The organism is Streptomyces diastaticus subsp. diastaticus (genome assembly GCF_011170125.1).
In the GTDB taxonomy this organism is placed as follows: Bacteria; Actinomycetota; Actinomycetes; order Streptomycetales; family Streptomycetaceae; genus Streptomyces; species Streptomyces diastaticus.
This window is the reverse complement of the sequence record NZ_BLLN01000002.1, coordinates 389,395-443,688: the sequence shown is the minus strand read 5'-3', so window position 1 is coordinate 443,688 and position 54,294 is coordinate 389,395. Positions and strand designations below refer to the sequence as shown.

57 protein-coding genes and 1 pseudogene (2 of these 58 cut by a window edge) are annotated in these 54,294 nt (G+C 73.9%); 28 read left to right on the top strand and 30 right to left on the bottom strand.

Going from position 1 to position 54,294, the window contains the following annotated elements:
• Both Sdia_RS03885 and Sdia_RS03880 read left to right on the top strand, forming a co-directional pair.
• A protein-coding gene (locus tag Sdia_RS03885; protein WP_124287477.1) for an MvdC/MvdD family ATP grasp protein crosses the window boundary here: on the top strand, positions 1 to 932 show its 3' portion. The gene continues 19 nt to the left of window position 1, outside the view; 932 of the gene's 951 nt are visible here — the last part of the coding sequence; the start codon falls outside the window, past its left edge; it ends in the stop codon at positions 930 to 932.
• A gap of 45 nt (positions 933 to 977) precedes the next feature.
• Complete coding sequence (locus tag Sdia_RS03880; RefSeq protein ID WP_229831594.1) at positions 978 to 1,316, top strand: hypothetical protein; 339 nt, start codon at positions 978 to 980, stop codon at positions 1,314 to 1,316.
• A gap of 60 nt (positions 1,317 to 1,376) precedes the next feature.
• Here Sdia_RS03880 and Sdia_RS03875 read toward each other — a convergent pair whose 3' ends face one another.
• The gene (locus tag Sdia_RS03875; protein ID WP_189500501.1) at positions 1,377 to 3,296 is read right to left on the bottom strand and encodes a serine/threonine-protein kinase; all 1,920 of its coding nucleotides are present in this window, start codon (positions 3,294 to 3,296) and stop codon (positions 1,377 to 1,379) included.
• A 169-nt stretch (positions 3,297 to 3,465) separates the two neighbouring features.
• Here Sdia_RS03875 and Sdia_RS03870 point away from each other — a divergent pair, with 169 nt between their 5' ends.
• The 6 genes from Sdia_RS03870 to Sdia_RS03845 all read left to right on the top strand — a co-directional run bounded on the left by Sdia_RS03870 (position 3,466) and on the right by Sdia_RS03845 (position 10,668).
• The gene (locus tag Sdia_RS03870; protein ID WP_100458358.1) at positions 3,466 to 4,539 is read left to right on the top strand and encodes a DUF4034 domain-containing protein; all 1,074 of its coding nucleotides are present in this window, start codon (positions 3,466 to 3,468) and stop codon (positions 4,537 to 4,539) included.
• Between the two features lie 147 nt (positions 4,540 to 4,686).
• Positions 4,687 to 6,081, top strand: coding sequence for an aspartate aminotransferase family protein (locus Sdia_RS03865; RefSeq protein WP_100458352.1), 1,395 nt, complete (start codon positions 4,687 to 4,689; stop codon positions 6,079 to 6,081).
• Between the two features lie 234 nt (positions 6,082 to 6,315).
• The gene (locus Sdia_RS03860; protein WP_100458353.1) at positions 6,316 to 7,008 is read left to right on the top strand and encodes a GntR family transcriptional regulator; all 693 of its coding nucleotides are present in this window, start codon (positions 6,316 to 6,318) and stop codon (positions 7,006 to 7,008) included.
• A gap of 169 nt (positions 7,009 to 7,177) precedes the next feature.
• Positions 7,178 to 7,651 (top strand): hypothetical protein, encoded by a 474-nt coding sequence (locus tag Sdia_RS03855; protein WP_185393248.1) that lies wholly within the window; start codon positions 7,178 to 7,180, stop codon positions 7,649 to 7,651.
• Positions 7,652 to 7,841: 190 nt separating this feature from the next.
• Entirely contained in the window at positions 7,842 to 9,170 is a 1,329-nt protein-coding gene (locus Sdia_RS03850) for a hypothetical protein (RefSeq protein ID WP_100458354.1), read from the top strand.
• 124 nt (positions 9,171 to 9,294) lie between these two features.
• A complete protein-coding gene (locus Sdia_RS03845) occupies positions 9,295 to 10,668 on the top strand; it encodes a S53 family peptidase (RefSeq protein ID WP_189500498.1) in 1,374 nt (457 codons plus the stop codon).
• A 28-nt stretch (positions 10,669 to 10,696) separates the two neighbouring features.
• Here the strand turns inward: Sdia_RS03845 and Sdia_RS03840 are convergent, their stop codons facing one another.
• Both Sdia_RS03840 and Sdia_RS03835 read right to left on the bottom strand, forming a co-directional pair.
• On the bottom strand, positions 10,697 to 11,305 hold the full coding sequence (locus Sdia_RS03840; RefSeq protein ID WP_100458356.1) for a DinB family protein: 609 nt from the start codon (positions 11,303 to 11,305) through the stop codon (positions 10,697 to 10,699).
• A gap of 676 nt (positions 11,306 to 11,981) precedes the next feature.
• Complete coding sequence (locus Sdia_RS03835) at positions 11,982 to 12,488, bottom strand: FBP domain-containing protein (protein WP_115067671.1); 507 nt, start codon at positions 12,486 to 12,488, stop codon at positions 11,982 to 11,984.
• 188 nt (positions 12,489 to 12,676) lie between these two features.
• On the opposite strand from Sdia_RS03835, the gene Sdia_RS03830 reads away from it, so the two are divergent.
• From Sdia_RS03830 to Sdia_RS03810, 5 genes are all read left to right on the top strand, one after another.
• The gene (locus Sdia_RS03830) at positions 12,677 to 13,954 is read left to right on the top strand and encodes an NlpC/P60 family protein (protein ID WP_229831593.1); all 1,278 of its coding nucleotides are present in this window, start codon (positions 12,677 to 12,679) and stop codon (positions 13,952 to 13,954) included.
• A 297-nt stretch (positions 13,955 to 14,251) separates the two neighbouring features.
• Positions 14,252 to 15,010 carry a phosphatase PAP2 family protein gene (locus Sdia_RS03825; protein WP_100458224.1) on the top strand — a complete coding sequence of 253 codons (759 nt, stop codon included), beginning with the start codon at positions 14,252 to 14,254 and terminating at the stop codon, positions 15,008 to 15,010.
• A gap of 325 nt (positions 15,011 to 15,335) precedes the next feature.
• Positions 15,336 to 15,920, top strand: coding sequence for a TetR/AcrR family transcriptional regulator (locus Sdia_RS03820; protein WP_100458222.1), 585 nt, complete (start codon positions 15,336 to 15,338; stop codon positions 15,918 to 15,920).
• An 80-nt stretch (positions 15,921 to 16,000) separates the two neighbouring features.
• The gene (locus Sdia_RS03815) at positions 16,001 to 16,765 is read left to right on the top strand and encodes an SDR family NAD(P)-dependent oxidoreductase (RefSeq protein WP_115067674.1); all 765 of its coding nucleotides are present in this window, start codon (positions 16,001 to 16,003) and stop codon (positions 16,763 to 16,765) included.
• Positions 16,766 to 16,918: 153 nt separating this feature from the next.
• Positions 16,919 to 17,107 carry a hypothetical protein gene (locus tag Sdia_RS03810; RefSeq protein WP_100458220.1) on the top strand — a complete coding sequence of 63 codons (189 nt, stop codon included), beginning with the start codon at positions 16,919 to 16,921 and terminating at the stop codon, positions 17,105 to 17,107.
• A 47-nt stretch (positions 17,108 to 17,154) separates the two neighbouring features.
• Here the strand turns inward: Sdia_RS03810 and Sdia_RS30575 are convergent, their stop codons facing one another.
• The gene (locus Sdia_RS30575; RefSeq protein WP_100458219.1) at positions 17,155 to 17,661 is read right to left on the bottom strand and encodes a metal-sensitive transcriptional regulator; all 507 of its coding nucleotides are present in this window, start codon (positions 17,659 to 17,661) and stop codon (positions 17,155 to 17,157) included.
• A gap of 289 nt (positions 17,662 to 17,950) precedes the next feature.
• Here Sdia_RS30575 and Sdia_RS03800 point away from each other — a divergent pair, with 289 nt between their 5' ends.
• A complete protein-coding gene (locus Sdia_RS03800) occupies positions 17,951 to 18,571 on the top strand; it encodes a DUF47 domain-containing protein (protein WP_100458218.1) in 621 nt (206 codons plus the stop codon).
• Between the two features lie 5 nt (positions 18,572 to 18,576).
• Positions 18,577 to 19,575, top strand: coding sequence for an inorganic phosphate transporter (locus Sdia_RS03795; protein WP_100458217.1), 999 nt, complete (start codon positions 18,577 to 18,579; stop codon positions 19,573 to 19,575).
• 153 nt (positions 19,576 to 19,728) lie between these two features.
• Here Sdia_RS03795 and pstB read toward each other — a convergent pair whose 3' ends face one another.
• From pstB to Sdia_RS03770, 5 genes are all read right to left on the bottom strand, one after another.
• Positions 19,729 to 20,505, bottom strand: coding sequence for a phosphate ABC transporter ATP-binding protein PstB (pstB, locus tag Sdia_RS03790; RefSeq protein WP_100458216.1), 777 nt, complete (start codon positions 20,503 to 20,505; stop codon positions 19,729 to 19,731).
• A 50-nt stretch (positions 20,506 to 20,555) separates the two neighbouring features.
• On the bottom strand, positions 20,556 to 21,626 hold the full coding sequence (gene pstA, locus Sdia_RS03785; protein WP_100458215.1) for a phosphate ABC transporter permease PstA: 1,071 nt from the start codon (positions 21,624 to 21,626) through the stop codon (positions 20,556 to 20,558).
• A complete protein-coding gene (gene pstC, locus Sdia_RS03780; RefSeq protein WP_100458214.1) occupies positions 21,623 to 22,675 on the bottom strand; it encodes a phosphate ABC transporter permease subunit PstC in 1,053 nt (350 codons plus the stop codon). Before pstC ends, pstA begins: the two co-directional genes overlap by 4 nt.
• A 158-nt stretch (positions 22,676 to 22,833) precedes the next feature.
• The gene (pstS, locus tag Sdia_RS03775) at positions 22,834 to 23,961 is read right to left on the bottom strand and encodes a phosphate ABC transporter substrate-binding protein PstS (protein ID WP_100458213.1); all 1,128 of its coding nucleotides are present in this window, start codon (positions 23,959 to 23,961) and stop codon (positions 22,834 to 22,836) included.
• Between the two features lie 193 nt (positions 23,962 to 24,154).
• Positions 24,155 to 24,619, bottom strand: coding sequence for an NUDIX hydrolase (locus Sdia_RS03770; protein WP_115067675.1), 465 nt, complete (start codon positions 24,617 to 24,619; stop codon positions 24,155 to 24,157).
• Positions 24,620 to 25,560: 941 nt separating this feature from the next.
• On the opposite strand from Sdia_RS03770, the gene gdhA reads away from it, so the two are divergent.
• Together gdhA and Sdia_RS03760 are read left to right on the top strand one after the other, a co-directional pair.
• Positions 25,561 to 26,916: an NADP-specific glutamate dehydrogenase gene (gdhA, locus tag Sdia_RS03765; RefSeq protein WP_100458211.1), complete on the top strand. Its 1,356-nt coding sequence runs from the start codon at positions 25,561 to 25,563 to the stop codon at positions 26,914 to 26,916.
• Between the two features lie 215 nt (positions 26,917 to 27,131).
• Entirely contained in the window at positions 27,132 to 27,617 is a 486-nt protein-coding gene (locus Sdia_RS03760) for a hypothetical protein (protein ID WP_100458210.1), read from the top strand.
• Positions 27,618 to 27,647: 30 nt separating this feature from the next.
• Here Sdia_RS03760 and Sdia_RS03755 read toward each other — a convergent pair whose 3' ends face one another.
• Positions 27,648 to 28,208 (bottom strand): mycothiol transferase, encoded by a 561-nt coding sequence (locus tag Sdia_RS03755; protein WP_100458209.1) that lies wholly within the window; start codon positions 28,206 to 28,208, stop codon positions 27,648 to 27,650.
• A gap of 548 nt (positions 28,209 to 28,756) precedes the next feature.
• On the bottom strand, positions 28,757 to 29,356 hold the full coding sequence (locus Sdia_RS03750) for a TetR/AcrR family transcriptional regulator (protein ID WP_100458208.1): 600 nt from the start codon (positions 29,354 to 29,356) through the stop codon (positions 28,757 to 28,759).
• 246 nt (positions 29,357 to 29,602) lie between these two features.
• On the opposite strand from Sdia_RS03750, the gene Sdia_RS03745 reads away from it, so the two are divergent.
• Positions 29,603 to 30,454 (top strand): SCO6745 family protein, encoded by an 852-nt coding sequence (locus Sdia_RS03745; RefSeq protein WP_189500500.1) that lies wholly within the window; start codon positions 29,603 to 29,605, stop codon positions 30,452 to 30,454.
• 16 nt (positions 30,455 to 30,470) lie between these two features.
• On the opposite strand, the gene Sdia_RS03740 is transcribed toward Sdia_RS03745, so the two are convergent.
• Positions 30,471 to 31,025, bottom strand: a complete 555-nt coding sequence (locus Sdia_RS03740; RefSeq protein WP_100458207.1) for a DUF1697 domain-containing protein — start codon at positions 31,023 to 31,025, stop codon at positions 30,471 to 30,473.
• A 189-nt stretch (positions 31,026 to 31,214) separates the two neighbouring features.
• Between Sdia_RS03740 and Sdia_RS03735 the strand changes: the two genes are divergently transcribed.
• Positions 31,215 to 32,477: an FUSC family protein gene (locus Sdia_RS03735; protein WP_229831592.1), complete on the top strand. Its 1,263-nt coding sequence runs from the start codon at positions 31,215 to 31,217 to the stop codon at positions 32,475 to 32,477.
• A 185-nt stretch (positions 32,478 to 32,662) separates the two neighbouring features.
• On the opposite strand, the gene Sdia_RS03730 is transcribed toward Sdia_RS03735, so the two are convergent.
• On the bottom strand, positions 32,663 to 33,169 hold the full coding sequence (locus tag Sdia_RS03730; protein WP_100458206.1) for a MarR family winged helix-turn-helix transcriptional regulator: 507 nt from the start codon (positions 33,167 to 33,169) through the stop codon (positions 32,663 to 32,665).
• Between the two features lie 89 nt (positions 33,170 to 33,258).
• On the opposite strand from Sdia_RS03730, the gene Sdia_RS03725 reads away from it, so the two are divergent.
• Positions 33,259 to 34,119, top strand: a complete 861-nt coding sequence (locus tag Sdia_RS03725) for an alpha/beta fold hydrolase (protein ID WP_100458205.1) — start codon at positions 33,259 to 33,261, stop codon at positions 34,117 to 34,119.
• 362 nt (positions 34,120 to 34,481) lie between these two features.
• On the opposite strand, the gene Sdia_RS03720 is transcribed toward Sdia_RS03725, so the two are convergent.
• Both Sdia_RS03720 and Sdia_RS03715 read right to left on the bottom strand, forming a co-directional pair.
• Positions 34,482 to 34,997, bottom strand: a complete 516-nt coding sequence (locus Sdia_RS03720; RefSeq protein ID WP_100458204.1) for an SRPBCC family protein — start codon at positions 34,995 to 34,997, stop codon at positions 34,482 to 34,484.
• 482 nt (positions 34,998 to 35,479) lie between these two features.
• Positions 35,480 to 36,022, bottom strand: a complete 543-nt coding sequence (locus tag Sdia_RS03715) for a P-loop nucleotide/nucleoside kinase family protein (protein WP_100458203.1) — start codon at positions 36,020 to 36,022, stop codon at positions 35,480 to 35,482.
• Between the two features lie 378 nt (positions 36,023 to 36,400).
• Between Sdia_RS03715 and Sdia_RS03710 the strand changes: the two genes are divergently transcribed.
• The 4 genes and pseudogenes from Sdia_RS03710 (at position 36,401) to Sdia_RS03695 (ending at position 39,724) form a co-directional block, all read left to right on the top strand.
• Positions 36,401 to 37,423: a threonine/serine dehydratase gene (locus tag Sdia_RS03710; protein ID WP_189500497.1), complete on the top strand. Its 1,023-nt coding sequence runs from the start codon at positions 36,401 to 36,403 to the stop codon at positions 37,421 to 37,423.
• 194 nt (positions 37,424 to 37,617) lie between these two features.
• A pseudogene (locus tag Sdia_RS03705) lies at positions 37,618 to 38,152 on the top strand (nuclear transport factor 2 family protein).
• A gap of 238 nt (positions 38,153 to 38,390) precedes the next feature.
• On the top strand, positions 38,391 to 38,759 hold the full coding sequence (locus tag Sdia_RS03700; protein ID WP_100458201.1) for a hypothetical protein: 369 nt from the start codon (positions 38,391 to 38,393) through the stop codon (positions 38,757 to 38,759).
• Positions 38,760 to 39,025: 266 nt separating this feature from the next.
• Positions 39,026 to 39,724 (top strand): type 1 glutamine amidotransferase domain-containing protein, encoded by a 699-nt coding sequence (locus Sdia_RS03695; protein WP_115067678.1) that lies wholly within the window; start codon positions 39,026 to 39,028, stop codon positions 39,722 to 39,724.
• Between the two features lie 39 nt (positions 39,725 to 39,763).
• On the opposite strand, the gene Sdia_RS03690 is transcribed toward Sdia_RS03695, so the two are convergent.
• The 9 genes from Sdia_RS03690 to Sdia_RS03650 form a co-directional block, all read right to left on the bottom strand.
• Complete coding sequence (locus Sdia_RS03690; protein ID WP_100458199.1) at positions 39,764 to 40,219, bottom strand: DnaJ family domain-containing protein; 456 nt, start codon at positions 40,217 to 40,219, stop codon at positions 39,764 to 39,766.
• A 213-nt stretch (positions 40,220 to 40,432) separates the two neighbouring features.
• Positions 40,433 to 41,446 (bottom strand): CHAD domain-containing protein, encoded by a 1,014-nt coding sequence (locus tag Sdia_RS03685; RefSeq protein ID WP_100458198.1) that lies wholly within the window; start codon positions 41,444 to 41,446, stop codon positions 40,433 to 40,435.
• Positions 41,430 to 43,670, bottom strand: coding sequence for an RNA degradosome polyphosphate kinase (locus tag Sdia_RS03680; protein WP_115067680.1), 2,241 nt, complete (start codon positions 43,668 to 43,670; stop codon positions 41,430 to 41,432). Before Sdia_RS03680 ends, Sdia_RS03685 begins: the two co-directional genes overlap by 17 nt.
• 391 nt (positions 43,671 to 44,061) lie before the next feature.
• Entirely contained in the window at positions 44,062 to 45,096 is a 1,035-nt protein-coding gene (locus tag Sdia_RS03675) for an ABC-2 membrane transporter-related protein (RefSeq protein WP_100458196.1), read from the bottom strand.
• The gene (locus Sdia_RS03670; RefSeq protein WP_189500496.1) at positions 45,093 to 46,010 is read right to left on the bottom strand and encodes an ABC transporter ATP-binding protein; all 918 of its coding nucleotides are present in this window, start codon (positions 46,008 to 46,010) and stop codon (positions 45,093 to 45,095) included. The genes Sdia_RS03675 and Sdia_RS03670 overlap by 4 nt, the downstream gene beginning before the upstream one ends.
• A 33-nt stretch (positions 46,011 to 46,043) precedes the next feature.
• On the bottom strand, positions 46,044 to 47,009 hold the full coding sequence (locus Sdia_RS03665) for an ABC-2 membrane transporter-related protein (protein WP_229831591.1): 966 nt from the start codon (positions 47,007 to 47,009) through the stop codon (positions 46,044 to 46,046).
• A gap of 41 nt (positions 47,010 to 47,050) precedes the next feature.
• Positions 47,051 to 47,440, bottom strand: a complete 390-nt coding sequence (locus tag Sdia_RS03660; RefSeq protein WP_100458193.1) for a GntR family transcriptional regulator — start codon at positions 47,438 to 47,440, stop codon at positions 47,051 to 47,053.
• Positions 47,441 to 47,543: 103 nt separating this feature from the next.
• A complete protein-coding gene (locus Sdia_RS03655; RefSeq protein ID WP_185393255.1) occupies positions 47,544 to 48,818 on the bottom strand; it encodes an RNA polymerase sigma factor in 1,275 nt (424 codons plus the stop codon).
• 34 nt (positions 48,819 to 48,852) lie between these two features.
• Entirely contained in the window at positions 48,853 to 49,224 is a 372-nt protein-coding gene (locus tag Sdia_RS03650; RefSeq protein ID WP_008405085.1) for a YciI family protein, read from the bottom strand.
• A gap of 220 nt (positions 49,225 to 49,444) precedes the next feature.
• Between Sdia_RS03650 and Sdia_RS03645 the strand changes: the two genes are divergently transcribed.
• Positions 49,445 to 49,888 (top strand): hypothetical protein, encoded by a 444-nt coding sequence (locus Sdia_RS03645; protein ID WP_003949073.1) that lies wholly within the window; start codon positions 49,445 to 49,447, stop codon positions 49,886 to 49,888.
• A gap of 25 nt (positions 49,889 to 49,913) precedes the next feature.
• Here Sdia_RS03645 and Sdia_RS03640 read toward each other — a convergent pair whose 3' ends face one another.
• Genes Sdia_RS03640 through Sdia_RS03630 form a run of 4 tightly spaced genes read right to left on the bottom strand, consistent with a single transcriptional unit; the run spans position 49,914 to position 50,873 of the window.
• Positions 49,914 to 50,090: a hypothetical protein gene (locus Sdia_RS03640; RefSeq protein ID WP_008405082.1), complete on the bottom strand. Its 177-nt coding sequence runs from the start codon at positions 50,088 to 50,090 to the stop codon at positions 49,914 to 49,916.
• A gap of 50 nt (positions 50,091 to 50,140) precedes the next feature.
• Positions 50,141 to 50,515: a hypothetical protein gene (locus Sdia_RS03635; protein ID WP_008405080.1), complete on the bottom strand. Its 375-nt coding sequence runs from the start codon at positions 50,513 to 50,515 to the stop codon at positions 50,141 to 50,143.
• Positions 50,512 to 50,724: a hypothetical protein gene (locus Sdia_RS30570; RefSeq protein WP_003949070.1), complete on the bottom strand. Its 213-nt coding sequence runs from the start codon at positions 50,722 to 50,724 to the stop codon at positions 50,512 to 50,514. The genes Sdia_RS03635 and Sdia_RS30570 overlap by 4 nt, the downstream gene beginning before the upstream one ends.
• The gene (locus Sdia_RS03630; RefSeq protein WP_003949069.1) at positions 50,700 to 50,873 is read right to left on the bottom strand and encodes a hypothetical protein; all 174 of its coding nucleotides are present in this window, start codon (positions 50,871 to 50,873) and stop codon (positions 50,700 to 50,702) included. The genes Sdia_RS30570 and Sdia_RS03630 overlap by 25 nt, the downstream gene beginning before the upstream one ends.
• A 137-nt stretch (positions 50,874 to 51,010) precedes the next feature.
• On the opposite strand from Sdia_RS03630, the gene Sdia_RS03625 reads away from it, so the two are divergent.
• A complete protein-coding gene (locus Sdia_RS03625; RefSeq protein WP_003949068.1) occupies positions 51,011 to 51,844 on the top strand; it encodes a helix-turn-helix domain-containing protein in 834 nt (277 codons plus the stop codon).
• Positions 51,832 to 52,050, top strand: a complete 219-nt coding sequence (locus Sdia_RS03620; protein WP_003949067.1) for a DUF397 domain-containing protein — start codon at positions 51,832 to 51,834, stop codon at positions 52,048 to 52,050. The genes Sdia_RS03625 and Sdia_RS03620 overlap by 13 nt, the downstream gene beginning before the upstream one ends.
• A 157-nt stretch (positions 52,051 to 52,207) precedes the next feature.
• Here Sdia_RS03620 and Sdia_RS03615 read toward each other — a convergent pair whose 3' ends face one another.
• Entirely contained in the window at positions 52,208 to 53,062 is an 855-nt protein-coding gene (locus Sdia_RS03615) for an alpha/beta hydrolase (protein ID WP_008405075.1), read from the bottom strand.
• 264 nt (positions 53,063 to 53,326) lie between these two features.
• Between Sdia_RS03615 and Sdia_RS03610 the strand changes: the two genes are divergently transcribed.
• The gene (locus Sdia_RS03610) at positions 53,327 to 53,923 is read left to right on the top strand and encodes a TetR/AcrR family transcriptional regulator (RefSeq protein WP_030306888.1); all 597 of its coding nucleotides are present in this window, start codon (positions 53,327 to 53,329) and stop codon (positions 53,921 to 53,923) included.
• An 82-nt stretch (positions 53,924 to 54,005) separates the two neighbouring features.
• On the opposite strand, the gene mshD is transcribed toward Sdia_RS03610, so the two are convergent.
• Positions 54,006 to 54,294: the 3' end of a mycothiol synthase gene (mshD, locus tag Sdia_RS03605; protein ID WP_008405070.1), read on the bottom strand. 635 nt of this gene lie beyond the right edge of the window; the window shows 289 of its 924 coding nt (coding positions 636–924); its start codon lies off the right edge, out of view; the stop codon is at positions 54,006 to 54,008.

Below are 54,294 nucleotides of genomic sequence, written 5' to 3'. Positions count from 1 at the left end.
CCTGCGAGGAGGACGTCACGGCCGACGCGGTCGTGCTCCGGCTGCGCGGGCGCGGCGTGCCGGTCCTCCGTTGCGATCCGGCGGACTTCCCCGGCCGGATCGACCTCGCCGTCCGCGTCACGCCGGACGGCGAGGTCACCGGTCACCTGGCCACCCCGGCCGGGCGCGTCGCGCTGGAGGAGATCCGCTCGGTGTGGGTGCGGCGCCCGGGGACGCCGGGGGCCCACGTCGCCTCGGAGCAGCGTGCCTGGATCACCCTGGAGTGTGAACGCGCGCTCTGGGGCGCGCTGCGCGCCACCGGCGCACGCTGGATGAACGATCCGGACGCCCTGGAGCGCTCTCGTCACAAGCTCTGGCAACTGGCCACCGCCGCCCGCGCCGGGCTGCGCGTCCCGGACACCCTCGTCACCACCGACGCCGACGAGGCCGCCCGCTTCCAGAAGGCGTACGCGGACGCCGGGGGCGGGCTGGTCGTCAAGTCGGTGACCGGCCGTCACCCGCGGAATCCGCCGCTCACCCTGCCCACCGCGGCCGTCCCGCCCGACGCCGACTTCACGGGCGTCGCGGCCTGCGCCACCTGCCTCCAGCAGCGCGTTCCCAAGCGCACGGACCTGCGGCTGACCGTCGTGGGCGACCGCTGCTTCCCGGCCTACGTCACCCCGCGCACCGACACCCTCGACTGGCGTTTCCTGCCGCCGGACGCCTGCGAATGGGTGGCGGGCGAGGTGTCCGGGTCGCTGCGCGCGGCCGTCCGCAGATACCTGGACATGGCCCAACTCACCTACGCGGCAATTGACTTCGCGATCGATCCGGAGGGGGTTCCGTGGTTCCTGGAAGCGAACGCGGGCGGCCAGTTCCTCTTCGCCGAGATCGAGACGGGTATGCCCATGGCGGAGGCGATAGCCGCCTGGCTGGCCGCGCGACGGGAGTGAGTGATGGCGGGACGACTGCCCGGGGACCGCGAGTACCCTGCGCCCATGGGCTACTTCGACGACCTGTCCCCCGAGCGGACGTGGACGCCCCGCGACTGCACCCTCTGCTGGGACTCGTCCCGCCCCCTCACCCTGATGTTCCCGGTCAAGTCCGTCCACTTCTGGCGGGTCACCGACGAGCAGGGCACGCGGCAGAAGATCCGCCACGAATCCCAGCAGTGGTTCGCCTGCGACCGCTGCAAGGCGTACGTGGTCGAGCACCGTTGGGACGAACTGGCCGCCGAACTCGGTCACCCGGAGGGTTATTTCGAGCCACTCGCGGAGGCCTGCCTCAACACCGGATGGAGTTTCCGCAAGGGCGGGCGGGCCGGGGAGTCCGCCTGACGTCCCGAGTCCGCCGGGCCTCGGGCCGGCCGGTCGGCGAGCCCGGCCGGCCGGCCGCGCTCATCCCACCTTGGTGTAGGTGAGCGACTCCCCCGTCGCGTCGTTGACGCGGGTGAGGCGGCCGTCGCCGTGCAGGGTCAGCGTGGTGGACTCGCCCACGCTGCACGAGGTCACCGGCTCGCCGACCACCACCCGCGACGGGCCGACGCGCACCGGCCCGCGCGTGCCGGGCGCGGCGGTCAGCTCCGCCTGGAAGACGCACCGGTAGGAGCCGGTACCGCCCTTGAGGGGGCCGGTCGCGGTCAGCGAGAGCACCGTGTCACCGACCGCGCCCTGCTGGAGGGTGAGGCGGCGGTCGTCGGAGGCGCCGATGGTGGTGGACCAGGTACCCAGGAAGGCGGCGGGGATCGTCTCGCCGTCGCCGTCGCCGTCGCCATCGCCGTCGTCGCCGTCGTCGCCGTCGTCGCTGCCGTCGTCGCCGGAGGGCGGCCGCTCGACCGGGGCCGGGGCGCCGCCCGGGCCGGCGGAGGCGGTGGGGGAGGGCTGCTTCGGATCGTTCGCCACGTCGTCCCCGCCGCGGAGGAAGGCGTAGACCCCGGCGCCGGCGCCGAGGGCGACGAGCAGGGCCACCACCAGCAGCAGGATCGTCGGGCCCCGGTCACGCGCGGGAGCGGGGAGCGGGGCAGGTCCGTACGGCGGGGTCGGGGCCGGCTCCGGGTGCTGGTGGGGCCCGGGGTAGCCGTAGGCGGGGTGCGGCTGGACGTAGGCGTGCGCCGGGGCCGGGGCCGGGGCCGGGGCCGGGGCCGGGGCCGGGGTCCGGGGCGGGGCCGCCTGGGGCTGGGCGGCCGGTGGCGGCGGAGGCGGCGGCGTGGGGCCGACGACGACCGTGGGGAGGTGGCTGACGCCGCCGGGCGGGGGCGTGCCGGGGGCGGCGGGATCGGGCGGGACGGGCGCGGCCGGGGCCTCGGACGAGGCGGGCGTGCCCGCCTCGGCGGCCTCTCCGGAGGCGGGCGGCCCGGCGGGGGCGGCGGCCGCGGCGGGTCCCGGCGCGGGGTCGCTCTGCGGGTCCTCCCGGTCCAGCAGGCGGACCGCGTGGCGCCCGAGTTGGGCGACGAGGCCGCCGGGGAGCCACGGGTCGAGGGCCTTGCCGCCGCTGACGGTGTCGTCGGCGCCGGTCAGGGCGAGCAGGCGGTCGGGGGTGGGGCGGGCCCCGGGGTCCTTGGCGAGGCAGGCACCGATGAGTTCCCGGAGGCTCTCGGGGACCTCCGCCAGGTCGGGCGGCTCCTGGGCGATGCGGTACATCAGGGCGTGGACGCCGCTGCCGGCCGTGCCGAAGGGCAGTGTGCCGGTGGCCGCGTAGGTGAGGACCGAGCCGAGGCAGAACACGTCCGCGGCCGGGGTGACGCGGTCGCCGCGCACCTGTTCGGGGGCCATGAAGCCCGGGGAGCCGACGACGGCGCCGGTCCGGGTGAGGTCGGCGTCGGCGGTGGTCTCCAGGGCGCGGGCGATGCCGAAGTCGATGACGCGCGGGCCGTCGAGGGTGACGAGGACGTTGGACGGCTTGAGGTCGCGGTGGATGAGGCCCGCGGCGTGGATGTCCTTGAGGGCGTGGGCGAGCCCGGCCGCCAGGATGCGGACCGAGCGCTCGGGGAGCGGGCCGTGGTGCGAGGTGACCACCGACTGGAGGGAGGGGCCCGCGACGTAGCCGGTGGCCAGCCACGGCACCTCGGCCTCGGTGTCGGCGTCGAGGACGGGGGCCGTCCAGGCGCCGCCGACCCGTCGCGCCGCGGCGACCTCCTTGCGGAACCGGTCGCGGAACTCCGCCCGTTCGGCCAGTTCCCGGCGGACCAGCTTCACCGCGACGGTGCGCCCCCGGTCGGAGCGGGCCAGATAGACCTGGCCCATGCCGCCCGCGCCCAGGCGGGCCTGGAGGCGGTACGCCCCTATGTGGTGCGGGTCCTCAGGACCGAGTTGTTCCATCGCGGCGCCGCCTCCCCCGTAACCCGCGTCTGCCACCGGTCCGGAGGATAGTCGGCGGGCCCGCGCTCGCGCCCGGGCCGCCACGCTTCGTGTCCGGACCGGGACGAAAGGCGGGGGCGGGCGGCGCATCCCCTTGCCGCGAGGGGCGCGTGGCGTCATGATCTCGCGGGTGATCAGCATCTTCGCCCTCGCGGCCGCCGGTCTCGGCGCGGCCTCCATGGTCTCCTGGATACGCCGTTCCCGGAAGCGGGCGGCGTTCGACCCCGCCCGGCACGGCCTGGTGCCCCGTGCGGAGCTGGACCCCGGCCGTGCCGGGCCCCACCGTGCCGACCCCGGTCGCGAGACCGTGGCGGAGGTCGTCCTCGCCGCCCGCCGGGGCGAGTGGAAGCAGGCCGCCGCCTACGTGGAGGCGGCCGGGGAGGACTGGGACGAACGCTGGTCACGCGTCGAACTCCTCCGGGAACTGGCCCAGGAGGACGACGACTGGCTCCAACGGTGGCGCGAGGCGCGGCCGGAGAGCGGCGACGCCGCCACCGTGCGGGCCGGGCTGCTGCTGCACCGGGCCTGGTCGATCCGGGGCGGCGCCTACGCCGACCAGGTCTCCCCGGCGGACATGGCCACCTTCCGGCGGATGCTCCCCGACGCGATGAAGGCCGCCCACGAGGCGTCCGGACTGGCCCCCGACGACCCCGGTCCGTGGGTCGTGATGGTGACGGCGGCCCGCGCCCTCGACTACGACCACGGCCAGTTCTCCCGCCTCTTCGAGGAACTGCGGGCCCGCGCCCCTCATCACTGGGCCGGCCACCTCCAGGCGCTCCAGTACTGGGCCCCCAAGTGGCACGGCTCGCAGGAACTGATGGGGCGGTTCGCCGGGGACACCCTGGCCCTGGCCCCACCCGGCAGCGTGCTCTGCGGCGTCTACCTGCACGCGCTGGACGAGGCCGAGGCGCAGCGGGGCCGGCGCGGGCTGCCGACCACGGCGGAGGACAAGGAGATGCTGCTGATCGTGGCCCGCGGGCTCGCCACCGTCCCCGAGACCGACCCGCGCCTGCCCGGCCTGCGCCACCTTCTCGCGTATCACCTGACGCGGTGCGGGATGTACGGGGCCGCGCTGCCGGTGTTCCGCGCGATCGGGCCCTGGTGCGGGGCCGAGCCGTGGCGCAAGGGGGGCCGGGACCCGGTGGACGCCTTCGACGAGGCACGGACGACGGCCGCGCTCGAGGTGGCCCGGAACCGCGGCTGACCCGGCACGTCCGCCCGGGCAGGCGGCGCGGCGGGGCTTCCCGGCCGCCTCCGGCGCGCCCGCCCCCGACAACCTGTCGCCCCCGGCTTCCGGCACCAGACACACCGCCCATTCCCCGACCACGCACCTCGCTCTTAGCCTGTGGGCATGACCCCTCAGTCCAGCCAGCACGGCTCCCCCCTCCCGGAGCTCCCCGAGCCCGACCCGCAGACCGGTGCCGCCGTCAAGGCCGCCGACCGGGCGCATGTGTTCCATTCGTGGTCCGCGCAGGATCTGATCGACCCGCTCGCCGTGGCCGGCGCGCAGGGGTCGTACTTCTGGGACTACGAAGGCAACCGCTTCCTCGACTTCTCCAGCGGCCTGGTCTTCACCAACATCGGCTACCAGCACCCCAAGGTGGTCGCGGCGATCCAGGAGCAGGCGGGCCGGCTGGCCACCTTCGCCCCCGCCTTCGCCGTCGAGGCACGGTCCGAGGCGGCCCGGCTGATCGCCGAGCGGACCCCGGGCGACCTCGACAAGATCTTCTTCACCAACGGCGGCGCCGAGGCCGTGGAGAACGCCGTACGGATGGCACGTGTCCACACCGGCCGCACCAAGGTGCTGAGCGCCTACCGCTCGTACCACGGCTCCACCGCCGCCGCGATCAACCTCACCGGCGACCCTCGTCGCTGGGCCTCCGACAGCGGCAGCGCCGGGGTCGTCCACTTCTGGGCCCCCTTCCTGTACCGCTCGCCGTTCTACGCGGAGAACGAGGCGCAGGAGTGCGAACGCGCCCTCGCCCACCTGGAGTCGACCCTCGCCTACGAGGGCCCGCAGACCATCGCCGCGATCATCCTGGAGACCATCCCCGGTACCGCGGGCATCATGACGCCGCCGCCCGGCTACCTCCAGGGCGTCCGCGAGCTCTGCGACCGGTACGGCATCGTCTTCATCCTGGACGAGGTCATGGCCGGATTCGGCCGGGCCGGCACCTGGTTCGCCGCCGACCACTACGACGTGGTGCCCGACCTGATGACCTTCGCCAAGGGCGTCAACTCCGGGTACGTCCCGCTCGGCGGCGTCGCGATCAGCGGCAAGATCGCCGAGACCTTCGCCAAGCGCCCCTATCCGGGCGGCCTGACCTACTCCGGTCACCCCCTGGCCTGCGCCGCCGCCGTCGCCACGCTGAAGGTGATGGACGAGGAGGGCGTGGTCGAGAACGCCGCGCGCCTGGGTACCGAGGTGGTCGAGCCGGAGCTGCGCCGCCTCGCCGAGCGTCACCCGAGCGTGGGTGAGGTCCGGGGCGTCGGCATGTTCTGGGCGCTGGAACTGGTCAAGGACCGCGAGACGCGTGAGCCCCTGGTGCCGTACAACGCCACCGGCGAGGCCAACGCGCCGATGGCCGCCTTCGGCGCCGCCGCCAAGAAGCGCGGTCTGTGGCCGTTCATCAACATGAACCGGACCCACGTCGTGCCGCCGTGCACCGTCACGGAGGAGGAGCTGAAGGAGGGCTTCGCCGCCCTCGACGAGGCGCTGAGTGTCGCCGACGAACACACCGTCTGACGGATCCCGCCCCGGCGGGGGCGACCTCGCACACGGAAAGTGACCGATGTTTCACGTGAAACATCGGTCACCCTCCGTGGCCCCAGGGGAGGCGTCGCCCGGCCCGCGCCGGCCGGAGCCGATCCCGGCCGGCCCCCGGCCGAGCCGTTTCCCGCCGCACGCGCGGCGCTCCCGGCTCCCGTAGCGCGTAGGCTGACGTGCTCATACGCGACCGCGAACGGGAAGGACAGGCAGATGTGCGCGACGCGCGGGAACAGCGTCCACGCCGTCACCCGCTCCACGCTGCGCCAGCAGATCGCCGGTGCGCTGCGTGACGAGGTCCTCGCCGGACGGCTGCGCCCCGGCCAGGAGTTCACCGTCAAGGAGATCGCCGAGCAGTACGGGGTCTCCGCCACCCCGGTTCGCGAGGCGCTGGTCGATCTGTCCGCGCAGGGGCTGCTCGACTCCGTCCAGCACCGCGGCTTCCGCGTGCACGAGTTCTCGGTCACCGACTACCGGGCCATGGTCGAGGCCCGGGGGCTGATCGCCGACGCCATGTTCAGCGGGCTCGGCCACCACGCCCCCGCCGATCCGGGCCGCTACCTCGCCGTGCGGCGCCGGGGCGAGGAGTGCGCCCGGGCCGCCTCCGCCGGGGACCTCAACGTCCTCATCGGCTACGACCTGCGGTTCTGGCAGGAACTCTGCGCCCTCTTCGGCAACCCCTATCTCTCCGACTTCGCCTACCGCCTGCGCCTGCAGTCGTGGGTCTGCTCCGTCCCCTACCTGCGCCGCCACGGCGACCTGCGCGGCCGTCTGTGGACCGGCCACGGGGCCTTGATCGACGCCCTCACCCAGCAGCGCCACGCCGAGGCCCAGGCGATCATCGCGGCCTACAACGCCGATTCGCTCGCTCTCATCGAGGAACTGGCCGGCCCCGCCGTCCGCTGAGCCCCGGTCGTGTTCTTCTCACGGCCGGACGCTCTTCGCCCGGCGAAACGGTCATCTCCGAACGGAAGAGGACTCAAGTGGTCCCGTGACGCTCGTGCGAGATTTCCGGGGTGGCGAACAGCGACAGAGAGTCATGGAAACGGTCCTGCCGGGGTACTTCACTGGTCCTATGAATACGGAAAGTCACGCGACGGAACTGGACTGGGTGCCCTCCTGCGGCGTCCAGCTGCGCAAAGCGGGCGTGCGGTTCGACGCTGTCCGGATGGACGGGGGCGCCGGACGGCTGATCGCCGAGGCCATGGCGCAGATGACCCTGGGCGAGCCGGGCCCCGTGGTCGAGGAGGTCAGGGGCCGGCGGGCGGTGTACTTCCTGGTCCCGGTCGGCTCGACGGGACACCGGAGCTGGCCGGACGGGGTGACACGGCTGACGGGCGAGTCCGGGCGCATCGCGTTCATTCCCGTACCGGCGCTGAGCGGCTGGACCTGGCCGCTGAAATGGCGGCACCAGCCCGGCTCAGGCGGCGATCTGGTCCACCCTCTGCTGCTGCGGAGCACCCTGCTGGCGTGGGCGGCGGGTGACCTGGGGGTGCTCGACGACCTGGAGGAGAACCACTCGGCACCCGTGTCTCACCCGGGAGAGTGAATATCCGTCTGTGCGGGCCCGAAATACCTGTTCGGACTTGCCTTCGCCCTTTTGGCGGCACATAGAGTCGCCGTCGAGCGGCGCATATGCCCGCTCACAGGAAAAGCCCCCGGTGCGCAGCACACGGGGGCGGACGAACACGGGAGTTGCCGCTCCCTGCCGTCATGACATCAGGAACAGACCTTCCCGAATGCGTATTCACCGTAGCGCGCCCAAGCGCGCTTTCACCACTCTTCCCAACGCCACGGCGCGCGACAAGCGCCTTTCGTGGACGGCGGCGGGCATCCTCACGTACCTCCTCGGGCTCCCTGACGGCAGCAGGACCTCGGTACGCCAACTCGCCGGACTGCGCGACGAGGGGCGAGACCGGGTGGCGGCCGCCCTGCGGCAGCTGGAGGAGACCAGGTACCTCCGCCGGGTCAGGAGCCGGGGCCCGGCCGGCCGCCTCTCCACCCACTACGAGGTCTTCGACGTGCCGTACGTCGACGAGCCGGGTGTACCGGGGCTGCCAGGCGTACCGGAGGCCGCAGCGGCCCGCGGGCCGCTGCGCGGGAACCCGGACTCCGGTGAACCGCGCGACGGCGGCTCCGGCCATACCCATACGGGCAAGACGGGGAGTACAAGACCCCCCACCCTGGGAGTCCCCTCCCCCGGAGCGCACGGCGCCGAGAGCGCCGGTCCCGGTGGGCGGCGCAGGCAGCGGGGCCGCGCGGGAGCGGAGGCGGAGCCGCGGGAGCGGCGGACCGAGCCGCGGGGCCAGGGCCTCGCGCGGGACTCGGGCCCGGCACCGGCACCGGCCTCGGACCCGGTGGGTCCGGCGCGCCTCGTCCCCGCGCCCCGCGGGCCGGACGGCGCCCGCGGCGCGGAACCGGTCTCCACCGCGTCGGCGCCGACGGCCGCGACGAGCCCGGCGACGCCCCTGGAGGCCCCGCCGATCGCCTGGGAGACCGCCGAGGCGGCCGAGGGCCAGATGCCGCCCCCCGACCCCGCAGACGCGCCGCAGCGCCCTCGCCGCGAGGAACCCCTCACCGGGAGCGCCGAGGTGCTGTCCCGGCTCGGTCTGCGGGACCGGCGGCTGACACTCGGGGCCGACGAGGCGCGCGAACTGGCGCCGCTGCTGGACGAGTGGTTCGCGGTCGGCGCCGACGAGGCGTCCGTGTTCCACGCGTTGACCAGCGGCCTCCCGGACCGGGTGCACGCGGCCGCCGCCCTGGTCGCCGACCGGCTGCGCCGCAAGAAGCCCGCCCCACGGCCCCCGAAACCCCGCCCCGCCTCCCGGCCGGCCTGCACCAACTGCGCCGCGCCCATGTTCCAGCCGGGCCTGTGCCGCGCCTGCCGCCGCGAGCTGGCCCGCTACGGCGACCTGCCGCCCGACCCCGTCGACCACTCCGTCACCCCGGCGACCGCGGTCACCGGCGCCGCCGCCGTCCGGAAGGCGTTCCACGTCAACGGGCCCGCCAGAGGGCCGCAGCTCAGAGGTGTGCCGCTGCCCGGGGCCGGTCCCGCACCGGCCTGGTGAGCCCGGCGCGCGGGCGGGGACCCGTTCACCCGGCCGGTCCCCTCTCGCTCGCCGCCCCCTCCCCGGCGGCGGAGGGTGGGATGGCCTCGGGTCGTCCGGGGGTGTCGTCGTGGAGGGCCGGGACATGGGCAGGGGAGCGAGGGCGCGGGCGGGGATGGCCGTGCTGACGGCCGCGGCGCTGGTCGCGGGGTGCCAGGCGGTCAAGCCGGTGGAGCAGCCGCCCGAGCGGACGCGGGGAGCCGGGACCGAGCAGCGGATGCCCGGGACGCGGGCACCGGCGTCGCCCGCCGCCGACGAGCCCGACCCCTCGGTGCGTGAGGCCCAGGAGGCGTGCCGCAAGGAGCAGCGGACCGCCTGCTACACCTTCGACCAGCTACGGAACGTCTACGGCGTGCGGGACCTGGAGGCGACGGGCAAGGGGCAGACGGTGGCTGTGGTGATGCCGGTCGGGTCGCCGGTGCTGGAGGCGGACCTGCGGGCGTTCAGCGAGAAGCTGCGGCTGGCCCCGCCGCAGGTCGAGGTGGTGCGGCACGGGCCCGAGGACGGGGAGGCTGCGCCGTTCGACTGGGACAGCGAGGTGATGGTCTCCCAGGCCAAGGACACCACCCTGGCCGTGCAGGCGGTGCACGCGATGGCGCCCGACGCGAAGGTCGTGCTGCACCAGGTCGACGCGGCGCGCGGCGAGGCCGACGAAGGGCTGACGGCCAACGGGGCGCGGCGGCTCGCCGGCGTGGCGCGGCAGGTGATCGAGGACGACTCCGCCGATGTGCTGTCGGTGAGTTTCGCCGTACCGGAGAAGGGCGAGCTGGGACGGGAACTGCGGGACGAGTTCAAGGAGATGGCGCCGGTCTTCCTCGACGCCGCCCGCAAGGGCATCACCGTGGTCGCCCCCGCCGGGGACGGCGGCGCCGCGCCGACCGAGGCGGACGGCGAGCCCGTACGGGGCGTCTCCTGGCCCGCGTCCGACCCGAGCGTCGTCGCGGTCGGCGGGCTGCGGCTCGGCCTCGACGACGAGGGGCGGCGGACCGACCCGGACGTGGTGTGGGCGGACCGCGCGGGCGCCTCCGGCGGCGGGGTCTCCGAGGTCTTCGACCGGCCCTCCTACCAGAACCGGGTCGAGCCCGCCGTCGGAGGGAAGCGCGGCGTGCCCGACCTGTCGATGACGGCCTCCGGGGACGGCTCCACGATGATCCACTTCACCGAGGGCGGCAGGACACCGGCCTGGGTACCGATGGCCGGGACGAGTCTGGCCGCCCCCCTGTTCGCCGGGATCGTCGCCGACGCCGACCAGGAGGCCGGCGACCGGGTCGGTCGGCTCCACCACCACCTGTACGAGCGGGGACGCGACGTCGACACGGGCCGCGAGGCGGGCCTGCTCGACATCACCGACGGCACCAACGGCGATGACGGCCACCGCGCCACCCGCGGCTACGACCTGGCCAGCGGCCTGGGCACGGTCGACGCGTCCCTGCTGGTACCGGCGCTGACCGACCGCTGAGCGGGCCCCGCCGCGCGGCGCCGCCGGGTCAGCGGGCCCCGGCCTCCTCGGCGGCCCGCCGCACGCGGTCACGGTGGCGTGCCCAGTCCTCCGCGTCGCCCGTCGCCAGGGCGTCCTTTCCCGCCAGCAACCCGGCCGAGCCGTCGAGGAGTTCGCGGAGGATGTCGGCGTGGCCCGCGTGCCGCTGGGTGTCGGCGGTGACCCGGACCATGATGTGGTGCAGGGTGACCTCCCGGCGCTCCTCCGGCCACCACGGGACGTGCCCCACGGCGTCGAGCGGGAGGGCGTCGAACGTGGCCTGGGCGTGCTGCCACGCCCGGCGGTACAGGTCCGTGATCGCCTCGCGGGGCTCGTCCGGGGTGGCGTACATGTCGGCGTGGGGGTCGGTGGTCTCGGTCCACCACCACCCGGGCAGGGGCTGCCCGGTGAAGTACGGGCGGCCGAAGGTGTCGCCGAAGTAGCCGAGTTCCACTCCGGTGAGGTGTTTCACCAGGCCGAGGAGGTTGGTCCCCGTGGGGGTCAGGGGCCGCCTGGCGTCGTACTCCGACAGGCCGTCCAGTTTCCAGAGCAGGGCGTCCCTGGACTCCTGGAGGTAGCGGACGAGGTCCGCCTTGTCACTGTGTTCGGGTCGGGTCATGGGGGGAGTCTCACCCCCGGGAGGCTCGGGAGACCAGGGGGTGGCCGCAAGCGCCGGCCCGCCGGGCCCGGAGCGTGGTCCGAGGCGTCGGCCGGGCCGGGGAGGGCCGCTGCCGGCGGGCCCGTCCGGCGTGGCCGCACGGTTGACGAGGAGTCACGGGGCCCCCGCGCCGCCGGCCGCCGCGCTCGACGGCGGGTTCGGCGACGACCACGACCACGACGACGACCACGACCACGACGACGGGGACGGGGTCGGTTTCGAGCCGTTCCCGGAGTTCCTGCCGACGGGGAGACCGGTGAGTGGTGCCGCTCGTGGGCGGGGAACGACGAGGCCGGCGGCGGTCGCTTCCGGGTCCTCGGACAGGACGGCAGCGGGGGGTACGCCGCGTTCCGGCTGGTCCGGGAGGGCAGGCCTCTCGGTCGAGCAGCCGTCGCCCTCCTGGCCGGAGGGGGAGAACGCGGTGCTCGCGCGGCATCCGGCGGACTTCCTGCGGCCGCCGGCCGCGGGGCTCGGCCCTGGGAGGCGTGCGCCGGGCAGGACTCCGGGGGAGAGGCGCGGCCGGGAGCCGCGCGTCTGGCGGTGGCCCGGCGGTACGCCCCGGACCGGCGCCGGGCGCCCGCCGAGGTGGTGGCGGACGCCGCCGGGTTCCCCGGCTTCGACGGCCGCGTGCGGAGCCCTACCCGTCGACCACCTTCGCCGTGAAGGCGTCCAGGTTGGTCCTCAGGCGGGTGACGCGCTCCTCGGTGGTCAGGGACTCCTCCTGGCGGCCGGAGCGGAGCTGGGGCTGCCGCTTGCCGCGTACGTAGAGGGGGCAGGCGAGGTCGGCGCAGAGGTAGATGCCGACGGTGTTGCCCTGGCGGCCGCGCTGTCCGGCCAGCGGAGCGGTGAAGAGACTGACGCCGGAGGAGGCATGGGCCGTCAGGCAGACCTGGCACAGGCTCGACTTCATGGCGCTGGTGCGGCCGAGGGCCGGGACGCGCAGGGAGACGCCGAGCGGCTTCTCGTCGGCGCCCGGCACGACGAGGTGGGCGCGGAGCGGCGCGCCGGGGTCGACCCAGCCGAGGAAGTCGAGGTCGGTCCAGGGCAGCTCGGCGAAGTCGAGCGGGAGGCGCAGGCGCGCGGCCTCTCCCTTCGTGCTGTTGACGAACGACGCACGGATCTGTTTCTCGGTCAGCGGGTCCACGGGGGACGACCTTAGGGCGCGGTGAGTGGGCGGTGCACGCAGTTTTCCGCGTGCCGGACGCGCTTGCGTACGAGGCGGCGGGGGCGCGGGCGCTGATCGGGCGTCACATACCGGCCGTACCGGCGTGGTCTGCGTCATGTGTGCGGGAAATCTGTTCGCTTCCGGCCGCGATGGGGGACCCTGGGGGCGTGAAGAAGGTTCTGGTGGTGGGCGGGATCGGGATCACGACGTGCCTCGGGTTCGTCGCGCTGCTCTTCGTCGGCACGCTGGCCGCCGCCGGGTCGATGGCGGGCGGGACCGCGGGTGGAGCGGTGGGGCTGGCCAAGGGGGCCGTACCGGCGCAGTACCAGGACCTCGTGCAGAAATGGGGCAACCTCTGCCCCGCGATCAACCCGGCCCTGCTCGCCGCCCAGCTCTACCAGGAGAGCGGCTTCGACCCGAAGGCGCAGAGCCCGGCCGCCGCGCAGGGCATCGCGCAGTTCATCCCCGGCACGTGGGCGACCCACGGCATCGACGGCAACAAGGACGGCGTGCGCGACGTCTGGGACCCGCGCGACGCGATCCCCTCGGCCGCCTACTACGACTGCGAACTCGCCAAGTACGTCAAGGACGCCCCCGGCGACCCGACGCACAACATGCTCGCCGCCTACAACGCCGGGCCGTACGCCGTCATCAAGTACGGGGGCGTGCCGCCGTACAGCGAGACGCAGAACTACGTGAAGACCATCACCGACCTCTCCAAGAGCTTCGCCCGGCCGGTGACCCGGGTCGAGCCGTCCAAGCAGGCGGCCATCGCCATCAACTACGCCCAGCAGAAGCTGGGGACGCCCTATCTGTGGGGCGGGACGGGCACCGCCGAGCAGGGCGGCCGGTTCGACTGCTCGGGGCTGACCCAGGCGGCGTACCGCAAGGCGGGGATCGAGCTGCCGCGCGTCGCCAACGACCAGTACAACGCCGGGCCGCATCCCTCGCGGAAGGAGCTGCTCCCCGGTGACCTCGTCTTCTTCTCCGACGACCTCACCAACTCGCGCGCCATCCGCCACGTCGGGATCTACGTGGGCGGCGGCTACATGATCGACGCGCCCCGCACCGGGGCCGTCATCCGCTTCACCCGGATCGACACCCCCGACTACTTCGGTGCCACCCGCGTCACGGCGGACGGCGCCGAGGCCCTGCCGACCGCCCCCGCCGAGGAGCCGGAGAACGGGCCGGACGGGAAGCCTGAGGGGAAGCCGGACGAGCAGGCGGAGGAGCCCGCTGACGGGCGGCAGGACGAGGCGGGCGACGAGGCGGGCGACGAGGGTGCGGGCGAGTCCTCCGACGAGACCTCCGGCGGCGATGCGGACGGCTCCCCGGACGGGACGGCCGGTGAGGCGGCCGATGAGCGGGGGGCTCGCCGGGCCGAGGCCGAGGGCCGTACGGACCAGGCCGGGGAACCCGCTGTGTCAAGGGCCCTCACGTCCTGAACGCGCACGGTAAGGTGGCTTGAACTCTGTGTCAGATTCCTTCTCTGAGCTGCGAGGATGGATCTCTCTTCGATAACAGGAGGGTGATCGTTCCGTGGAGGGTGGAACGGCCCGTGGGCCCACGGGCGTTTCCTGGTCGGGGGCAGCACGCCGCACTGACCACGCAGCAGCACGCACCGGACGGACCGTCACCACGGTGGTGGCGGAGCCGTCACTTCGGACCACGGGGGTTGCGAAGGCAGAAGAGGCACACGTCAAGGTGTGCCGGCAGGCGAGCAGACAAGGGGCCGCACCGCGATGGCTGGACTGGAGACCACCGGGTCGAACCCTGACGTGGGTCTGCTCTACGACATCAACGGCCTCGCCGCCACCTCCCCCGACTGGGTCGACCGCGTCGTCTCGTTCGCCGGGGTGTACGGACTGGTCCTCGCCGTCGTCCTGCTGACGCTGTGGACCTGGTGGCGGGTGCGTCGCACGCCCGACCGCGAGGAGGCCGCGGGGGCCGTCGCCGCCGTCGTCTGGGCGCCGCTCGCCGCGGGGGCCGCCCTGTTGGTGAACATCCCGATCCGGGGCTTCGTCGGCCGCCCGAGGCCGGCCGAGCAGCACCGGGGTGTCGAGGAACTGATCGGCGGCACGACCGACTTCTCCTTCGTCAGCGACCACGCCACGCTGGCGATGGCGCTCGCGGTCGGCCTGTTCATCGCGCACCGGCGGGCGGGCCTGGTCGGCATCGCCCTCGCCGTCCTGCTCGGCCTCAGCCGCGTCTACCTGGGCGTCCACTACCCCACCGACGTGATCGGCGGCCTCGCCCTCGGCACCGCGGTCGCCCTCCTCCTCTCCCCGCCGGCTTCGGCCCTCCTCACCCCGCTCACCAAGCTCATCGCCCGCTCGGCGAAGGCGGGCCGCCTGGTCTGGTCCCCGAAGGGCCCCCGGGACGAGGCCGTGCCGGTGGAGGAGGAGCGGGAGGGGGGCCGGGAACGGCAGGGGGACGGGGTGCGCCAGGAGTCCGGCGCCGTCTCGGTCAGCCGCCGCCGGGACCGGGACCTGGCCGCCTGAACGGGCTGCCCGGCCGGACGGCTCAGGCCGCCGCGACGGGGTTCAGCCCGTCTCCGTTCGCCACATGGCCCTCGGCGTCCGACCGCGCCTTCGACCGGGCTCTGCGCGCCGGTCCCCGCCACCCGCAGGTGCAGTGCGCGGTACAGAAGCGCCCCTTCTCCACGGTGGTGGTGAGGTGGGGCGCGGGGGGTGCTGTCGGCTCTGCCACGACTTCCACGGTACTCGTCCGGGGCCGGGCCTCAAGTGCCGGTGCCCTGTTCCTCCGGGCGCGGTGCGCCTCGGGCCATGCTTGACCGATCGTTCTCGAATCTCCTAGGGTCCGGACGTGGCCAGAACCAAGGAATTCGACCCGGACGCCGCCCTCCAGTCAGCCCTTGAGCTGTTCTGGCGCCAGGGCTACGAGGCGACCTCGGTGGCGGACCTCGTCACCCACCTCGGCATCGGGCGTGCCAGCATCTACGCCACCTTCGGCAACAAGCGCGAGCTGTATCTGAAGGCGCTGGACCGGTACAGCGAGGGCCGGGACCCGGGGCTGCTGGGGGAGCTGTCCCAGCCGGGTCCCGCGCTGCCGGCCGTACGGGCGGTGGTGCGGCGGTTCGCGGCCGAGGCGAGTTCGGGCGAGCACCGCGCTGACGGATGCTTCGTCACCAACACCGCCGCCGAACTGGGCGCGCGGGACCCCGCGGCCGCCCGCCGGGTGGAGGCGAGCTGGTCCCACGTCGAGACGCTGCTGCACTCGGCGCTGGTCCGGGCCCAGGCCCAGGGGGAGCTGCCCGCCGACCGCGCCCCCCGGGCCCTCGCCCGGACGCTGCTGGTGCTGATGCAGGGGCTGCGGGTGGTCGGCAAGGCGTCGGACGAACCGGGCCGGGTGCGGGACGCCGCCGAGCAGGCGCTGCGGTTGCTGGACTGACGGGCCCCGCCCGTGCTCGCGGGGCCCGATTCTGAGCTCTTAATGGAATGCTCGGTCAAAAACTAGGGGGAGTCATCGCCATGACCGCACACTTCACGGGCAGGACCGTCCTCGTCACCGGCGCGGGCTCCGGCATCGGCCGGGCCGTCGCTCTCGCGTTCGCCGCCGAGGGAGCCTCGGTGGTCGCCGCCGGGCGCACCGCCGCACCGCTGGACGAGACGGTCGCCCTGATCGGGCAGGGGGGCGGCACGGCGGCCGCGTTCACCGCCGACGTGTCCCGCTCCGAGGAGGTCAGGGCGCTGGTCGACCGCACCGTCACACGCTTCGGCAGCCTCGACGTGGCCGTCAACAACGCCGGGGTCCTACGGGGCGGCGGGCCGGTGGCCGACCTCTCCGAGGAGGACTGGCGCAGCCTGGTCGACATCAACCTCACCGGGGTGCTGTTCAGCCTCCAGGCCGAGATCGCCCTGATGCGCGAGCAGGCCACCGGCGGCGTGATCGTCAACCTCGCCTCCAACCTCGGCGCCCACCGCCGCGTCCCCGGGCTCGCCGGGTACGTCGCCACCAAGGCGGGCGTCTCCGCCCTGACCCGCGCCGCCGCGCTGGACCACATCGCCGACGGGGTCCGCATCAACGCGGTGAGCCCGGGGCCGTCCGCCACTCCCATGTCCCTGCGCCCCGGCGAGGGCGACACCGCCCGCGCCACCCGTATGGAGAAGGACTCCCCGCTGGGGCGGGTCTCCGCCACCGCCGAGATCGCGGCAGCCGTCCTGTACCTGGCCTCGCCCGAAGCCGCCTCCGTGGTCGGCGCGGACCTCGTGGTGGATGGAGGCGCCGCCGCCTGAGCCGGTGGGCGGGGCGGGCGGGGACGGCCGTGTGGCCCGCCCCCTTGACCCCAACGGGGCATGAGGGAAATGGCCCCTCTGTGTCATGTGCGGGCACAAGGGCCCTGCCTACGCTGGAGGATCGGCCGGCGGCGTGGGAAGGGGCGGGAGCGGATGGGCGGGATGCGCTCGGGCGGCGTGCAGGACGCCGTGGCGCTCGCGGAGATAGAGCTGTGCGGCGAGCTGATGATCGTCGCGTCGACCGCTGCCGGGGAGCGGCTGAGCTTCGCCGTGATCGATGAGGTGCTGCGGGTGCGGGAGGCCCGGGTGCCGGTCGGCGCGGGGTGCTGGGGCGAGGAGTAGCCGACCCCGTCCCCGGCCCCCGGGGGGTGTCCCGCACCGCCGGAGTGTCAGGTGCGGAGCAGGCGGGCGATGGCCTTCGTGGCCTCCTCCACCTTGGCGTCGATCTCGTCGCCTCCCTTGACGGCGGCGTCGGCGACGCAGTGGCGCAGGTGCTCCTCCAGGAGCTGGAGGGCGAAGGACTGGAGGCCCTTGGTGCTGGCGGAGACCTGCGTGAGTATGTCGATGCAGTAGACGTCCTCCTCCACCAGCCGCTGGAGCCCCCGGATCTGCCCCTCGATGCGGCGCAGGCGTTTGAGGTGCTCGGCCTTGTTGTGGTGGTAGCCGTGGATGCCCCGGTCGTGGTCGGTGACGATCTCGCCGCTGCCCGGCACCTCGGTGGTGTCGGCGGTCCCGGCGGCCTCGGCGACCTCCTGCGGCTCGACGGACCCGGCTGTCTCGTTCGTCACGTCCGCCCCCTGGTGCGCCTGCGTGTCCGGCTTGTCGCCGGCCGTGGTCCCCTGCTGGTCGGCGGAGGGGGCGGCGGGGGTCGGGGCTCCGGCCTCGGTGGTCGTCATCGCGTCCTCCTGGAGGGGGTGTCGGGGGGCGGGGCGGGGTACGGAAGTGAGAAGTCGTATCGTCGGCCTGGAGCCGGACGGTTGTCCGGAACCAGCCGGAATGGCCCTCGCATATACCCCAGGCGGGTATATGGTACCGAACTTCGCCTTTCGCCGTCCTGCCGTGGCAGGGGCGGTCGGGCCGTGCGTGGTGCGGGATAGGCAACACTGAGGGGCTGCCGGTTAGCCGTGGCCGGATGATGCGCCTAGCATCACCCTGACCGAATCCAGAGCACCCCGAGGACCCCACGTGCGCTTTCGTCTGACCCCCAGGGAGACGAGCTTCTACGACATGTTCGCCGCATCCGCGGACAACATTGTCACGGGCTCCAAGCTCCTGATGGAACTGCTCGGGGCGGACCCCGCCGCTCGGGCCGAGATCGCGGAGCGGATGCGGGCGGCGGAGCACGCCGGGGACGACGCGACCCACGCGATCTTCCACCAGCTCAACTCCTCCTTCATCACCCCGTTCGACCGGGAGGACATCTACTCCCTGGCCTCGTCCCTCGACGACATCATGGACTTCATGGAGGAGGCCGTCGACCTGGTCGTGCTGTACCAGATCGACGAGCTGCCCAAGGGCGTCGACATGCAGATCGAGGTGATCTCCCGCGCCGCCGAGCTGACCGCCGAGGCGATGCCGAACCTCCGCACGATGCAGAACCTCACGGAGTACTGGATCGAGGTCAACCGGCTGGAGAACCAGGCGGACCAGATCCACCGCAAGCTTCTCGCCCACCTCTTCAACGGCAAGTACGACGCCATCGAGGTGCTGAAGCTCAAGGAGATCGTCGATGTGCTGGAGGAGGCGGCCGACGCGTTCGAGCACGTCGCCAACACCGTGGAGACCATCGCGGTCAAGGAGTCCTGAACCTCGTGGACACGTTTGCGCTGGTCGTGACGATCGCCGTCGCGCTCGGCTTCACCTATACGAACGGCTTCCACGACTCGGCGAACGCCATCGCCACCTCGGTCTCCACCCGGGCCCTCACGCCCCGGGCGGCGCTTGCCATGGCCGCCGTCATGAACCTCGCGGGCGCCTTCCTCGGACAGGGCGTCGCGAAGACCGTCAGTGAGGGGCTCATCGAGACGCCCCACGGCGACAAGGGAATGTGGATTCTCTTCGCCGCGCTGGTCGGCGCCATCGTCTGGAACCTCATCACCTGGTACTTCGGTCTCCCGTCGTCCTCCTCGCACGCCCTGTTCGGCGGCATGGTCGGCGCTGCCCTGGCCGGGGGCATCGGCGTCATCTGGACCGGTGTCCTCGACAAGATCGTCATCCCGATGTTCCTGTCACCGGTGGTCGGCCTCGTCGCCGGTTACCTGGTGATGGCGCTGATCATGTGGCTGTTCCGGCGGACCAACCCGCACAAGGCCAAGCGCGGCTTCCGCATCGCGCAGACCGTCTCGGCGGCCGGTATGGCGCTCGGCCACGGTCTCCAGGACGCGCAGAAGACCATGGGCATCGTGGTGATGGCCCTGGTCATCGCCGACGTCCAGCAGGCCGGCGACGAGATCCCGATCTGGGTCAAGATCGCCTGCGCCCTGATGCTCTCGGCCGGTACCTACGCGGGCGGCTGGCGCATCATGCGGACGCTGGGCCGGAAGATCATCGAGCTGGACCCGCCGCAGGGATTCGCCGCCGAGACCACCGGTGCCTCGATCATGTTCGCCTCGGCCTTCATGTTCCACGCGCCCATCTCGACCACCCACGTGATCACCTCCGCGATCATGGGCGTGGGCGCCACGAAGCGGGTCAACGCGGTCCGCTGGGGCGTCGCCAAGAACATCATCCTCGGCTGGTTCATCACCATGCCGGCCGCCGCCCTGGTCGCCGCGGTCTGCTTCTACGCGGTGAACTTCGCCTTCCTGTAGCGGTCCGCCGCACGCCGGGCGGGCGCCCGCCGCCGTACGCGAACGGGCCCGCACCCCTGGGAGAGGGGCGCGGGCCCGTTCGCGTACCCCCGCCGGGCCGTGCCGGGCGGGTCCCCGCGGTGGCACCGCCATGCAGCACCGCGGGGGGTCGGGTCAGCCGAAGCGGCCGGAGATGTAGTCCTCGGTGTCCTGGACGGACGGGTTGGAGAAGATCCGCTCGGTCTCGTCCATCTCGACGAGCTTGCCGGGGCGGCCGACGCCCTCCAGGTTGAAGAAGGCGGTGCGGTCGGAGACGCGGGCCGCCTGCTGCATGTTGTGGGTGACGATGACGATGGTGAACCGCTCCTTCAGCTCCCCGATCAGGTCCTCGATGGCGAGGGTGGAGATCGGGTCCAGCGCCGAGCAGGGCTCGTCCATCAGCAGGACCTGCGGCTCGACCGCGATGGCGCGGGCGATGCACAGCCGCTGCTGCTGGCCGCCGGAGAGGCCGGAGCCGGGCTTGTTCAGGCGGTCCTTGACCTCGTTCCAGAGGTTGGCGCCGCGCAGGGACTTCTCGACCACGTCGGAGAGGTCGGCCTTCCTGGTCCTGCCGTTGAGGCGCAGACCGGCCGCCACGTTGTCGAAGATCGACATGGTGGGGAAGGGGTTGGGGCGCTGGAAGACCATGCCGATGGTGCGGCGGACCGCGACGGGGTCGACGGAGGAGCCGTACAGGTCCTCGTCGTCCAGCATCACCTTGCCCTCCACGCGGCCGCCGGGGGTGACCTCGTGCATGCGGTTGAGGGTGCGCAGGTAGGTGGACTTGCCGCAGCCGGACGGGCCGATGAAGGCGGTCACGGAGCGGGGCTCCACGGTCATCGAGATGTCCTCGATCGCCTTGTGGGAGCCGTAGTAGGCGGTCAGGCCGCTGACGTCGATTCGCTTGGCCATCTTTACTCACACTTCCGGTGGCCCCGCGGACGGAGCCGGTTGTCGTGGCCTCAGCGGCCGGTCTTCGGGGCCTTCCAGCGGGCGATGCCGCGGGCCGCCAGGTTCAGGACCATGACGAAGGCGATCAGGACGAGGGCCGCCGCCCAGGCGCGGTCGATCGAGGCCGTCTGGCCCGCCGCGTACTGCTGGTACACGTAGAGCGGCAGCGAGGACTGGCCCTGTTCGAAGGGGTTCATGTTGATGAGGGGGTTGCCCCACACCAGCAGGAGCACCGGGGCCGTCTCGCCGGCGACGCGGGCCACGGCGAGCATGACGCCGGTGGTGATGCCGCCGACCGAGGTGGGCAGCACCACCTTGAGGATGGTGCGCCACTTCGGGACGCCCAGCGCCAGCGAGGCCTCGCGCAGTTCGTTCGGGACGAGCTTCAGCATCTCCTCGGTGGAGCGGACCACCACCGGCATCATCAGGATCGCGAGGGCGAGCGCACCGGCGAAGCCGGACGGCTGGAAGCCCAGGATCATGATCCAGGAGCTGAAGATGAACAGGCCCGCGACGATCGAGGGGATGCCGGTCATGACGTCCACGAAGAACGTGACCGCCTTGGCGAGCCGTCCGGTGCCGTACTCGACCAGGTAGACCGCGGTGAGCAGGCCGATCGGGACCGCCATCACGGTGGCGAGGCCGACCTGCTCCAGGGTGCCGATGATCGCGTGGTAGATGCCTCCGCCGGTCTCGGCGTCGCCGATCACGCCCATCGAGTGGCCGAGGAAGTAGCCGTCGAGGACCTTCAGGCCCCGCTCGACGGTGACCCACAGCAGGGAGAGGAGCGGGACCAGGGAGAGGACGAAAGCGCCCCAGACGAGGCTGGTGGCGAGGCGGTCCTTGGCCTGGCGGCGGCCCTCGACGCGGGCGGTCAGGGCGAAGTTGGCGGCGACGAACAGCAGGCCGGCGATGAGGCCCCACTGGACCTTGCTGCTGAGTCCGGCGGCGAGGCCCACCGCGCAGCCGGCGGCGACGGAGCCGAGGGCGACGACCCAGGGCGTCCAGCGCGGCAGCCGCGCGGAGCTGAGCCGGGGGGCGGGGCCGCCCGGCGCGGGGCGGGTGGTGGTCGCGGTGCTCATGCGTTGGCCCCCGAGTACTCCTTGCGGCGGGCGATGATCGCCCGGGCGGCGCCGTTGACCAGCAGGGTGATGACGAACAGGACCAGGCCGGAGGCGATGAGCGCGTCGCGGCCCTGCTCACTGGCCTCGCTGAACTTGCTGGCGATGTTCTGCGCGAAGGTGCCGCCGCCCGGATCGAGCAGGCTCACGATGATCGTGAAGCTGGGGGAGAGCACCGTGGCGACGGCCATGGTCTCGCCCAGCGCGCGGCCCAGGCCGAGCATGGAGGCGGAGATGATGCCGGAACGGCCGAAGGGCAGCACCGACATGCGGATGACCTCCCACCGGGTGGCGCCGAGTGCGAGCGCGGCCTCCTCGTGCATCTTCGGCGCCTGGAGGAAGACCTCGCGGCTGACGTTGGTGACGATCGGCAGGATCATGATCGCCAGCAGGATGCCGACGGTGAACAGGGAGCGGGCCGCGCCGCCCTGGTAGGACAGGACGCCCGTCCAGCCGAAGAAGTCGTCGAACCACTCGTAGAGCCCGCCGAGGTGCGGGACGAGGACGAGGGCGCCCCACAGGCCGTAGACGATCGAGGGGACCGCGGCCAGCAGGTCGATGACGTAGGCGAGCGGGGTCGCCAGGCGCCGGGGCGCGTAGTGCGAGATGAACAGCGCGATGCCGACCGCGACGGGTACGGCGACGACCATGGCGATGACCGAGCTGACGATCGTGCCGTAGACCAGCACGGCGATGCCGAAGTCCGGCGGGTTGTCGTTGGCGTTCCACTCGAACGACGTGAGGAAGTTGCCGTCGTTGACCGCGAGGACGCCGACCGCGCGGTAGGTGAGGAAGACGGCGATGGCCGCCATGATCACCAGCAGGGTGATGCCGGAGCCCCGGGACAGTCCGCGGAAGACCCGGTCGCCGAGGTGGGTGACGGCCCGGCGGGGGGCCGGGGCGGGGTCCCGCCGCCGCGGCGGCGTTCCCCCTTCAGGGGCGTGCCGGGCGTCGGATCCCTGGTCGTGCGGGGTCCCTGTTCCCGGTGGGGTGTGTATGGACATGTCCATCTATTTCTCCGGTCTGCGGGCGCGAGGCGCCGGCGGTGGCCGGGTCTCGTGCCCTGGTGGCGGCGGTGCACCGGAATCGAGCGGATGGGGGGTCACTGCTCGCCGGAGGCGCGCGGGCCGGGCGTCCCGGTCAGGGGCCGCCCGGCCCGCGGCGGGCGTCAGCCCAGGTCGGCGATGGTGGTGCGGACCTTCTCGGCGATCTCGGCGGGAAGCGGCGCGTAACCGTCCTTCTTCAGGAGGTTCTGGCCGTCCTCGCTGGCGATGTAGCCGAGGAAGGACTTGGTGGCGTCCAGGGTCTCGGCCTTGTTGCCCTTCTCGCAGGCGATCTCGTAGGTCACCAGCGTGATCGGGTAGGCGCCCTCGGCTTTGGTGTCGTAGGCCAGCTCCAGGGCGAGGTCCTTGCCCTGGCCGACGACCTTGGCCTCGGAGATGGCCTTCGAGGCGTTGTCGACGGTGGCCTCGACCGGGGTGCCCGCGCCGGTGTCCAGGTCGACGGTCTTGATGCCGTCGGTGGCGTAGGACAGCTCGAAGTACGAGATGGCGCCGGCGGTCTGCTTCACCTGCTGGGCGACGCCCGAGGAGCCCTGCGCGGACTGGCCGCCCTTGGCCTCCCACGCCTTGCCCGGCTCGTGCGGCCAGTTCTTGGGCGCGGCGGCCTTCAGGTACTTGGTGAAGTTGTCGGTGGTGCCGGACTCGTCGGAGCGGTGGAACGCCTGGATCTTGGTGTCGGGCAGCTCGGCGTCGGGGTTGAGCTTCTTGATCGCCTCGTCGTCCCAGGTGGTGATCTTGTCGTTGAAGATGTCGGCGAGGGTGGCCGCGTCCAGGTTCAGCTTGTCGACGCCGGGGACGTTGTAGCCGAGCGCGATCGGACCGCCGAGCATCGGCAGGTCGATGGCCTGACTGTCCTTGCAGACCTCGGCGGACTTCTCGATCTCCTCGGGCTTGAGCGCCGAGTCGGAGCCCGCGAACGCGGTCTGTCCCTGGAGGAAGGCGGTGACGCCGGCGCCGGAGCCGTCGGGCTTGTAGTTGATCTGGGTGTCCGGGCAGGCGGCCCGGTAGTTCTTGATCCAGACGTCCATCGCGTTCTTCTGCGCGCTGGAGCCGGAGGCGAGGAGCTGACCGCCCTTGCCGCACTCGACGTCGGCCGCGGAGGCGCTCGCCTCGCCGCTGCCGCCGGTGGTGCCGCCCGTGTCGTCCGAGCCGCAGGCCGTCAGCGCCAGGGCGCCGGACAGGGCGAGTGCACCGAGGGTCAGGGCGCGGGCCCTGTTCTTGCGCTGAAGCTTCACTGTCGGGGATTCCTTCCAGAAACCGTCCGAGTCCGCGGTGCTCGCGGCTCGCTCGCGTAAGGCCGAAATTAGGCAGATCAGGTGACGCCGTCTGCCGACGGGGGTGAACGGGGGGTGAACCTCCCCTGTCGGACTGGTTCCCCCGGGCGCGGGCGGGGCCCGGCGCGAGAGTCGCGTCGGGCCCGTGGCCCGGTCAGGGGAGGGCCGGCGGGCCGGTGGGGCCGGCGGGGCCCGGTGGCCCGAGCAGGCGGAGGAGTTCGGCTACCAGGTCGCGGTCGCGTGGCTGGGTGAGGAGGGCGACGGCCTCGTCGGGCGGCAGCCAGCGGACGGCGTCGATCTCGTGGTTCGGCGTGAACGTTCCTCCGGTCGCCTCGGCGGCCCAGTACCGGACCACCTTGAGGCGTCCGCCGGCCTCGTAGCGGAGGGTGGGCAGGGGCGCGCCCGGCAGGCAGTCCTGCCCGGTCTCCTCGCGGACCTCGCGGACGGCGGCGGCCAGCGGCTGCTCACCGGGCTCCAGCTTCCCCTTGGGGTGCGACCAGTCCCCGTACCGGGGGCGGTGGACCAGGCAGATGGCCGAAGGGCCGCCTCCCGGTCCGGGCGCGGGCCGCCACAGCACGCAGCCGGCGGCCTCGATCGGGACGGGCTTGGCATCGGACATGGCACCAGTGTGCCGAGGCCGGGCGGGGGCGAGGGCCACCCGGGCCGCTCGGCCGGGGATCGGCCGCGCGGGCTGGTCCGGATGGGGGAGGACGTGGGCGGGCCCGCGGTACCCCGGCCGCCGGCCTGCCCGGACCGGTGGATGAGTACGGACGGCGGGACGCGGGCGTGGCCCCGGTCCGCGCGGGGCCACGGTGCGGGGCACGGAGGCCCCCGGCGGAGGCGCTGGGAGGGGCCGCCGGAGGTGGTCGCGGAGACGGACGCCGCGACGCCCCGGTGGGGTGGCAGGCACTGACCGCGCGGGCCGTCCTCGGCGGGGCGCGCGGGGTGTCGCGGCGGGCTCCCCCGTGGCGGGTGGCGAGACCGGCCGGGTGTGCACGAGCCCGCCCGCTCCTCCCCGGCGGCCGGGCGCCCGCCGGGCCGCCGGCTCCCGGACGCGTACCGCCGGCGTGCCGCGGGGCCGGGGCCGCCCCCGTGGTGCACCTCGTGACCTTGTCCGGGCCTGCGGGCGCGCAGCCGGCGGAGGGGGTCCGGCCGGGTGTGCCGGTCCGGGCGGTGCCGGTCCGGGGCGCTTCTGCGGACCGCCCGGCGTCCTGCCCGGTGGTGGCCGGAAGAGCCTGGCCCCGCGTCGCCGACCGGCCGGGACAAGGGATAATGTGGCCATACGTGTCTCATAGGGTGGTCAAAAGTGGGGGCGGTCTGGCCAGGCTCTTAACCCGTCCGTAACACTTAGGGTCAGAGTGGGCCCCCGTCCTCCCCGGTACGCCGTACGCGGTCGCGCCGGACGGCGACCCCAGCACTGTGCGAGGCAATGGCGCCGACGCACCCCCACCGGGCGTACCGGTGCGCGCGTGCCGGTACGCCCGGTGGCGTCCGCCCGCCGACGCCCGGCGACCCGTCCCGGTCCCCGCGACCGGCACCCCGCGCCAGAAGGGACCCCCGGTGACCCGTATCGACACCAAGGACCAGCTCGCCTCGCTCCTCGCCGAGACCGAGCGCCGCAACCCGGCCGAGCCGGAGTTCCACCAGGCCGTCCGCGAAGTCCTGGAGAGCCTCGCTCCGGTACTGGCCGCCCGGCCCGAGTACGCCGAGCCCGGCCTGATCGAGCGGCTGGTCGAGCCCGAGCGGCAGATCATCTTCCGGGTCCCGTGGCAGGACGACCGGGGGCGCGTCCACGTCAACCGGGGCTTCCGGATCGAGTTCAACAGCGCGCTCGGCCCGTACAAAGGCGGCCTGCGCTTCCACCCGTCGGTCAACCTCGGCATCGTCAAGTTCCTCGGCTTCGAGCAGATCTTCAAGAACGCGCTGACCGGGCTCGGCATCGGCGGCGGCAAGGGCGGCAGCGACTTCGACCCGCACGGCCGCTCGGACGCCGAGGTCATGCGGTTCTGCCAGTCCTTCATGACCGAGCTCCAGCGGCACATCGGCGAGCACACCGACGTGCCCGCCGGGGACATCGGCGTCGGCGCCCGCGAGATCGGCTACCTCTTCGGCCAGTACCGGCGGATCACCAACCGCTGGGAGGCCGGTGTCCTCACCGGCAAGGGCCCCCTGTACGGCGGCTCGGCGATCCGGCCGGAGGCCACGGGCTACGGGAACGTCCTGTTCACCGCCGCCATGCTGCGCGAGCGCGGCGAGGACCTGGAGGGCCAGACCGCCGTCGTCTCCGGCTCCGGCAACGTCGCCCTCTACACCATCGAGAAGCTCACCGCCCTCGGCGCCAACGCCCTGACCTGCTCCGACTCCAGCGGCTACGTCGTGGACGAGAAGGGCATCGACCTCGAACTGCTCCAGCAGATCAAGGAGGTCGAGCGCGGACGCGTCGCCGACTACGCCGAGCGGCGCGGCGCCTGCGCCCACTTCGTGGCGGGCGGCAGCGTCTGGGACGTCCCCGCCGACGTCGCCCTCCCCTCCGCCACCCAGAACGAGCTGACCGAGGCAGACGCCACCACCCTGATCCGCAACGGCGTCAAGGCGGTCTCCGAGGGCGCCAACATGCCCACCACCCCCGAGGCCGTCCACCTCCTCCAGCAGGCCGGTGTCGCCTTCGGCCCCGGCAAGGCGGCCAACGCCGGCGGCGTGGCGGTCAGCGCCCTGGAGATGAGCCAGAACCACGCCCGCACCACCTGGCCCGCCGCCCGCGTCGAGGACGAGCTGGCCGCGATCATGACCGCCATCCACGACACCTGCCACGAGACCGCCGACCGCTACGGCAGCCCCGGCGACTACGTGGCGGGCGCCAACATCGCCGGCTTCGAGCGCGTGGTGAGCGCGATGGTGGAGCAGGGCGTCATCTGAGCCGGGCCCGGGCCGCACCGGGGGTACCGCCACGGAGCGGGGGAGCGGAGGATGGGAACGGAGCGGGTGTGCCGCCCGGCCGGTGTCGGCGGGGCGGCACACCCGCGAAGACCGGACCACGCCGTTCTCCTCGGGACGCGACGGTGATCGGGTGCGGACCGGCGCCACCGGGGTCCGGCCGCTCCCGGCCGGACCCCGCTTCCCGGGAGATGCCCATGAGAAGACCTCCGTGCGTACGGGCGGTCGCCGTCACCGCCCTGATGCTGCTGTCGTCCGCCTGCGCGAGCGGTGGCACCGACGAGGGGAGCGGGTCGCCGGGGCCGTCCCGGGCGGGTGCGGCCGCCTCCGGCCCGCCGGGCGCCGCCGCGCCCCGGCGGCTCCCCGGCCCGGAGCCGGCAGACCTGGGGGTGCCCGCGAAGGCCGAGCACCTCATACCCGCCCGGACGGGGACGGGCCCGCGGCGGCTGCCCGCCTTCACGCCCGGGGAGGACGCCTTCACGGTGTACGTCAGCTGCACCGGCAAGGAGAAGCTGCGGCTGGAGTTCGGTACCGACCCGCGCCCGACCGAGGTCTCCTGCGGGAACCCGAGCACCGTCGGGGTCGTCCACACGGACCCCGAACGGCAGACCCTGACGGTGCGCCCCGCGAGCCCGGACGTGCGCTGGTCGATCGCGGTGGTCGACGGAGAGACACCCCTCTGACCGGTTCCGCACCGGGTCCGCTCCCGCCCGCTACTGCCCCACTCGCCCGTCCACGCGTTCCCGCAGCAGGTCGGCGTGGCCGCAGTGGCGGGCGTACTCGTCGACGCGGTGGACCAGCAGCTCGCGGACGGCGATGCCGTCCCCGCCGACCCGCGCCCCGAGGTCCGGGTGGGCGGCGAGGGCGGCGTCGGTCGCCGCCTGTTCCCGTTCCAGCGCGGCGAAGGCGGCCTCGACCTCGGCCGGGTCGCCCACGGCGCCGAGGAAATCGGCGTCGCGCTCGCCGTACAGCTTCGGCTCCCGCTCGCCCTCGTCCAGCCAGCCCCGCCAGTCCCGCTCGACCTCGGCCAGGTGCCGGACCAGGCCGAGCAGGGACATGGTGGACGGCGGGACCGAGCGGCGGGCGAGCTGTTCGGCGTCGAGGCCCTCGCACTTCATGCGCAGGGTGAGGCGGTAACCCGCCAGGAAGTCCTGGAGGGTGGCCAACTCGCCCTCGGGGCCCGGGCCGTCGTTCTCACGCGGGTCGTCGTCGGGGTCCACCCACATGTCCGGGAAGACGGTGGCGCGGGTCCAGCGTGCGGATGCTTCGCTCATGGGCCCATGGTGGGGCGGCATGGGGCGGGGCCGCCACCGAGTTCCGTCACGGCCTCGCGCGGCGGGCGCGGGGGGCAGCCCGCCGACGCGCCGTCCCCTCACGGAAGCGGCGGTGCCGGACGGCGGCCAGGACGGCCAGGCAGCCCGCGGCCGTCCGGGCGAGGGGTCGGCGCGAGCAACTCCGCGGCACCGAAGGCCGGTGCCGGGCCTCCACCGCCGGTAGCCGGGGCGCGGCGTGGGTGCGCGTCGGCGGCGGGCACCTGCCCCGGCGGCGGGCACCCCGGCCTCGGGAACGGGCGGCGGGCCGGGAGCGCCGACGCGGCTCCGCCCCGGGGCGCCGTCCCTTTCGGGCCGTCGCTCGCGGCGCGCCGGTACGCCCGGGCCGTGCCCGCGCCTTCGGCCTCTCCGGGCCGCCGAGCGCCGGTCGGGCCCGGTGGCGCTCGGCGGCCGGCCGGCCCGGGCCGGCGGTTCCCGTTCCCGTCCCTCCGCGCCGGCTGCCCGCCGCCCTCCTCAGCCTCAGGCGGGCCGTCATCAGGGGTGACGTGAGGTCAGGCGCCGGACGCCGGCGGGCCGAAGAGCATGGCCGCCACCTCGCGGAAGGCGTCCTCCGGGGCGCGGCCCTCCAGGGCGTCGCCGAGGTTGCCCGTGAGGAGGAGGGAGGCGAAACCGTGGGCCAGGGACCAGGCCGCGACGCCGGCGAGGCGGGGGTGGGGCGCGGTGGCGGAGGTCTGCCGGGCGGTCGGGAGGCCGGCGACGCCCGCCCGCAGGGCCGCGGCCGCCTCCTCGGTGGCCGCGCGCAGGGCGGGGTCGTCGGCGCGGAGCAGGGCGGGCTGGAACATGACCTGGAAGTGGGCCGGGTGCTCGCGGGCGAACCGGACGTGGGCGACGCCGCGTTCGCGGAGGTCGGGGGCGGCCTGGAGAGCGGCCGCGAAGAGGGCCCAGCCCTCGGTGGCGAAGGCGGTGAGCAGGCCCGTGCGGTCCTTGAAGTGGTGGGCGGGGGCGGCGTGCGAGACACCGGCGCGGCGGGCGAGGTCGCGCAGGGAGAGGGCGTGCGGCCCCTCGGTCCGGATCACCTCCTCGGCGGCGGCGAGGACGGCCCGTCGCAGGTCGCCGTGGTGGTAGGTGCGGTCGGCGCGCTCGGTGGTCATGGAAGGGAGCGTACGCGCCATCTAGGCATTGACAAGTTCTGGGGGTGGGGCGCAGTCTGGCTCCACGTCCAGATCTAGTCGGTGACTAGATGGCTGGGCGGCTGGGCGGCCGGACGGCCGGACGCGGCCGGGCGGGGCCCGGCGGAGGAGCGACGGAGAGGGTGGGGCGGCATGGCAGGCGGGACGACGAACGGTGCGAGCGCGGGGGTGGGGGTGGGCGACGGCGAGCGAGGCGCGGCCCGGCGCATGTGGCACCTCCTGGAGCCGTTGCACGCGGTCCTCTACTACGCCCCCGAGGCGTTCGAGGAGGCGGCGGCGCTCGGCTACGACACGGCCGAGCGCTGGCCCTCGTACTTCGCGTGGCGGGCGGCCCCGCTGGGGCCGGTGGGCGCCGAGGAGGTGACCGCCGCGTTCCACAGCTTCAGCCCCGGCACGGTCCGCCGTCACGTCCCCGCGAGCTGGCGGGTGGCGGCACCGGACGCGGTGCTGACGGCACGGGACCGCGCGGTCCGCCGGACGTACGCGGGGCTCCTCGGCCCTGACGCGCACGGACCCGGCGTCACGGAGGCCGCCGTCCTGGCCCGCCGGGTCGCCGAGGCGGCCGGGTCGGCCGGGGCCGAGGGCGCCGGCGGCCCGCTCGGCGCGGCCAACGCGGCCCTCCCCTGGCCGCGCGAACCGGCCGCCGCCCTGTGGCAGGCGGCGACCGTGCTCCGCGAGTACCGGGGCGACGGGCACCTGGCCGCGCTGCGGGAGGCCGGGCTCGATCCGGTCGAGTCGCTGGTCTCCTTCGCGGCGGTGGGCGCCGCACCGGCGGAGGTGTTCGCGAGCCGGGGCTGGAGCCCCGCCGAGTGGGCGGCGGCCCGGGGCCGGCTGGTGGCGCGCGGCCTGGTCGACGCGGACGGTGCGGCCACCGAGGCGGGCCGGGCCCTGCGCGGCGCGGTCGAGCGGCGCACCGACGCACTGGCGGCGGCACCCTGGCGCGCGCTGACCGACGCCGAACGCGGCCGGCTGGTCACGGCCCTGGAGCCGCTCTGGCTGGCGGCCATCGCCTCGGGCCTGCTCCCGGCCGAGAACACGCTGGGCATCGGCAAGGTCTGACCGGCGCGCCCGGCGCTCAAACCCCCGTCAGTTCCGCCAGCTTGACGACCGTGTTCCAGTTGCGGGTGGTGGCGGGGCCGGCCGAGGCCGGGATGGCCCGGGAGAGGGGGTCGGCGAGGCGGGAGCGGCCGAGGCCCTCGGGGGTGTGCAGGTAGAGGGCGCGGTCGCCCGGGCGGTACTCCTCGGGGAGGAAGGAGGCCGCGTCGAGCCGGGTGAGTTCGTCCGGGGTGACGGAGCGGGACAGGTAGGTGATGTGCAACTGCTTCGCCTCCAACTCGGCCGCCGGGAAGGGGCAGGCGTCGATGAGCGCCTGGAGGTAGGCGTGGTCGCGGACGAGGACGCCCACCTCGAAGCCGAAGCGCTCACGCAGGGCTTCGGCGAGCTGGGCGGCGAGGGCGTCCGGGTCGGTGCCGGCGCTGGTGAAGGCGGCGTTGCCGCTCTGCAGGTGGGTCCGCACGTCACCGTGGCCCAGCTCGGTGAGCAGGGCCCGCAGCTCGGCCATGGGGACCTTCTTGTGGCCGCCGACGTTGATGCCGCGCAACAGGGCGGCGTAGCGCTGGGAAGTCGTCATGCGGGCAGCCTAGGGAGGCGCGGGCGGCGGCGGGGCGAGTTCCGTACAGGCCGTGACGTGCCGACAGGCCGGCGCGCGTACCGGCCACCGGAGTGAGTACCACGTGCCCGTCCCCGCCCCACCTGGCCGCATCCCGTTCCACCCGAGTGGCCGAAGACCGGGGCGGTCCGGGGCGGGAAGACGTACGGGATGCGCCCTCTCCGTTCCTACCGACCGTTGGCGGCACTCAACCGGTGGCGCAACAGCCCGACCATCATGCAGACGGTCCGCTCCGCCGCCGCCGCGACCTTCGCCTACGTGGTGGCGGTGTGGCTGCTGGGGAACAGGCCGCCGCCGCTGCTCGCGCCGCTGACCGCTCTGCTCGTCGTCCAGGTCACCCTCTTCGCCACCCTCACCAGCGGCATCCGCCGGGTCAACGCCGTGGTGGCGGGCGTGCTGATCGCGGTCGGCTTCAGTGCGCTGGTCGGGCTGAGCTGGTGGAGCCTCGGGCTGCTGATCATCACGGCGCTGGCACTGGGCCACCTGGTGCGGGTGGAGGAGTTCGTCCGCGAGGTCGCCATCTCGGCCATGCTGGTCCTCGGCGTCTCGCACGCCACCGACCTCGCCCTCTCCCGGGTCCTGGAGACACTGGTCGGTGCCGGGGTCGGCCTGCTCTTCAACTTCGTCTTCGTGCCGCCCGTCTGGGTCTCCTCGGCGAGCGAGTCCATCGAGGACCTGGCCTCGCGGATGAAGGACCTGCTGGTCGACATCGGGGAGGAGGTGGCGGGCCACACCCCGGTCGAGCGGGCCGCCGCCCGGCTCCACGAGGCGCGCGACCTGAACCACGACATCGCCGAGGTCGACGAGTCCCTCGACCGCGCGGTGGACAGCCTCCGCTTCAACCCGCGGGTCCGCGAGGGCCTGCTCTCCCGGGTGGTGCTGCGCACCGGCCTGGACACCCTGGAGATCATCGCGGTGGTGCTGCGGGTGACCGCCCGCACCCTCACCGACCTGGCCCGCGAACGCGCCGACGAGTCGCTCTTCCCCGAGGAGACGGCGACCGCGCTCCAGGACGTCTTCATCAACATGGCCGGGGCCATCGACAGCTTCGCCGTCCTCATCACGGCCCAGGTCAGCAAGGACGCCGACGAGGCCGAGACCTTCCTGCTCACGGAGTTGTCGGCGGCCCGCACCAGCCGGGAACACGTCGCCACCCTCCTCCTCGAACACGTCCAGGAGCACCCCCGCCAGTGGCAGTTGCACGGCGCCCTGCTCACCGACATCGACCGCGTCCTCGACGAACTGGACGTGGAGAAGCGTTCGATGCGCCTGGCCGAGGAACTCGACCGTTCCGCCCGCCGCCAGCGCGACCGCTACCCCCGCCTGGCCCGCGCCCAGCGCTGGGTGTGGAAGAAGTGGCGCGGGGCGCGGCAGGCGGTGGCGAAGCGGCTGCGGCGGGCGGAGGCGGAGTGAGCTCTCAGCCGCCGGCGGGCGGGATGAGCGCCGCGGCGTGGGCGCGGGCGAAGCCGGCCACGCCGCGCGGCGGGCGGCCGAGGAGGCCGGCGACCGTGGCGGTGGTGAGGTCGCCCCAGCCGCCGGCGTACGCCCGCCGTGGGCGACGACGGCCCGGTCGAACAGGGCGCGGCGGGCGCGGCGGGTCAGTCCGTCGTCCCCGCGCCTGCCTGCTCGACCTCGGCGAACCCCGCCACCATCCGCCCCAGTACCCGCAGGCACGCGTCCACCTCGGCGTCGGTGATGCCGCCGGGGATCTGGGCGAGCATCGCCTTCTCGCGGTGGGTGATGGCCTCGATGGCGGCGCGGCCGGTGCCGGTGAGGTGGACCAGGGGGGAGCGCTGGTGGGCGGGGTTCGGGAGGGTGGTGACCCAGTCGCGGGCGGCGGCCTCGTTGGTCATCCGCTGGACGAACTGGCGGCTGATCGACTGGAGCCGGCCCATCTGCGGGACGGTCAGGTCGCCGTGGGTGTGCAGCAGGTCGAGGACGGCGCGGACGCCGGCCGAGACACCCTGGGCGGCGTTGTCCTGCTCGATCTTGCGCTGCACCCGCCGGTACAGGGGTCCGACCAGGGCGAAGACCTCCATCAGGCGGTCGGCGAGCTGTTCGGGCGGCAGGGGGTCGGCGGAGGCGGGGCGGGGGGAGTCGGTCACCTGGTCATGGTGGCACCGACGAGAGCCGGCCGGAACCCAAAATGACAACCCAGTTGTCAAAATATCTCTCTCATGACACCTTGGTTGTCATGACGCGAAACACGCAGTACGACGGCTCTCCCGCGCTCTTCGCCTCCGGCGACGGCGACCTCGCCCACCTCGACACCGGGGCCCCGCCGACCGGCGAGTCCGCCCCCGCTCTCGTCCTGCTGCACCCGGGCTTGACCGACCACACGCTGTGGAGCGAGGTCGTGCCGCTGCTGGCCGGCCGCCACCGCGTCATCGCCCCGGACGCGCGCGGCCACGGAGCCTCCGCCAACGCCTCGCGCCCCTTCCGGCAGGCCGACGACCTGGCCGCCCTGCTCCGGCACCTCGGCACCGGCCCCGCCGTACTGATCGGCTGTTCCATGGGCGCCGACATCGCCGTCTCCACCGCACTGGAGCACCCCGGGCTCGTCCGCGCCCTGGTCGTCAGCGGCGGCGGCACCGGGCGCAACGCCGACCTGCGGACCCCGTGGGCGGTGGAGCACGCGGCCCGGCAGCAGGCCGCCCTCGCCGCCGGGGACCTGCCCGGCTGGGCCGAGCACTTCGCGTACTGGGCCGTCGGTCCGGACCGTCAGCCGGCGGACGTGGGGCTCGAACTGCTGGCACGGCTGCGGGCCGCCGGGACGCGTACGCTCGGCAAGCACTCCCCGGACGAGCCCGACCACCACGTCCCGGTCGCCGACCTGCCGGGGCGCGCCGCCGACCTCACCGTCCCGGTCCTCGCCGTCCACGGCGCCCTCGACCTGCCCGAACTCATCGCCCAGGCACAGCACGTGGCCTCGTCCGCGCCAGGGGGCCGCGCCGTCTCCCTGCCGGACGCCGGGCACTTCGCGCCGATGGAGCGGCCGGAGGAGTTCGTGCGGGTGGTGGAGGAGTTCCTGCGGGAGGCGGCGGCCGCGCAGTAGGCCCTCGCGTGCCCGTCCGCCTTCGCCCGCGGGCGTTCCGGTGCCCTGGCTCAGCTGCTCGCCGGCAGCCGGACGGCATCCGCCGTCCCGGCGCGTCCCGGCCTTGCCCGCTCCCTCGGAGACTCGCCTCGTCGGGGCCGGCTCCGCGCCCGGGTGTCCCCGTCCTCCCCGTGCGGGCCCCGCGCCCGCTCCGACGCGGTACGCGACCGGGCCCTGGCAGACTTCCTGCACACCTACGACCACCACCGCTGCCACACCGCACTCGGAGGCCGGCCACCGATCAGCCGCGTCAACAACGCTGCGGGTCAACACAGGTGTACTGATCAAGCCACCAGCGTTGACAACGCTCATGATCAATACACCTAGGACCTGTCCGGCACGTCCCGGCCGCGGGTGGCCAGCGCCTCCAGCCCCGGCTCGAACACGCCGTCCTCGAACTGGGCGGCCAAGGCGGCCCCGTCGGGGCCCAGGGGGCGGAAGGTGGCCGTCCAGGTGACCGAGCAGCGGGTGCCCCCCTCGGGGCGGACCTCGATGCGCCCCCGGTGATCGACGGCCGGGAAGGGGTGGCTGGTGAAGGCGTACTCCTGGATCATCCGGGTGTCGTCGCTGCTCAGGAGTGTCTCGGTGAGCCGGGTGCCGTCGGTGGTGACCAGCTCGCGCAGGTACGGATCGTCGGGGTGGGCGGTGCTGGAGGCGATGCCCGGGTGCCAGGCGGCCAGCGCGGGGAAGTCGGCGATCTCCCGCCAGACGGCGGCGGCCGGGCGGTCCATGGTGCGGTCGGCGCGCGCCTCGACGCGCTGTCGCCGCGGGGCCGGCAGGACCGGCCGGAGTTGCCGTCCGCGCTGCTGGGGCCGGTCGTGCTGGGGTCCGGTCGGCACGGGCTCTCCTGGAAGGGGTCGGTACGGCGTCGGCGCGTCCCCGTCTGTCTAGTCCGGCTGCCCTGCCGCGCGGGGCGGGCGGGGCCCGTTTCACCCGAACGGGGCGGCCCGGAACGGCAGCCGGAGCGGCCCCGGAGAGCGTGGTGTGCCGTAGCCGCCGTATGGCGTCCGGCACCGTCCCCGCCTGGTCGTGTTCGTGGACTATGCCAAGTCCGCGCACCTCCGGAATCGGCTTACGGAGAGCCCCGTCGAGGGGGGAGACTCTGAGCCGTAGCGTTCACTTCGCCGGTGCGAGTTGGAGGTACTGCCGATGACCGGATTCCTGGATCCCGGCTGGGAGAAGTCGTCCGTCGTCCGGGGCGTGCGGCCCTGAGAAACCGGCCGGGCCCTCCGTCAGGGCCCGGCCCCACCGGCGTTCCGGCCGGGTCACGACGGGCGGGCGGAAACAGCCGCGAGCGCCCAGCTCCGGCGCCGGCCGCGTCCTACCGGTACAGCCCGTCCCCGTGCGGCCACACCCGGGAGGCGACGACCTCGGCGACCAGGTCGGGGGTCAGCTCGGTGGTGTCGATGACCTCGGCCTCGCGGTACAGCCACGGCAGGGCCTGCTGGTAGTGGGGGAGGTGGTCCAGGCGCCACTGGCGGCCGGCGGCGCTCTCGGGCGCGGTGTCGGAGGCGATGCGGTGGACCAGGGTGTCCGGGTCGGTGTGGAGCAGGAAGTGGTGCACGGGGACCCCGGCCTTCGCCAGGCCCGCGCGGATCTCCTGCCAGTACGGCTCGACCAGCACCGTCTGCGTGACGACCAGCGTCCCCCCGACGTGGTCCAGGACCTGGCGGGCGGTCTCCACGACCAGCCCGCGCCAGGGCGGGAGGTCCTGGAAGTCCCCCTCCGGTGCCCCCAGTACGTGCCCGAGCATCTCCCCGATCCTCTCGGTGTCGAGGACCCGGGAGTCGCGTATCCGGGTGGTCAACTCCCCGGCCGTGGTGGTCTTCCCCGCTCCGAACGTGCCATTCAGCCAGATGATCACCCCGCGACTTTACGTGCTCTTGGGCTTCCCCGGGAGGCGGCGGGAGCGGCTTGGCGCAGACCGGTCCCTGTCCCGGCGCCGGCGGCGGGCGCGGGCGGGGCGGGCACCGAGGCGGCGGGAGACCCGCCCCGACGTCCGCGCGTCCCGGTGCGGGCCGGCCGGCCGAAGGCGGCGGGTGCGCGAGGCCGGAGAGGACCGGCGCGGGGAGCGGGCCCGGCGTGTGGCGCTCCGAGGCCCCGGAACCGTCCAGCGGCCCCGGCCCCGGCCCCGGCCCCGGCTCCGCCCCGCTCCGCGAGCCCGGAGCCCACCTCGGTACCAGGCCCCGCGTCGGCCCCGATGACGGCTGAGGGACGAGCGCCGGGAACGGGGTGGGGCACCATGGCGTACGACGCCCCGCGCGTCCGCCCCGCCCGTACCGCACCCCGGAGCCGCGCCGTGTCCCACGCCCTCAGCCACGACGACGTCAAGGCCGCCGCCGAGCGGATCGCGGGCCAGGTGCGGCCCGTCGCCGTCGCCCCGCTCGACCTCGGCTCCTCCGGCCCGGGGCGGCCCGGCCGGGTCCACGCCGCGCTCGAATTCGCCCAGCACACCGGGAGCTTCAAGGCCCGGGGCGCCGCCAACTTCGTCGCCGCCCACCGCGAGGCCGGGACCCTGTCGGAGGCCGGGGTCACCATCGCCTCCGGGGGCAACGCCGGGCTCGCCTGCGCCTGGGCGGCCCGCGCCCACGGCGTCCGGGCGACCGTCTTCCTCCCGGCCACCGCCCCCGCCGTCAAGGTCGACCGGCTGCGGAAGTACGGCGCCGAGGTGCGGCTGACCGGCAGCGAGTACGCCGAGGCGCTGGCCGCCTGCGAGACGTACGCGGCCGAGTCCGGCGCGCTCCCCAGCCACGCCTACGACCACCCGCTCATCGCGGCCGGGGCGGGCACTCTCGTCGACGAGATCCGGCGCCGGCTTCCCGCCCTGGACACGCTCGTGGTCGCCGTGGGTGGCGGCGGGCTGTTCGCCGGTGTCGCCACCGCCGCCCGTCACCACGGCCTGAAGACCGTCGCCGTCGAGCCGACGGGCACCCGGGCCCTGCACGCCGCGCTGGCCGCCGGGGAGCCGGTCGACGTGGCCGTGGACTCCGTCGCCGCCGACTCGCTGGGCGCCCGCCGCGCGGGCGTACTGGCCTTCGCCGCGGCCCGGCACGAGGGCGCACGCTCGGTCCTGGTCTCCGACGAGGCCGTGGAGGAGGCCCGCCGCACCCTCTGGGAGGAACACCGCTTCGCCGTCGAACACGGCGCCGCCACCGCCCTCGCCGCCCTCACCGACCCGGCCCCCGGCAACGGCTACGTCCCCGCCCCCGACGAAACCGTCTGCGTCGTCCTGTGCGGCGCCAACACCGACCCGGCCACGCTCTGACTTTCCGAGCCGCCCCCGCTCAGGCCGACACCGTGGCGGCCCCGGTGGCCGCCGGGCCGGAGGGGGCGTGCTGACTCCCGCCATGCGCCGAGGAGCCCGGGGCCGCAGTGCGTGGCGCCCAACTCCCGTCCCTGGCCCGTCAGTCCGCCGAATAATCCGTCGCCCGGACCGTCCCCGGCCGGTAGGAAGGGCTCATGGAGACGGAACTGACGGACGGCGTCGGGCGGATGCTCGCCGAGCGGGCCTGTGAACGGCTGATCGTGGAGTTCGGGCGGCGGCTCGACCTCGGGGAACCGGGGGAGGCCGCCGAGCTGTTCACCGAGGACGGGGTGTGGGAGTGGGCGGCCGGGGAGCGCCGGATCGAGGGCAGGGCGGCGCTGCGGGCGTACTTCGACGGGCGTCCCGCCGACCGGCTCTCGCGGCGGGTGGCGAGCAACATCCTCGTGACGGTCGCCTCCCCGGCCCTCGCCAGGGCCACCAGCTACTTCCAGACCTACCGCGTCGACGGCCACACCGCGGACCCGGTCCCCGCGCGGCCGCCTGTCCAGGTCGGGCACTACGAGGACACCTTCCGGCGGGCCGACGGGCGGTGGCTGCTCGCCCGTCGGAACCTCTTCCTCGCCTTTCGCCGGACCCACCGACCGTCTCGGCGGACCCACCGACCGTCTCGGCGGACCCACCGACCGTCTCGCGGCCGGTGACCGTCTCGCCGGATCCGGTGGCGCCTGACCGCGTGCCCCGTGGCCCCCGTCCACAAGTGGTGGACAACGCGGGCGGGGTGGAGCCGGGCGCCCCGCCCGCGCCCTGCTCCCGATCGGCGAGGACCGGCGAACTCCCCTCGGCCATCCGGGACTTCCATGCCTGGGCCGGTCGCCGAGGTGCGCCCGGAAGGTCGGCGCGTACGCCTCGTGGGCGGCCGGGGCGTGCGCGTACCATGCGGAAGGATGACACAGGGGGGAGTCGTTCCATGAGCGGCTGGATGTGGTGGGGCCTGGCGTTCATGCTGCTGGGCGGCGGAAGCTGGATCGGCGAGAGCGTACGGAGTGCCCTCAAGGCCCGGCACACCCGCAGACTGGAACTGCAACGCGCCGAGACCGAGCGGCAGCGCGCCCTCGACGCGGCGAGCCGCCCGCCGGAGCCCGTCTGCGGCTGCACGCACCACCTCGCCAAACACGACAAGCAGGGCACCTGCCACGAGCGGGTCGAGGCCCCGGTCGAGTGGGACGCCGACCGCAAGCCGGTGAGGTTCGAGGAGCGCCCCTGCAACTGCCAGCGGTACGTCGGTCCCGAACCGCTCGGCACGGTGTACGCGCCGGAGATCACCGACCGGGGCTGAGGTGTCCGGACCGCCGGATCAGGCCGGGCGGGAGGGGTCCCACACCTCGCCGGCACCCGCGTCGGCGTCCCTCCTCGGCCGCGCTCCGGCGCCCGGCTCCGCGCGCCCCGGCCAGGGTGGAGGCGTACGGTCGGCAGGGGGCGCCCGTCCCTGTCCGGGGTGTCGCGCGCCTAGGGGCGCGGGGCCGCCCGGATGAGCCCCGGTCTGCCGGGCACGCGCTCCCCCAAGGCCCTGACGTGGGCGAACGTCGTCGAGAAGGAGGCCCCATGGCCACCCCGACCCCTCGCATCCTGATCATCGTCACCAGCGCCGGGGAGTACGAGAGCGCCGGCTACCGCACCGGCCTGTGGCTCGGCGAGCTGACCCACTTCTACGACGTGGCCGAGGCGGCCGGGTACGGCCTCACCATCGCCAGCGTGGACGGCGGGCGCGTCCCGATCGACCCGGAGAGCCTCTCCCACGACGTCCTCGCCGACCAGGGGACCGGACGGCGCTACGCCGACCGGGAGTTCATGAACCTGCTGGAGGACACCGTCGCCGTGGCCGACGTACGGCCCGAGGAGTACGACGCCGTCTACCTGACCGGCGGCCACGGGACGATGTTCGACTTCCCTCGGAGCAAGGCGCTCGGGGAGCTGGTCGCCGCGTTCCACGACGGCGGCCGGGTCGTCTCGGCCGTCTGCCACGGGCCGAGCGGCCTGCTGGACGTGGTGCTCGCCGACGGGGAGCCGCTGGTGCGCGGACGGCGGGTCACCGGCTTCTCCTGGCCCGAGGAGGAGCTCGCGCAGCGCGCCGAGGCGGTCCCCTTCAGCCTGGAGGAGCGGCTGCGCGGGCTGGGCGCGGCGTACAGCGTCGCCGAGGAGCCCTTCGCGCCGTACGTGGTCGAGGACGGGCTGCTCATCACCGGGCAGAACCCGGCGAGCGCCGCCCCCGTGGCGGAGGCGGTGGTACGGGCCCTGGGTTGAGCCCCGGCGCGGGGGCACCCGCCGGGACGGGCCGCCGGGTCAGTCCCGGCCGGCGGCGCGCGGCCGCCCGCGTGCCGCCGCCTCCCGTGCCAGGCGCCACTCCCGCACCACCTCGCCGACCTTGAAGCGGGGGATGCCCAGCGGCGGCCCGGGCGGCGGCATCAGGTGCAGGTCGGTGATCCGCCTGTTCAGCTCGGCGACCCGGCGACGCACCTCCGCCTCGTCCTCGACCCGCGCCAGCACCGCGGGCAGCTCCTCGGCGTCCCGGCGGCAGACGGCCACCAGCGAGGCCGAGGCGTCGGCCCGCTCCTGCCCCAGCCCCTCCCGCCGCATCTTCGCCTTGACCCACCACAGCGCGTCGTACTCGGTCTCGTTGCCCGGCAGCGGCTTCCCCCGACCGGGCAGCTCCGCGAACTCACCCCGCCGCTCGGCCTGCCGGATCTGGTGCTCCACCCAGTCCTCGTGCGAGACGTCCGCCGGTTTCCGCTCTGTCATGGTTCCAGGGTCGCAGGAGGCGGGGCGCCGCTCAAGGGAAGCGCCGGCGGACGGCCGGTTCCGCTCGCCGCGCGGACTCGTCGAGCGGGACGCCGGCTTCCGGCGCCGGTGCCGTCGGCCGGCCGTCTCCGTTCCGCCATGGGCCCGGAGCCGCACAGGCGGGGACGGGGCACAGAGAGGGCAGGACCCCGGCGCCGGGCCCGGCCCCCGCGTTCACCGCCGCCCGGGCTCCTCGCCCCCCACCCCCACCGCCTCCTCCGCCCACGCGCGCTGGAAGGCGTAGCGGGCGGCCTCGACCTCGTGGCGCTGGTCGGCGTGGAGGACGCCGAGGGCGTAGGCGGTGGTCGGGGCGATACGGGGGGTGGCGGCGGCGGAGGCGGCCTCGTGGGCGGCCTCGGAGGCGTCGCGGTGCTGGTCGAGGGCGCGGCGGGCGGCGGCGACGCGGGGGCCGGGCCCGGTGCCGGGGGCGACGACCTCCTGGGCGTAGCGGTGCAGGCGCAGCAGCAGGCGGACCTGGTGCCAGGGGGTGTCCTGGCCGTCCGGGGCCGGTACCGCGAGCGCCAGCGCGTCGGCGTTGTACGGGTGGCCGGCGCGGTGCAGCGGCAGGGCGGCCACGGCGTCGGCGAGGCGGCGGGCGGCGGCCTCGGCGAGGGCGTCGGCGCGCGCGCCGGAGCGGAGCCGGTCGTCCGGGGCGAGCGGCACCTCGCCGCCGAGCAGCGCGACCTCGTCGACCAGGGCGTGCAGCCGGGCCGAGGCGAAGGCCGTCAGGCACGCCGAGTGGGCGCGGGTCCGGGCCAGGGTCAGGCGGCGCTCCAGCAGCGCCCCGGCCTTGGCCGTCCCTATGCCCGGGCCGCCCCGGCGGGGCGCGGCCGGCCCGGAGAGGCGGTGGAGCGAGGCGAGCAGCCGGGTCAGTCGGGCCGCGACCAGGTGTTCGTCGGCGAGGACGCCGCCGAGCCAGGTCAGCTCGGGCCGCAGCCGGTCTGCCCACTCCCGGTCCAGCAGCGGGCGGAAGGTGTGCAGGATGGCGCCGAGGCGGCGCGCCGAGCGGCCCAGAGCGCGGGCCGCCTCCCGGGCCTCCTGCGGGTCCTGGGCGGCCTCGGTGTGGTGGCGCAGCGCCCGCAGGAAGGCCGCGGCCTCGGCGCGCAGGGCGGCGGCGACGGGGGCCGCCGCCGGGTCCGGGCCCGGGGCCGTCTCGGGCAGGTGGTCCGGCTCAGGAAGTCGGGGCACGTCGGCGCCTCCGCGCGTCGATCAGCATTTCCTGTACGTGGCGGAGCGCCTTGCCGTCGGCGTCGTGGCTGTGGCGGGTCCACTCGCCGTCGGCGTCGAGGTGCCAGGAGCTGGTGGTGTCGGCCATGCCGGTCTCCAGCAGCCGGTCGAGGGTGGCGCGGTGGGCCGGGTCGGTGACGCGGACCAGCGCCTCGATACGCCGGTCGAGGTTGCGGTGCATCATGTCGGCGCTGCCGAACCACACCTCGGGATCGTCGCCGTTGCCGAAGACGAAGACGCGGGAGTGTTCCAGGAAGCGGCCGAGGACGGACCGCACCCGGATGTTCTCCGAGAGTCCGGGCACACCGGGCCTGAGCGCGCAGATCCCGCGCACCCACACGTCCACCGGCACCCCGGCCATGCTCGCCCGGTACAGCGCGTCGATGACCGCCTCGTCCACCATCGAGTTGACCTTGACGCGGACGTACGCCTCGCGGCCCGCCCGGTGGTGCTCGATCTCCTGGTGGACACGGGCGACCAGGCCGGCCCGCAGCGAGTGCGGGGCGACCAGCAGGCGGCGGTAGCTCTCGCGGCGGGAGTAGCCGGAGAGCCGGTTGAAGAGGTCGGAGAGGTCCGCGCCGACCTGCGGGTCGACGGTGAGCAGGCCCAGGTCCTCGTAGAGGCGGGCGGTCTTGGGGTGGTAGTTGCCGGTGCCGACGTGCGAGTAGCGGCGCAGCAGTTCGCCCTCCTGGCGGACCACCAGCGACAGCTTGCAGTGGGTCTTCAGACCGACCAGGCCGTAGACCACGTGGCAGCCCGACTCCTCCAGCTTCCGCGCCCACTTGATGTTCGCCTGCTCGTCGAAGCGGGCCTTGATCTCGACCAGGACCAGGACCTGCTTGCCGGACTCGGCGGCGTCGATGAGCGCGTCGACTATCGGCGAGTCGCCCGAGGTGCGGTACAGCGTCTGCTTGATGGCCAGCACGTCCGGATCGGCCGCGGCCTGCTCCAGGAAGGCCTGCACGGAGGTGGAGAACGAGTCGTACGGGTGGTGCAGCAGCACGTCCCGTTCGCGGACCGCCGCGAAGATGTCCGGAGCGGACGCCGACTCGACCTCGGCGAGGTCGCGGTGGGTGCGCGCCACGAACTTCCGGTACTTCAGCTCGGGCCGGTCGAGGCCCGCGATGCCGAACAGTCCCGTGAGGTCGAGCGGGCCGGGCAGCGGGTACACCTCGGCATCGCTGATCTTCAACTCCCGCACCAGCAGGTCCAGTACGTACGGGTCGATGGACTCCTCGACCTCCAGGCGCACCGGCGGGCCGAAGCGGCGGCGCATCAGCTCCTTCTCCAGGGCCTGGAGGAGGTTCTCGGCGTCGTCCTCCTCCACCTCCAGGTCCTCGTTCCTGGTGAGCCGGAACATGTGGTGCGCCAGCACCTCCATGCCCGGGAACAGCTCCTCCAGGTGGGCGGCGATCACGTCCTCGATGGGCACGTACCGCTCCGGTGACGCCTCCAGGAAGCGCGACAGCAGGGGCGGCACCTTCACGCGGGCGAAGTGCCGGTGGCCGCTGACCGGGTTCCGGACCACCACGGCGAGGTTGAGGGAGAGCCCCGAGATGTAGGGGAAGGGGTGTGCCGGGTCGACCGCGAGCGGGGTCAGCACGGGGAAGATCTGCTGCCGGAACAGCGTGAACAGGCGGGCCTGCTCCTCCTCGGTCAGCTCCGCCCAGCGCACCAGGTGGATGCCCTCGTCGGCCAGAGCCGGGGCGATGTCCTGCTGGTGGCAGGCGGCGTGCCGGGCCATCAGCTCGCGGGACCGGGCCCAGATCATTTCCAGCACCTCGCGCGGCTGGAGCCCGGAGGCCGACCTGGTCGCCACTCCGGTCGCGATGCGCCGCTTCAGCCCCGCGACCCGGACCATGAAGAACTCGTCCAGGTTCGAGGCGAAGATCGCCAGGAAGTTGGCGCGCTCCAGCAGCGGGGTGTACGGGTCCTCGGCCAGCTCCAGCACCCGCTCGTTGAAGGCGAGCCAGCTGCGTTCCCGGTCCAGGAAACGGCCCTCGGGCAACTCCGCCTCGTCGTCGCCCGCGTAGTCGTCCGGGTCGGAGTCGAGGTCGGGCTCCAGGGTGGGGACAACCTGCGGCTGGTGCGAGGAGGCGAGCGGGGCGAGCGGGGCGAGCGGGGGCCGGGGCGCCTGGGAGCCCTGCTCCAGCGGGTCAGGGATCTCTCCTGGAGTACGCAGCATGGCCCCATTCTTCCCGGTCCCGGGGGGCGGGGGCGCGTCGGAAAGGGCCGAAGCCAGCCTCAGGGGTGGCTTCCGCTCGGGCTCGGGCGCTGCGGGCTGCATGGCGCGAGCGTGCCAAGGGTTGCTGAATCAGGGGTTACGGGGATGTGGCGCGCGGGGTGTGCGGGGGCACCCTTTTGGGTGGGGCGGGCCGGGGGGCGGCGGGGCATGTGCGGTGCCCGGCTTGGAGAAGGCGTGGGTCGAGCGCACCGGCCAGCCGCCGGGCCTGCCCCCGCAGCCAGCGGAGCGCGAGGCGGCGGGTCGGGACGATGGTCCCGCCCCGCCGAGGCGGACGCTGGTCCTGGCGTCGCCGCCGGGGCCCGGGGCCCGCGAACCCGGCCCGCCACCGAGGTCAGGGCGTGCGCCGCCGCAGGACGAGGAAGGCGGCGCCCACGGCGAGGACGGCCAGCAGGAGGACGAGCCCGGTCTCGACGAGCATGACGGGCAGGCGGTGGGAGAACGGGTGGAACTCCACGAGCCAGCTCTCCGCTCCGGCCCGCGACCCGCACCCCGCGATCCCGCCCGGTGTGGCGTAGCAGGATTCGAGGTCGATCCGGGCCCCGTCCCCCGTCACGAGCCACTGGCCCCGTATGTCGGCGTCCTCGGGCCAGTCGGTTCCGGAAGCGGGCCAAGCGCTCCGGTCCCGGGTGAAGGGGACGGCCACGGTGGAGACCGGCCACAGCCAGGGCCGGACCGCCACGCCCACCACCAGGGACAGCCCGGTCCCGGCCACCCCGGCGAAGACCGCGGGCAGGGTACGCCCGATGAGCGTCCCCGCACACACCCCGAAGGCCAGCCCGAGCAGGCAGTACGCCACGAGTACGGGCCCCGAGGCGGCGTACCCGCCGGGGACCCAGCCGCCGACGCCCCACGCCCCTTCCACGGGGGCGAGCGCCGTCCGGTAGACCATGACCAGGAGGACCCCCGCCACCGCGACGGCCACGGAGGCCAGCGCGAGGGTGGAGCGGAGCCAGCGGACCGGCGAGGCGGCGGACTGGGTCCACAGGAGGTGGTGGGTGCCGAGTTCGCGTTCGCGGGCGGTGAGCGGGCCGGCCGCGTAGGCGGCGACGACGAGGGGGACGAGGAGCAGCACGTTCTGGCTCTGGTTGAGCAGGGACCAGAAGACGGAGTGCGCCGTCCCGTACGAGTTCAGGCCCGGGCATCCTTCGCCGGAGCGGCAGGCGGCGACATCCGCCGGACCGTACAGGGAGCGCCACAGCAGCGCGCCGAGCAAGACCAGGGCGAAGAGCCCGGTCAGGGACGCGCCCACCACCAGCGCCCTGCGGTGCAGCCGCAGCGCGGCACGCGGGAGAGCGGTACGGAGGGCGCTGCCAGGGACCGGGGCGGGCTCCTCGGGCCGCCGGTCGGGGGCCAGGGTCGTCGTCACGCCCGCACCCCCGACCCGGCCAGGTCCCGCACGGTCGCCTCCGGAGCGAGCAGGGCGGGCGCGGACGGCGTGCGCAGGTGGGCGAGGAGGACTTCCTCCAGGCTCGGTTCCTCGCACTCCCAGTGGGAGCCGATCGGGCCTTCGGGGCGGATCAGGGCGCTCTGGCCGCGTCCGGTCGGACGGGACTCGATCACCGTGTGCGGGGCGAGTTCGGCGGGCCCGCCGGGGCCCGTGACCAGGCGGTGCACGGCGGTCAGGTCGTCCACCGGCCCGGCCATGCGCACCCGCCCGCCGCCGAGGAGGAGCAGGGAGTCGCAGGCTCCGGCCAGCTCGCCGAGGATGTGCGAGGACATCACGACGGTGGTGCCGTGCTCGGCCGCCTCCGCGAGCAGCGTCCCCATCAACTGGTGGCGGACCAGCGGGTCGAGGTCCGAGACCGGCTCGTCGAGCAGGAGCAGGGCGGGCCGCTTGCCGAGGGCGAGCGCCAGCGCCACCCGCGTCCGCTGCCCGCCGGAGAGCCCGCGCACCCTGGCGTACGGGTCGAGCGCCGACTCCGCCCCGTCCTCGTACACGATCCGTTCGGCGGCCTCCTGGTCCCAGCGGCCCGGGTTGAGGTCCGCGCCCAGCCGCAGGGTGTCGGCCACGGTCAACTGCGGGAACAGTGCCTTGTCCTGGGCCACGTACGCGATCTCGCACCGTGCCTCGGCCGGGGTCGTGCCGAGGACACGCAGCTCCCCGCCGGAGGGCCTGGCCAGGCCGGCGGCAAGGGTGAGCAGGGTGCTCTTGCCCGCGCCGTTGGGCCCGACCAGGGCGCAGATCCGCCCGGTGGGCAGCCGGAACGAGCAGGCGTCGAGCGCGGCCCGGCGCCCGAACCGTTTGCCGAGGCTCCGGGCCTCGATGGCGGTGTCGGTCATGGTGATTCCTTCGTGGGGACGGGAGGACGAGGGTCAGGCGGTGCGGCGGCGCAGCAGGCGCAGGGCCGCGAAGGCGAGCGCGGCGGTGATCACGAGGACCAGGGCCGTCTCGGCGAGGTGGAGGGGGACGGCGTGGGAGGCGGGGTGGTAGACGGTCTCGAAGCCCTCGGCGCCCTTCGCCTCGACGCAACCGCGGACGAGGGAGTCGTCGTCGGAGTAGCAGCCGTCCATCGACACGGTCCGGCCCTGCCCGTCGACCGGCCCGGAGCTGAGCACCCACGCCTTCCCCGGGACGGACTCCCTGTCCCAGCCGAAGACCCGTTCCGCCGGCCACAGGTGGGGGACCAGGAGCGGCAAGCCCTTCACCGCCCCGAACATGGCCCCCGCCGACACCGCCAGAGCGGCCAGCGAGCGCCGCAGCAGCAGCCCGGTGTACGCGCCGAGGGTGACGGCGAGGAGATACAGGGCCGGGGTGGCCGGTCCGGAGGCGGAGAAGAGGGGCTGGACCGTCCAGTCGTCCAGCGGGGTCCCGGCCATGTACGGAACGGACCGGGCCCATACGTACAGCGGCACCAGCAGGCCGACCCCGGCCACGACCACGGCTCCCGCGACCGACCACTTCACCGCGACCCAGCGGCGGGGCGAGACCGACTGCGTCCAGGCGAACGCGGCCGTCCCCCGTTCCTGTTCGGCTCCAGTGAGGGCGGCACCGGCCCAGGCGGCGACGGCCACGGGCAGCGTGCTCAGCAGGATGGGGACAGTCGCGCCGGACAATTGGAGGTGGAGCGCGAGGTCCGGGTCGACACCCGGCTCGCGGGGCAGGCAGTCCGGCTGGAGCCCGCAGTCGGGCGGCCCCAGGATCTCGGCCGGCATCCCCAGCGACCGCAGCCACACCAGCCCGGCCGCCGCCAACACCACCACGGCGAGCCAGGTCACCAGCGCCCCCCGGTGCAGCCGCAGCGCGACCCTGGCCAGTGTGACGACCGAAGGCGTCGACACGGCCGAAACGGCGTCCGCTGCCGGCCTGTTCGATGTCGTGCTCATCGTTCACCCTCCGCCGGATACGTCGCGTCCAGTACGGCCGCACAGAGCGCGGCCACGTCCTCCCTGCCGAGCCCCGCCTTCCGGGCCCGCGCCGCCCACCCGGCCAGCTCTGCCTGCAGCGGCCCGGTGTCGGCGTCGGGCCCGAGGGTGCGCCGGACGAAGGTGCCGAGTCCGCGCCGGGCCTCGACCAGGCCCTCGCGCTCCAGTTCGCGGTAGGCCTTGAGCACGGTGTTGGGGTTCACGGCCGTCGCCTCGACCACCTCGCGGGCGGTCGGCAACTTGTCTCCCGGCTCCAGCAGGCCCAGCCGCAGCGCTTGCCGGGTCTGCTGGACGATCTGGAGGTACGTGGCGACTCCGCTGCGCCGGTCGATCCGGTAGGCGATCACCTGTCACCCCCCTTTCACTAATCAAGTAGTGAAAGGGTGATGCAAAGGTGGTGTTCCGTCAAGTGCGGCGCTCAGGCGCCGCCTTGTCGGCAGGGGTGAGCCGTCAGGTCCCGGCCTCGTCGGCCCGTTCGGCCTCGGTGAGGAGGTAGCGCCGCTCGGCCCCGTTGGCCGTGAGGGCGGCCGCCTCGCGGTAGAGGGCGGCGGCGCGGGCGGTGTCGCCGGTCGCGCGGGTGAGGTGGGCGCGTACGGCGCGTTCGTGGTGGCGTACGAGCGGGTCCCGGTCGAGGGCGTGGCGGCGGCAGAGGGTGTCGAGGAGGGTCAGGCCGCGGGTGGGGCCGAAGGCGCGGGCGACGGCGACGACGCGGCTGAGCCGGACCGGCGCGGTCGGAGTGAGGCGCTCCAGCCAGAGGTGGAGCACCGCGATACGCGGCCAGTCGGTGAGTTCCGGCGCGGGCGCCTGTGCGTGGAGCGCGGCGATGGCGGCCTGGAGCCGGTACGGGCCCGTCCCGGAGCCGCGCGCGTCCCACACCGCGTCGAGCAGCAGTGTCCCCTCGCGGATCAGCTCCTGGTCCCAGCGGGTACGGTCCTGCGACTCCAGGGGGACGAGGGCGCCGTCCGCGTCGGTCCGGGCGGCGTGGCGGGACTCGACGAGCAGCATCAGGGCGAGCAGTCCGGCGGCTTCGGCGTCCTCCGGGTCGGCGGCGTGGAGGAGGCGGGCCAGCCGGACCGCCTCCTCGGAGAGGTCGCGGCGGGCCAGGGCCTCACCGGAGCCGGCGGTGTAGCCCTCGTTGAAGATGAGGTACAGCACGCGCATGACGGCCTCGGTGCGGTCACGCCGGTCCGTGTCGGTGGCCGGCACGAAACGCGCCCCGCTGCGCACCAGTCGCTGCTTGGCCCGGCTGATACGCGTACCCATGGTGGCCTCGCTCGTCCCATACGCGCGGGCGATCTCGGCCGTGGTGAGCCCGCCGACCGCGCGCAGGGTGAGCGCCACCCGGGAGACCGGGCTCAGCCGGGGGTGGCAGCAGAGCAGCAGCAGGGTGAGGCTGTCGTCCGTACCGCCGGTCGGCGCCGCCCGCCTCTCCGGTGTCCCCAGGACGAGTTCGGTCCGGCCGAACTCCTGTTCGCGGCGGTGGCGGGCCTGTTCGGCGCGGAGCAGGTCGACCATGCGGCGGTGGCCGACGCGGATCAGCCAGCTGCGCGGGTCCTGCGGGACCCCCTCGGCCGGCCACCGCTGCCCGGCGGCGATCAGCGCCTCCTGCACGGCGTCCTCGGCGATGTCGAAGCGGCCGAAACGCCGGGTCAGCGCGCCGAGCACCTGCGGCGCCTCGGTGCGCAGCAGGTGCTCGACGCCCGCGCCCGGGGGTGGCCGCCTCATCGCGGACCGAGGCGGGTCCGCCGGATGTGCGGGGTCACGCCGCGAAGTCCGCGCCCATGACCGGCCGGATCTCGACCGGCTCGCCCAGCACCGCGACGATCCGGGCGGCGATCTCCACGGCCCGTTCCTGCCCCGACACATCGATGACGGCGAAGCTGGCCAGCACCTCCTTCAGCTCCGCGAACGGCCCGTCGGTGGCGGTGACCCCCTCGGCCGTGGGGCGCACGGTGGTGCTGACCGCCGGATGCCCCAGCCCCTCGGTGGAGACCAGTTCGCCGGAGGCGGTCAGCTCCTCCTCGAACCGCTGGTAGGCGGCGAACGCTTCCAGCGCCTCCTCGGTCGGCGAACCGGCGGTCGCGGCATCCCAGCCGTCGGCCGAGGTGTAGCCCAGCAGCAGGTACTTCACGGAACCTCCGTGGTGGTCGTCGGTGACGGGCCGGGCGACCCGTGGTCGTCCAGGGAACCTCGGAGCCGGACAGCCGTCCTCGACATCCATCCCATGTGACGTACGTCACCATCTCCCCGTGTCGAACTCCGGCCACCGGCCCCGAGGTAGCGGCGAGAACCCGAACGACGACGGCCGACGGCCGACGAACGACGGCCGACGAACGACTGAGGAGAACGCCATGTCCGAGACCGAGACCGAGACCGCCCCCCAGCAGCCCACCCCCGAACTCCGGGCCCTGGACCGCCTGACCGGTAACTGGAAGGTGACCGGCGGCGCCGAGGGGACCGTGCGCTACGAGTGGATGGCCGGAGGCTTCTTCCTCCTCCAGCACGTCGACCTGGTCCAGTTCGGCCGGCCCGTCACCGGAATGGAGATCATCGGCAACCTGCGCCCGTTCGGCGAGCCCACGGGCCCCGACGTGGCCTCCCGCTACTACGACTCCCAGGGCAACACCTTCGACTACGTCTACGAACTCGACGGCGACACCCTCACCATCTGGGCCGGCGCCAAGGACAGCCCCGCCTACTTCCGGGGCACCTTCACCCCGGACGGCACGACCATGACGGGCGACTGGATCTACCCCGGCGGAGGCGGCTACTCCTCGACCATGACCAGGGTCTGACCGGGGGCGTCGGTACCGGCGACGCTCACCAGAAGTCCGGGGGCAACTCGTGCAGCCGCCCGCACCCGAGCATCGGGCAGCGGACGTAGCCGGGCGGGGGAGAGCCGGGCCGACGGTGGTCGGCCCGGTCCGGCTCCCGCCCGGGCTCGGGCTGGTCCGGGGGCGCGTCCTGGTGGTCGGAGTCGGCGGGGTCGATCTGCACGGGTTCGCTCCTCGGGGGCGGGAGGGGGAGGGGGGCCTGGAGAACCGCTGTCATGGCGTGACCGGGCCGGGCAACGGGTGGACGGTGAGCCGGTACCAGCACGTCGCGTCGTGGGTGAGGAAGGCGTACGGTCCGCCGGCGGCCAGGGCGTGCAAGGCCGCGTCCTGGCACTCCGTGGACGCCTGCCACCCGCGCAGGGCGCCCGGTGCGTCCCGGTCGGCGGCGGGCACCCGCCGGAGGGCGCCGGGCGGGGCCCACCGGACGTACGGGTACGGGTCGAGCGCGTCGGCGATCCGCCGGGCCTGCCCCCGGAGCCAGCGGAGCGCGAGCCGCCGGGTCGGGGTGATGATCCCGCCCAGGAACACGCTCGACCGGGCGTCGCCCCCGTACGTCTCGGCCAGGTACTCCACGGCCCCCGCCGTCACCCCTGCCCCCGAACCCACCGCCGCGCCCCGTTCTCCTCAGCCACCCGCGCCCGCAACTGCCGCAGCACCGCCGACTCCTCGCCCTCCCCGGCCTCACCCTCGGCGCCCCGGTGACGCGGACAGGCGCACGGCGGAAACAGCAACGGGTTGAACTCCGCCTCGCCGCCCTCGGGCTCGGCCCCCCTCACGCCGGCTGCCCCGCCGCGCATTCCCCCGACTCCCGGTGCCGCTTCATCAGCACCCGGCAGTCGGTCGCCCTGCTCCAGTCGTACTCGGCGTTGGCGACAGCCCCGGCGAGGGCGAGTTCCTGGCAGGGGAGGCAGGGGTCAGGCTGAACCTGCTGCTGTTCGTGAGTCATGCCGTTGATTCCTTCGCGGTGTCACTGGGTCACCCGGCTGTGAGTGATAGTGAACACAGCGTCACCGCGACATAGGTACGCTGAACAGGCAGTCGGCTCGGACAGGCCCAACTGTCCCGGTGTTCGAGGGGGTTCTTATGACTGTCGAACTATCTCCCGACGACGCGACGGACCCGGGTCTGTCCCCGCTCCGGAACTTCGGCAACGAGGTCATGCTCGAACGCACGCGGATGAACATGTCCCGCGTCGAGCTGGGCAGGGCGGTCGCCTGCGGGGAGTCACTGGTCGCCAAGATCGAACGAGGCGACCGGGTCCCGCAGCGGGAGTTCGCCGAAGGGTGCGACCAGGTGTTCCCGCACGGGAACGGAAGGTTCATGCGCCTGTGGCGGCTCGCGCTCAGGTATGCCTATCCGCCGTGGTTCTGGCCGTACGTGGCGCTGGAAAAGAAGGCCACCGGGCTGCGCATGTTCAACCCCGTGGTAGCTCCGGGGATCGTGCAGACCCGGAGCTACGCGACCGCCATCCTCAAGGAGGGCCGCCCCAAGGGTCTGGAGGACCTTGTCACCGCGCGACTTGAGCGGCAGCAGATTTTGCAGCGCGAGGAACCTACTGGCCTATGGCTTGTACTGCACGAGCGCGTGCTTCGTAACGTGGTGGGTAGCGAGGAGATTATGCGGGAGCAACTCCTACGCTTGTTGCAAATTGCCGAGACTTCCACTCACCGGGTGCAGATCATTCGCGATGAGGGGCGGTATCGAGGTCCTGTTGGTGCCGCACCATTCGTCCTGATGTCTTTCGAAGAAGGCGCAGATGTTGTCCATGTGGACGGATTCCCGCGTGGGTACGTGCTGGCGGAGCAGGACGAGGTGGCTGACGCCGAGGACGCCTATGATCTGCTCAGAGCGTTGGCCATGCCGCTGGAAGAATCAGCAGAGTTGATCAACTCCGTTCTCAAGGAATGCTATTCGTGAACACTTCATCCTTCGCAGAGGGCGACTGGACAAGTTCCAGCTACAGCATGAGTAACGCTGGCGAGTGCGTCGAGTGGGCCCCGGCGCACGCCGCCCTCACCGGCGAAGTCCTGGTGCGTGACAGTAAGACCCCGCACGCCCCGTACCTGACGCTCACCCCCGCGGGCTTCGCCGGGCTGGTGGCGTTCGCCAAGGAGTGCGGCTGACGTCGTGCGGAGTAGCTCTGTCCGGTCTTGGGTGGCCCGGAGAGCGGCGGGGTTTCAGCGCCCGGGGCCGTCGGAACCGGGCACGCTGAAGGGGAGGCGTCGCAGGCCTCGCGCACCCCGCGCCTGCCACCGGGGAAGTGGCGCACGCGAGGGTGCCCTACTGGGCTCGGCAGGTCCTGAGGTAGCTGAGGAACGACGCCTGTAGTCCGGTCACATGCGTCTCGTGCATGAGCGCGCTGGTGACGGGCCCGCCCCGGGCGATGAGGCAGTGAAGGAACGTGGCCGCGTTCTTCGCGAGATTCTGGTAGACCGCGATGTCTCCCAGAAGCTCCCGCTCGTTGAAGGTCACGTGAAGCCGGGTGGCGGGCAGGGCGTCACCCATGGCCCGGAGGCGGGCGAAGACCTGGCTCGACGCGTCCACGATGCCGGGGCTGCCCGCGCCGACGCTCTCGAAGAAGGTGCTCCGGGTGAGCCAGGCGTAGAGGCTGAAGAGCCCTCCGTACGAGTAGCCGAAGAGGCCGTGCCCGCTCGGGGCCGCGCCCCAGTCGCGTGCGATCCGCGGGTGAAGGTCGTCGGTGAGGAAGTCGAGGAACATGTCCCCGCGGCTGTCGCTCAGTTCGGCGAGGTAGGCGTCGGCCTGGTCGCGCGTGGTCGTGCCCCTCTCGACACTCATCTCCACGGCGTCGACGTACTCCTTCGCGATGGGCTCGCCGGGGGGTACGAGGTCCCGGTTGCGCAGCCGCTCCCAGTGCTCGGCCTCCTTGCCCGCGTATCCCACGCTGACCTGGATGTAGGGCCGGATCGACTGCATGGGGTCCAGTTGCGTGACGATGAGGGGGGCGGTCAGGCCCACGGCCCAGTTGCCGTCGAGCACGTACACGACAGGCGCCTGCGACACGGCGGGATCGTAGCCCGGGGGCGTGGTGACCCAGATGCCGTAGTCGTGCCCTCCGCCGGAGCGCATCTCGAAGTAGTCGGTGTGGGCGAGGCAGCCCTGCCACATGGTGCTCATCTGAGGTCCTTCACGATTCGGCCAGCCTTGATCACGAGGGTGGCGAGGGTGGGTCCGAGGGGGGCGCCGGGGAGTGACGGAGCGGCTGGCGCCACGGCGGGGAGGCGAGCCCGTGGGATCGCGCGCCGACCCGTCGGTGATCGTCACGCCGATCCCCCGTGCAGGTCCCATGAGCGATCCTCCGAGGGCGCGAGCCGACTGCGACCATGAGCGGAGCAACACGGAATCGCCGGCATATTCTTTTCTAATGGATAAACTGTGGGAGTGGTCCTGTCAACCTCCGAACGCAAGGGCAGCGCGCGCGAGCGACTCCTGGCACGGCTTCTCGACGCCTTCGGCGAGGCCCTGCCCCCGCCGGAGATGTCGCTCCGTGAGATCGCCACCCGGGCCGACACCAGTCACGCCCTCCTGCGCTACCACTTCGGGTCGCTGCCGGGCGTGCTGGCCGCCGTGCTCCAGGCGCAGCGGTCCCGGGACAACGAGGAACTTCTGGAGGCCGCCCAGCAGGGCACCTTCGAGGATTTCGTCGCGGCGATCTGGCGTACCTACGCGAGACCGGAGCAGTTGTCGCGGGTGCGCGGCTTCTTCTACGTCGCCGGACTGGCCGCGTACGGCCCGGAGGACTTCCGTGAGTTCGTGGAGTCGCTCGACGACCTGACCGTGATGCTGTCCTCGCTCGCGGAACGCGAGGGGCTGGACGCGCGGGAAGCGCGGGACGTGGCCACCGTCACCGTCGCCGCGATCCGCGGCCTCCTCCTCCAGGAGGTCCTGGCTCCCGGCACCCGTTCGACGGACGTGGTCGGCCTGATCCTGCGCATGAGGGAGGGCGGGCCCGATCCACGGGCGCGTCCACAGCGTTGAGCGGCCCCCGGCTCTCCAGCGAGAAGCCCCGCCGCCGCCCGGCGGAGGGGCGACGGCGGGGCTTTTCCGGAAGCCTGCGAGGTCACCCCTCCGTGCGGTACATCAGGTCCGTCTCGTACGTGGTGAAGCCGAGCCGCTCGTAGACGCTGACGGCCGCCTCGTTGTCGGCGTCGACGTAGAGCATGGCGGTGGGGAGGCCCTGGGCGGCGAGGTGGGCGAGGCCGGTGGTGGTGAGGGCCTTGCCGAGGCCGGAGCCCTGGGCGTTCGGGGCGACGCCGACGACGTAGACCTCGCCGAGGCCCTCGTCGGCGTGGATCTTGGTCCAGTGGAAGCCGGCCAGGACGCCGTCGCGCTCGGCGAGGAAGAAGCCC

Coding starts and splice junctions, on each gene's coding strand:
- Sdia_RS03880 (WP_229831594.1), top strand. CDS start 978: ATGGGCTACTTCGACGACCTGTCCCCCGAGCGGACGTGGACGCCCCGC.
- Sdia_RS03875 (WP_189500501.1), bottom strand. CDS start 3,296: ATGGAACAACTCGGTCCTGAGGACCCGCACCACATAGGGGCGTACCGC.
- Sdia_RS03865 (WP_100458352.1), top strand. CDS start 4,687: ATGACCCCTCAGTCCAGCCAGCACGGCTCCCCCCTCCCGGAGCTCCCC.
- Sdia_RS03860 (WP_100458353.1), top strand. CDS start 6,316: ATGTGCGCGACGCGCGGGAACAGCGTCCACGCCGTCACCCGCTCCACG.
- Sdia_RS03855 (WP_185393248.1), top strand. CDS start 7,178: ATGAATACGGAAAGTCACGCGACGGAACTGGACTGGGTGCCCTCCTGC.
- Sdia_RS03850 (WP_100458354.1), top strand. CDS start 7,842: ATGCGTATTCACCGTAGCGCGCCCAAGCGCGCTTTCACCACTCTTCCC.
- Sdia_RS03845 (WP_189500498.1), top strand. CDS start 9,295: ATGGGCAGGGGAGCGAGGGCGCGGGCGGGGATGGCCGTGCTGACGGCC.
- Sdia_RS03840 (WP_100458356.1), bottom strand. CDS start 11,305: ATGACCCGACCCGAACACAGTGACAAGGCGGACCTCGTCCGCTACCTC.
- Sdia_RS03825 (WP_100458224.1), top strand. CDS start 14,252: ATGGCTGGACTGGAGACCACCGGGTCGAACCCTGACGTGGGTCTGCTC.
- Sdia_RS03815 (WP_115067674.1), top strand. CDS start 16,001: ATGACCGCACACTTCACGGGCAGGACCGTCCTCGTCACCGGCGCGGGC.
- Sdia_RS03810 (WP_100458220.1), top strand. CDS start 16,919: ATGGGCGGGATGCGCTCGGGCGGCGTGCAGGACGCCGTGGCGCTCGCG.
- Sdia_RS30575 (WP_100458219.1), bottom strand. CDS start 17,661: ATGACGACCACCGAGGCCGGAGCCCCGACCCCCGCCGCCCCCTCCGCC.
- pstB (WP_100458216.1), bottom strand. CDS start 20,505: ATGGCCAAGCGAATCGACGTCAGCGGCCTGACCGCCTACTACGGCTCC.
- pstA (WP_100458215.1), bottom strand. CDS start 21,626: ATGAGCACCGCGACCACCACCCGCCCCGCGCCGGGCGGCCCCGCCCCC.
- pstC (WP_100458214.1), bottom strand. CDS start 22,675: ATGGACATGTCCATACACACCCCACCGGGAACAGGGACCCCGCACGAC.
- Sdia_RS03770 (WP_115067675.1), bottom strand. CDS start 24,619: ATGTCCGATGCCAAGCCCGTCCCGATCGAGGCCGCCGGCTGCGTGCTG.
- Sdia_RS03760 (WP_100458210.1), top strand. CDS start 27,132: ATGAGAAGACCTCCGTGCGTACGGGCGGTCGCCGTCACCGCCCTGATG.
- Sdia_RS03755 (WP_100458209.1), bottom strand. CDS start 28,208: ATGAGCGAAGCATCCGCACGCTGGACCCGCGCCACCGTCTTCCCGGAC.
- Sdia_RS03750 (WP_100458208.1), bottom strand. CDS start 29,356: ATGACCACCGAGCGCGCCGACCGCACCTACCACCACGGCGACCTGCGA.
- Sdia_RS03745 (WP_189500500.1), top strand. CDS start 29,603: ATGTGGCACCTCCTGGAGCCGTTGCACGCGGTCCTCTACTACGCCCCC.
- Sdia_RS03740 (WP_100458207.1), bottom strand. CDS start 31,025: ATGACGACTTCCCAGCGCTACGCCGCCCTGTTGCGCGGCATCAACGTC.
- Sdia_RS03735 (WP_229831592.1), top strand. CDS start 31,215: ATGCGCCCTCTCCGTTCCTACCGACCGTTGGCGGCACTCAACCGGTGG.
- Sdia_RS03725 (WP_100458205.1), top strand. CDS start 33,259: ATGACGCGAAACACGCAGTACGACGGCTCTCCCGCGCTCTTCGCCTCC.
- Sdia_RS03710 (WP_189500497.1), top strand. CDS start 36,401: ATGGCGTACGACGCCCCGCGCGTCCGCCCCGCCCGTACCGCACCCCGG.
- Sdia_RS03700 (WP_100458201.1), top strand. CDS start 38,391: ATGAGCGGCTGGATGTGGTGGGGCCTGGCGTTCATGCTGCTGGGCGGC.
- Sdia_RS03695 (WP_115067678.1), top strand. CDS start 39,026: ATGGCCACCCCGACCCCTCGCATCCTGATCATCGTCACCAGCGCCGGG.
- Sdia_RS03690 (WP_100458199.1), bottom strand. CDS start 40,219: ATGACAGAGCGGAAACCGGCGGACGTCTCGCACGAGGACTGGGTGGAG.
- Sdia_RS03680 (WP_115067680.1), bottom strand. CDS start 43,670: ATGCTGCGTACTCCAGGAGAGATCCCTGACCCGCTGGAGCAGGGCTCC.
- Sdia_RS03670 (WP_189500496.1), bottom strand. CDS start 46,010: ATGACCGACACCGCCATCGAGGCCCGGAGCCTCGGCAAACGGTTCGGG.
- Sdia_RS03655 (WP_185393255.1), bottom strand. CDS start 48,818: ATGAGGCGGCCACCCCCGGGCGCGGGCGTCGAGCACCTGCTGCGCACC.
- Sdia_RS03645 (WP_003949073.1), top strand. CDS start 49,445: ATGTCCGAGACCGAGACCGAGACCGCCCCCCAGCAGCCCACCCCCGAA.
- Sdia_RS30570 (WP_003949070.1), bottom strand. CDS start 50,724: ATGCGCGGCGGGGCAGCCGGCGTGAGGGGGGCCGAGCCCGAGGGCGGC.
- Sdia_RS03630 (WP_003949069.1), bottom strand. CDS start 50,873: ATGACTCACGAACAGCAGCAGGTTCAGCCTGACCCCTGCCTCCCCTGC.
- Sdia_RS03625 (WP_003949068.1), top strand. CDS start 51,011: ATGACTGTCGAACTATCTCCCGACGACGCGACGGACCCGGGTCTGTCC.
- Sdia_RS03620 (WP_003949067.1), top strand. CDS start 51,832: ATGCTATTCGTGAACACTTCATCCTTCGCAGAGGGCGACTGGACAAGT.
- Sdia_RS03615 (WP_008405075.1), bottom strand. CDS start 53,062: ATGAGCACCATGTGGCAGGGCTGCCTCGCCCACACCGACTACTTCGAG.